We start from the raw sequence: 57,671 nt of genomic DNA on the forward strand, positions 1-57,671 counted from the left end.
CGGGGGGGGGCGCCCCCCGCCGTCCGACCTTCCCCCCCCCCCGCCCCCCCCCCCCCCCCCCCCCCCGGCCCCCCCACGGCGGATGCTCGGTCTCGCTTCGCTCGAAAGACGTGGTTGCGGTGCGCTGGGCGCGTTGGTAGCGGAACTCAGCACCAGGCGCGCAGTGGAGGTGGACGGTGTGCGGCTTGCCACGGCGGTCGCTTGCCCCTTCGTCGCTTACGCGGCGGTCGCCCGGACGCGAGCCCGGCCGCGAACGGCGGATGCTGTTGCGTGTAGGCCATGCCTTCCGTATTCAGTGCTTGCCGTCCATTGTTGTTTCGGCAGGCCTGGATTCGAGATTGTGACGTCGGATCGGATCGCGGTGACGCGAACGGGTTGTCTTGTAGGGCTCAGAGTATCCGGGGCTCTCAGGTCGGGCACTCTTCAACGGCGGGAAGTCGTCGCTGAGTTTCCCGATGCTGCGGAGCGTGCCGGTACGCGGTTGCCGTCAGGTCCCGAGTTAGGCTCGCGCGGTGGAAACCCCGTTGCGGCTCGAGGTCATCGTGGCGAGTGTGCGTCCGGAGCGGTTCGCGCCGGTGGTCGCGGAATGGTTCCTGCGTACCGTGCGTGCCCGGACCGAATTCGACACGGGTGTCATAGATCTCGCGCACACGCCGTTGCCGGTCGAACTCACCGAGAACGACGAGACCGCCGCCTATCGCGCGCGATTGCGGGACGCCGACGCGTTCGTCGTCGTCACCTCGGAGTACAACCACGGCTATCCGGCGTCGCTGAAGACGGCTTTCGACACCGCGAAGCACGAGTGGCGCGCCAAACCCATCGCCTTCGTCTCCTATGGCGGTCTTTCCGGTGGTTTGCGTGCGGTGGAGCAGTTGCGCCAAGTGGTCGCCGAGATCCATATGGTGTCGGTTCGTGAAACGGTCAGCTTCCATCAGGCGAAGAAGCGCTTCGACGAGACGGGCGAGACCCGCGACGGCGCCGCCATCGACGCGGCGGAACGCATGCTGCGTCAATTGGCCTGGTGGGCACGTACTTTGCGAACCGCGAGGACGACCGATCCATATCCCGGCTAGCCCCGCTTGGGCGCCGGACGGGTGGGTGGGCGGTGTCGACGGCCTCGCCGGGATCGGCCTCGGTGTCAGGACGACCTGCGCGCTTCTGATGCTCAGCACCACGTGGCCACCGATTGCGCAGGCTTCGCTCTCGGGGCCAGCGAGCCGATGTCGAAATCGACATGACTCAGCGGCTGCGCTACTGCGGTTGCATCGCCCGTCGGCCGCGCGGCTGGCCGATGTAGGTGGCCTCACTGGGAATAGATACCAGCGTGAGGTCGACCTGCGCCGTGCCGGTGCGCAGCACCACGTGGTTGCCGATCGCGCCTGGCTGGTGGATGGCCAGGTCGGGACGGCTGGCGGGCCAGCCCATCGGATCACCCGTGACGTAGATGGTGGTGACGCCGGCGTGCGGGGCCGGTGCGAGCACCCCGTCCACGACCGTCGCGGTGAAACCCGCGTCGGACTGGTGGGTTTCGACCGCGATGGTCAAGCGCTCCGGATTGCCGATGGTGGTGACGAGGTTCTCCCAGGCCCGTGCCCGGTCGGTACGGATGAGGATCCGTTCGCCGACCGCGAGCGCCCGGAAGACCAGTTGCTGCGCCAGATACAGCTCGCCGGCGACGTACACCGTGGATATGCCCGCGCCGACGATGCGGACCGCAACGCCGTTGCCTTCGTCGTCCGAGCCGATCAGCTGGCCGCAGCCGGAGGAAGGTAGGTGCAGATCGTCGACGACATCGATCAGGTGCTCGATCATCGGGACGGTGTCGTCCACGCCGGGAACGGCCAGCGGCAGATGGGCCAGCAGCCCGTCGCGGTGGCGTCCGTTCATCGAGATCATGCCAGGCAGCTCGGACCGCTCCGGCAATTCGCGTGCGGTCAGCCGCCAAGCCGCGCCGATGCTCACCGTGTCGGCGGAACTACCGGGGCGCAGCCGCACCGCCACCGTGGTTCCGCGCGACGGCGCCACCCAGAGCTGGGCGAGCAGGTCGGATTCGAGTCGCTTGGGATCGATCGCGCTGCCGATGTTCACGCTGTTGCCGATTTCGGCGTAACGCCAGCTGTGTTCGAGCGTGCGCGGATCGTAGCCGCCGGTGATCTGCAGGACCGCCTTGCGGATCTCCGGCGCGGTGAGGATGCGGGCGTTGCAATCGGCGTCCTCGAGCGTGCGCATGATGCGCTGGGTGGCGATGGTGACCGCGCGCGACGCTCCTTCCGCGCCACCGCCGCGCCGCGCCGCCGCCTCCGGGCAGGCCACCGCGTCGAAGCTGATCGCCAGCCACACCGTGCGGTGCGCGGTGGCGGGCAGCGGGCCGAGCAACGATTCGTAGATCTTGCCCGCGGGAGTGCCGGAACGGCTGCGATGCCCGTGGCTGATGATGTCGATGCCGCTGAGCAGGATGTCGTGCTGGTTCAGGCCTTTCGCCAGCTCGGCCAGCGGGAGCAGATGCGAGGCGTGCACCGTGGTGCGGGCGATCCTGGTCAGCCCGCCGGGCGGGGGCAGCACCTCGACCACCGTCACCACGCGGCTGCCGTCCCAGTAGAGGCCGAGCGAACGTCCGTCGGCGCCGCGGAAGTCGACGGTGTCGCCGAGTTCGTAGTCACGATGCGTGAGGTAGCGCCACCAGGTGGCGGCCCAGTCCAGCAAAGTGCGTCCGGCGACGGGGATCAGTGGAATCAGCGCGACGACCACCGCCACGCCGAGCGCGAGAAGTCCCGGCAGGCCGGCCAACAGCGCGACGACTCCGACGGTCAGCCCGATGAGCTGGGCGATCAGCAGGTTCTGCATCGAGATGCGCCCGAGCAGCGGTCGTGGTCCCGCGCCTGCCGGTTCCGCCATCGTCGTCCCCCAAGTACCCGATATCGGCCGGTTCGCCGCGGCCGAGCTGAACAAGAGTCCCCGGGAACTGTACTGTGTTCGGCGAACGTGAGCACTGTTCGGGGGAGGAATAATGCCTTCAAAACCCACCACTCGCTGGCAGGTCAGCGGCTACCGCTTTCTGGTCCGGCGGATGGAGCACGCCCTGGTGCGCCGGGATGTGCGAATGCTGCACGACCCCATGCGTTCCCAGTCCCGCGCATACGCGGCCGGTCTGATCCTGGCGTGTGTGGCACTGGCCGGTTGCGGTGTGCTCGCGTTGCTGCGGCCGCAGGGCAAGATCGGCGACGACAACAAGATCCTGATCGGCAAGGACTCCGGCGCCGTCTACGTGGTGATCGACGACGTGGTGCACCCGGCCCTCAACCTCGCCTCCGCCCGCCTTGCCGCGGGTGAGGCCGCCAAGCCCGCCACCGTGAAGGAATCCGAGCTCGGAAAGAAGCCCCGCGGCCAATTGATCGGCATCCCAGGCGCTCCCGCCTCGCTGCCCCTCGACAAGGAGGGCAAGGGGCGCGCTTGGACGGTGTGTGATTCGTTGAAGACCGACGGCACCGATGACCGCAGCACCTCCGTTCTCGTCGGCGATCTGGAACTCGGCGACAAGGCGGCGGCGATGGGCAAGGACAAGGCGCTGCTGGTGAAGGGTAAGGAAGCGACCTACCTCATCTGGAACAAGACGCGCGCTCGCGTGGATATGAACGAACCGGCGGTCACCGGACCGTTGGGAATCCGTGGCATGACGCCGCGCCCGATCAGTGAAGGCTTGCTGAACGCGATCCCGGAGGTGGACGCGATCGTGCCGCCGAAGATCGATGATCCGGGTGGGCAGCCGTCCGGCTACTCGATCAACGGCCTGCGGATCGGCACCGTCGTGCAGATGACCGGCAAGTCGAACCAGAACTTCGTCATCCTGCACGACGGCTTGCAGCCCATCAGTGCATTCACAGCCGAAGTCATCCGCAGTTCCCAACGCAACCCGGATCACGGCACCGCCATCGGAGACTACGAGGCAAACAATGCGCCGCCTTCGAAAGCGCTGAAGGTCGACTCCTACCCCGATGTCGCACCGACCGTGATCGAGCCCAAGGCGCGACCGGTGAGCTGCTTGTCCTGGAAGCCCATCCCGGGAGTCGCGGGCAATGCCGACGTTGCCCTGCGTGCGGAACTCACTGTCATCGATGGCAGCGACCTGCCGATGTCCAGCAGCGCCAAGCTGGTTCCGCTCGCCCAAGCCGATGGCAAGGGAGACAAGGTGGACTCCGTGTACTTCAAACCGGGCTCCGGCGCGTTTGTCCAGAGCACCGGCATCGAACCGGACAGCCGCCGTAAGGACAGTATGTTCTACATCGCCGACACCGGTGTCCGCTTCGGCATCAAGGACGTCGAGGCCGCGAAAGCACTCGGCATGGACAAGGAATCGGACGTGACGCCGGAACCCGCCCCGTGGCCGATCGTCGGTCTGCTCGCAAGCGGCCCCACCCTGAGCCGCGAGGCCGCCATGATCGCCCACGACGGCGTCGCTCCGGATTCCGCCCCCGCAAAGCAGCCGGTGGCCTCGGCGAAATGATCGACTGGCGGATGCCGACACCTCCACCAGGCGTGTGACACAGGTTTCCTATCGAATTTCGTTCGACGGGAACCTGAGTCGCTCATGTGCCGTCCAATCCCTCCGACGGACGAGAATCGCCATTCGTGTTCGTCGCCGTAGCCGCGCAGCAGCTGCTGGACGGCGGATCTGGGAAGGCTTTCGCATGAATAGAAGAGTTTCGGCACTGGCGTCATTCGCTGCATCAGTTGCCATTGTCGGAGGAGTCTGCGCGCTCAATGCAGGGCAGGCGTACGCGGACCCGATTGCCAAGTACAGCAGCCCAGACGCATGTGAGAAGGAAGCGGCGAAGCGAAACGCCGAATACCGGCGTAGTAACGAGGGTTCGACTGCACCCGGGGTTACTTTCTACTGCGAGCCGTGGGAATGGGTGGAGACCAAATCCTAAGGCTTGTTCTGGAGGCCCAACTCTTATCCGTGATCACGCCCTGTGACTCGAACGGTTGTAGGCCCGTCCTATGACGGGCCTACAACCGTGTCTGGCGGGTCACTCGTCTTCGCGGACGCCGAATCGGCGGCGGATCGGAAACGAGGCGAGCATGCCCAGCACCAGTAGTACCGCGACGCTGCCGCTGCCGATCAGCGCTACATTTCGTGCGCGATGGTCGGGCGGTGGAGTCGGCGAAGGAACCCGCAATTGCACACTCGAAGCTGCTGCTGGGCGCTTTGGCGGGAGAGTTTTCGGTACTTCGGCGGTTAAGGCGGCGACCGGATCGACAGCGCCGTAACCGATGTATGGATTCCAGCCCTCCGCAGGGGCATGGGCGGTCGCCTCGATGCGCTTGATGACCTCCAGCGCACTCAGCTCCGGGAAACGGGCTCGCACCAGGGCGGCCACCCCGGAAACCAACGGGGTCGCAAAACTGGTGCCCTGAATCGGACCGAGCTTCCCTGATTGCTGGACGCTGCCGAGTTGAACCGCGGTTCCTTTGCTGTTCGGATCATTGAACAGTGGATCGAGGGAGGTGATGTTCTCGCCGGGTGCCGCCACACCAAGCCATGGTCCGGGCACTGTGAACGTCGACGGCTGCCCGTTCCCGTTGATGGAACCGACGGCGAGCACGTAGTCGTCATAGCGGGCGGGCGACACGTTCAGGTCGACTTTGCCCCACGGATCCGCGGTGGGGTCGAGCGGATCGATGATCGCGTTGTTGCCCTTGCAGCTGTCAGCGCTTTCGCTGCTGTTACCTGCTGCCGCTACCACGACCACGTCCTTCTCGATCGCGGCGTACCGGACCGCGGCGCCGAGCTCGGTGTCTTCAAAAGGCTCGGAGATCGGCTTGCACGCGACTTCGGAGATATTGATGACGGTTGCTCCCATGTCCGCCGCGCGACGGATCGCCGATGCCATGGTTCGAGTGGTGCCGTATCCCTGGGGCAGCGCATCCGGTCCTTTGTCCCGATTCGCTCCCTCCTGCTGGTACAGCCTGCTGGTCTGGCGGATCGTGAGAATTCGGGCCGCCGGTGCGACCCCGGAGAAACCCTGGCCGTCGACCTCCGTCGCCGCAATCAGCCCCGCGACCAACGTTCCATGCGCATCGCAGTCCTCGGTCCCGTCACTATTGCTCACATAGTCGCCGCCCGCGATCAACCCCGGCAGGCGCGGATGGCGGGCGACGCCGGTGTCGATGACCGCCACGAGTTGACCTGCGCCCTTCGAGAATCCCCAGGCATGCTGCAGGTCGAGGGAGCGTTGCGGCTCGGGAATCGAGGGCCCGTTGCCTCCCGAGCCGGTACTGACGCACGGGGTATTGGATGCCCGCTCGGTCTTGTCCGGTGGAGCGGCCGGCTCGCCCGCTGGCGGTGGCGTATTCGGGCTCACGGTGGGTTTCTCCGCTTGCGCAGGCGGGATTGCGGCCGTTGCGCCGACGGAGACGCCGAGCGCCAACACGCAGACTGCCGTGCCCAACCGAACCGCTCGGAAGCCACTGGCGATCAGCTGTTCGGAACTCATCGCTGTGAACTCACAGCCCGCGGACGATGGAGTAGAGGTCCGCCACCCAGAAGACCAGGGGCAGTACCGCGGCGACGAACGTGTACTCGAGCAGTTCGACGCCGCGCCGCATGGGTGGGGTGGCCGACTGGTTGGGGACGATGATGCCGAGGATCAGCGCCGCGACCAGGACCGCCATGGCCGCGCCGAAGACGGCCAGCGGCTGGTGCATCGCGAAACCGGCGCCAACCAGCATGATCAGCACGATGCCCGCGCCGCCTGCGATGAGCACGACGGCCTGTTCGGCGCCCGCGTAGGTGCGACTGCGGAACATCAGCACCACCGCGCAGACCAAGGCGAGCGCGATGCCGGGCCAGTACGGGTCGTCGGACGCCGGGTCGGTGGCGCCGAGCGCGCCGATGACGGTGACCAGCGTGGTCGCCGCGACCAGGCCCGCCAGGTACATGCGGGCCCGCTCCGACTTCACCCGCAGCACCTCCATGGTCGGCAGTGCGCGGTGATCGTCGGGATCGTCCTCGGTCGGATCGATGGGGGTGCCGGGCGAAGGCACCGGCGGCAGCGGCAGTTTCGCCAGCAGCATGGACACGCGCGGGGCCAGGGAAAGGCCGCCGAGGCCGAGCGCCGCCGCGCCCGCGCCGATCGCCCGCTCCGGCTGGTCGGTGAGCAGGCCGACCAGCGCCGCGGGCACGGCGTAGGTGGCGAGCGCGGCGCCGCCGATGAACAACGCGAGGCCGACGCCGGTGACCCGCCACGCCAGAATCGCGGTCGCTCCGGCCAGGACCGATCCGAGCAGGATGTGCGCCCAGCCGTAATCGTCGGGCACATAGAGCATGCCCGCGCTGAACGCGGCGGGCAGTGCGCAGCCGCCGAGCACGAGCGCGGTGCCGTTGTCGCCGTACATCCTGCTCAGCACCATCGCGGTGACGACGAGAAGGATCGCGACCACCAGCGCGATCGAGCCGCCGACCCCGATCGGCAGCGAGCCGGGGGACAGCAGCAGCCCGAGACAACCGACGATCATGGTGAGCGCCGCGAGCACCGAGCCGGTGATCCGCGCGACCCGAGGGGTCCAGCTGCGGTAATGGTCGGTGTCGGCGATCGCGACGTTGTACATGATGTCGTCGAACAGCGGGGTCGGCGCGGTGTGCGATGCGCTCTCCAGCATCAGCAGTTCGCCGTCGCGGACGCCGTGCTCGCCGAGGCTGAGCGAATTGGAGAACGGCGGATGGCCGATCCGGGCGAGCACCCATTCCGCGGGTTCGTAACGCTCGCCCTCGTTGTCGAAGTCGTTGGTGCGGCTGTGCTGGGCGACCATGTCGACCACGCTCGGAATCACCAGGGCGACCGGCACGTCGACCGGTATGGCCATGTCGACCTGCGTGTGCTTGGCCAGAATCGTCACCCGGGCGAGGTCGGGAGCGCGGACGATGCCGCGCGAGGATTCTTCGTCGATGTGGTCGAGCCGCGCGTGCGTCAAACTTCCCCCAACTCCGTCTTCTACCTGGTGATTCCACGGCACGGCGGGGCCTGGGGCGAGCTTGCGAACCCTCGGTCCGGGCAGCAGAATGCTGGTCGAACTGTACGACATGTCGGTTGTGACCTCTACACTGAGGCCGAATCACAGCTGGCCGAAGGGGGAATCTCGTCGATGAGCACTGTCCGCTTCCAGCGCCGTGCGCGCCGCGAGATGCCCCGTACGCCCGGCGGCGAGGTCACGCTGCAGCCGCCGCCCGAAATCCCCCGGGTCACACCGGGAAATCTGGTGCTCAAACTCATGCCGGTCGTGATGGTGATCGGCATGGTCGGCATGATGGCCCTGATGTTCACCCAAGGTGGCGGCATCGCCTCCAACCCGATGAGCATGATGTTCCCGATCATGATGCTGTTCTCGATGGTCGGCATGTTCGCGGGCCAGGGCGGGGGCAAAGGACAGAAGGCCGCGGAGGCCAACGAGGACCGCAAGGACTACCTGCGTTACCTCGACCAGGTGCGCAAGGACGTCAACGAGACCGCCGCCCAGCAACGAGCTTCCGTCGAATGGAGCCACCCGGAGCCCGAACTGGTCTGGATGCTCGCGGGCACCAGCCGCATGTGGGAGCGCCGCGCGGGGGACAAGGACTTCTGCCACGCCCGCATCGGTCTGGGCGGCCAGCGCCTCGCCACCAGGCTGGTGGCCCCGGAGACCGGTCCGGTCGAGGAGCTCGAACCGATCGCCGCGGTCTCCCTGCGCCGTTTCGTGCGCGCCCACTCCACCGTGCCGGATCTGCCGACCGCCATCGCGGTCAAGGGCTTCGCCACCATCGCGCTGGACGGCGACCGCGCCCAGGCGCGCGACATGACGCGCGCGATGCTGGTGCAGCTGTGCATGTTCCAGGCGCCGGACCAAGTGCTCGTCGCGGTCGTCTGCGGTCCGGACACCGCGCCGGAGTGGGAGTGGACCAAGTGGCTCCCGCACACCCAGCATCCCGACGCACAGGACGGCATCGGCACCCAGCGCATGTTCTACGGCTCGATCCGGGAGGCGATGGCCGGACTGCATCCGCTGCTCGGCAACCGGGTCAGGTACTCCCGCAACCAGCCCGCCAACGCGAACATGGTGCACATCGTCATCGTGGTCGACGGCGGTCTGCTCGAGGCCGAGGACGATCAGCTGCGCGAATCCGGCTACGAGGGCGTCACCATCATCGACCTGTGCGGCTACGCGCCGCGCCTCGCGGTGTCCCGTGGCATCAAGATGATCGTCGAGAACGGCGAGTGCGTCGGCCGCGGCGCCACCGGCAATCAGGAGCGGTTCGCGCTGATCGACCGGATCAGCCCCGAGCAGGCGCAGCAGGTGGCGCGCAGACTCGCCCCCTACCGTGCCGCCACGCAGCGCAGCAGCGACGCGGAGAACGACGACGCCGAGGTGATCTCGAGCTGGGCGCAGCTGATGGGTCTCGGGGATATCGGCACCTTCAACCCGGAGCACGCGTGGCGGCCGCGCTACGGACGGGAACGCCTTCGCGTCCCGTTCGGTGTCGGCGCCGACGGCCTCCCGGTGGAACTGGATATCAAGGAGGCCGCCGAGAACGGCATGGGCCCGCACGGTCTGTGCATCGGCGCCACCGGATCCGGTAAATCGGAGTTCCTGCGCACCCTGGTGCTCAGCCTGCTGGCCACGCACTCGCCCGACCAGTTGAACCTGGTGCTGGTCGACTTCAAGGGCGGCGCGACGTTCCTCGGCCTGGAAGGTGTTCCGCACGTCGCGGCCGTCATCACGAACCTGGAGGAAGAGGCCGACCTCGTCGACCGCATGAAGGACGCCCTGGCCGGTGAGATGAACCGCCGGCAGGAAGTGCTGCGGGCGGCGGGCAACTTCGCCAACGTCTTGGAGTACGAGAAGGCCAGGGCCGCAGGCGCCGATCTGGATCCGCTGCCGGCCTTGTTCGTGGTTCTCGACGAGTTCTCCGAACTGCTCACCCAGCACCCCGATTTCGCGGAGCTGTTCGTCATGATCGGCCGCCTCGGCCGCTCGCTGCACGTGCATCTGCTGCTCGCCTCGCAGCGGTTGGAGGAAGGCAAGCTCAAGGGCCTGGAATCGCACCTGTCCTACCGCATCGGCCTGAAGACGTTCTCCGCCAACGAATCCCGTCAGGTGCTCGGTGTGCCCGACGCCTACAACCTGCCGAACCACCCGGGTGGCGGCTATCTGAAGGCCGATTCCGGAGAGATCCAGCGCTTCCAGGCTTCCTATGTCTCCGGCCCGTATGTCGGCGGTGGCTCGCAGCGTGACATGACCGTGGCAACGCAGTCGGGGGAAATCGACGTCAGGGCGCGGCCGTTCACCGCGACCCATGTCGACTTCCGGCCCGCGGACCGCGTCCCGCTGCCGCCCGAACCGAGCCTGGAACCGGAACAGGACGAGGACGGCGAGCAACTGTCCAACCTGAACATGCTGGTCTCCCGGATCCGCGGCCACGGCCGCCCGGCGCACGAGATCTGGTTGCCGCCGCTGGACGAGGCGCCCACGCTCGACCAGCTCGTCCCACGCTCCGTCCTCACCGGCGAGTACTCCGCGGTGTCCACGCTGCGCGCCCCGATCGGCATCGTCGACCGCCCGTACGACCAGCGTCGCGACCCGATGGTCATCGACCTGTCCGGCGCACGCGGCAATGTCGCCATCGTCGGTGGCCCGCAGTCCGGGAAGTCGACGGCGCTGCGCACGCTCATCATGGCGATGTCGTTGACGCACACCGCCGAACAGGTGCAGTTCTACTGCCTCGACTTCGGTGGCGGCACCCTGGCGAGCCTGCAGGGGCTGCCGCACGTCGGCTCGGTGGCAAGTCGGTTGGACGAGGACCAGGTCCGGCGCACCATCGCGGAGATGACCACCATCGTCCGGCAGCGCGAGGCGCGCTTCCGCCAGCTCGGCATCGAATCGATGGCCGACTTCCGCAGGCTGCGCGCGATGGACCCGGCCAGCAGCCCCGGCGCCGCGGGCGCGCACGAGGATCCGTTCGGTGACGTCTTCCTGGTGATCGACGGTTTCAGCTCGATCCGTCAGGACTTCGAGATGCTCGAGCAGACCATCATGAATCTCGCCGTCCAGGGTCTGTCCTACGGCGTGCACGTGGTCATCGCGCTAAACCGCTGGGCGGAGGCGCGGCCCGCGCTCAAGGACCAGATCGGCACCAGGATCGAGTTGCGCCTGGGCGATCCGATGGACTCCGATTTGGGCCGCAAGTTCGCTTCCCTGGTTCCGCAAGGGCGGCCGGGCCGCGGTATGACCCCGGAGTGCCTGCACATGCTGACCGGCTTGCCCCGCATCGACGGCAGCTCCGACCCGACCGACCTCACGCACGCCGTCGCGGACGCGGTCGCGACCATCGCCCGGCTCACGCCGGGGCGTCATGCGCCGCAGGTTCGCATGCTGCCCGAGCAGCTTCCGCGCGAGCAACTGCTGTATCTGGCGGGCGATTGGCCGTCGCAGGTCGATCCGAACGCGAAGTGCCTGCGTATCCCGTTCGGCATCAACGAGTCCGAGCTCGCGCCGGTCTACATCGACTTCGTCGAGAGCCCGCACTTCATCATCATCGGTGACACGGAATCGGGAAAGACGACGCTGCTGCGTTCGCTGATCGAGGGCATCGCCGCGTCGAACACTCCCGATCAGGCTCGCTTCATCATCGGCGATTACCGGCGCAGCATGCTCGGCCTGGTTTCGGAGGGATACCTCGCGGGCTATGGCTCCACGGCGCCGCAGTTCACGCAGAACATGAACGACCTGGCCGCCTATGTCGGCAAGCGCACGCCGGGCCCGGACGTCACTCCGCAGCAGTTGCGGGATCGGTCGTGGTGGAGCGGGCCGGAGCTGTACGTCATCGTCGACGATTACGACTTGGTCGCCACCTCCGCGGGCAATCCGGTCCAAGCGCTGCTTGAGCACCTGCCCCACGCACGCGACCTCGGCTTCCACGTGATCATCGCCCGGCGTTCGGGCGGTGCGAGCAGGGCGATGTTCGAGGCGACGCTGGCGCGGATGCGCGATCTGGGCTCGGCCGGCCTCATCCTGAGCTGCAGCAAGGACGAGGGCGTCCTGATGGGCACCAAGCGACCGAGCCCGATGCCGCCGGGCCGAGGGACCTACGTCACTCGGAATGCCGAGGGCTTGGTCCAGACGGCGTGGATGCCGTCGCCCTGATGTCCGAGGTCGAGCTCGTCGTCACCGAGGCGCGCATCTGGGCGCGTGGCGCCGACACGCACTGGGACGCGCCGCCGTCGGTGGTTCTGGGCAGCAATGGCTTCGATTTCGTCGTGGGGCAGTCGCTGGCTCCGCCCACCCAGGTCGGGTCGGCGGTTCAGTTCGTGCCCGCCGACGCCATAGCCCTGCCACCTCGCACACCCTCGGTGGTGGACGCGATGAGCGCGGTTTTCGCGAGTGTGCTCGAGCAGCTTCGTGTCGCGACCCCATGCGGCCGGATGACGTTGATCTGTCCGACCGAATGGGGCGCTGGCCGTCGCGGCGTGCTCGATCAGGCGGCACGCCGCGTCGCCTCGGACGTCGCTTTCGAGGACATCGCGGTCCGTTCGGTCGCCTCGGACGAGGGCACCAGCCACAGCAGGCGGACGCTGGTACTGGAATTCGGCACGCTGGCCACTACTGCGTCGGCGGTCATCCGAAGTCATCGCGGCGTGCACATCGAGTCCTGTGAGCACGAGCCGACGCTCGCGTTGGCCGAAATAGCGGACGGATCAGCGGGTTTCGCCGAACTATGCGGCCTGCTCACTCGAGTGCTCGATACCGGACCCATCGACCTCGTGCAGGTGGTGGGTGTCAGCGACCCCGGGAAAGTCGACTTGATCCGTGGGGCGGTGCGGCAGGCCATCGGCGCCGATGCCGAACTGCGCCCGGTCGCCGGTTCCGATCTGGTCCGAGGGCGCGGGGCCGAGCCACGCGAAACACCCGCCGCACCGACCGAGTGGATGCGACCGCTTCGCGAGCGTGCCGCGGCACGGCCGCCCCGGCACAGCACGGCGCGGATCGCGCTGATGGCGCTCACGGCCGTGGTGGTCGTCGCTCTGACGATCGTCGGCGCGATCGTCTTGTCCGGTCGCGGAGGTGACGAGATCGCCGCGGCGCCGAGTCCGGAAGTGGCGTCACCGACCGCCGCGCCGCCGCCCGGCGCCCCACCGGCCGAGTCGGCGCCGGAGGCGTTCGGACGGCTCCGCTTCCGGGTCCCTCCGGGCTGGCGCATCACCCAGTCGCCGGATACGGGACGTGCTCGGGTCGATCTGGTACCCGAAACCGCTGCGCGGCAGCGGATCACGCTGATGCAGGCGCCGCTGACAGCGTCGTCCGGTTACGCACAGGTCGCGGCGAAATTGGAAGCACAGATCGCGCAGCGCCCACCGGGGGTGCTGACCGACCTGCGGCAGGATGTCATGTTCGGCGGCCGCTCCGGACTCGCCTATCTGGAACATCCAGGAGACGGATCAACGGTCCACTGGCATGTCCTGCTCGAGTACGGGATTCAGATCAGCATCGGTTGCCAGTACGCGGGAGACGACTGGGGACGATTGGAAGCCCCGTGCTCGCATTTCGGAGATACGGTCCGCGTCGTCCCGTAACCGGCGCGAGCACCTGAACGAACGCACCGCGGCGCAGAACGATTCGAGCCCCCGGTACCGAGTACCGGGGGCTCGAATCAGCCGAGACGGGATCTCAGAAGAGGCCCGCCAAGGCGGTGTCGGTGCCCTGCAGGTCGGAGTTGCCGCTGCTGACCAGCTTGCCAGCGCTTTCCAGCGTGGTGTTGAGCTGGGTGACCTGCGTGTTCCACTGGGCCTGCAGCGAGGCGAACGCGTCGTTCGCGTCACCCTTCCAGTAGTTGGTCACGAAGTCGGTGACCTGCTTGTGGAAATCTTCGAGCATGGTCATGACGCTGCGCGCCTCGGCCACGATGGCCTGGGCGCCCGCCTCGACCTCGCCGAAGTTCGAAGCAATCCGACCGGGGTCGTTCGCTACCATGGGGAGCTCCTTGTTGTCTGTGGTTCGGCTGTCGGATCAGGGAAGGTCCAGGCTGGAGGCCTGCGCGGCCACCTGCTGGGCGAACTGCTGGTCCTGATCGGCGAACTTCCGGCCGGCGTGGGCGAGCTTGTCCGACGTCTGATCCAGCTGATCGTTCAGCTTCCGCGCCTGGGCGAAGTAGCTGTCCATGAACGTGTCGAACGCCTGACGGGCAGCACCGCTCCAGGTGGCGGTGGTCTGATCCGACTTGCTGTTCAGTGCGGTGATGGCGGTCTGCAGATCCTGGTGCCGCTGCCGGCAGTTGTCTACAAACTTCGAGATCGCCTCTTCGCTCGCTTCGAGCTGTCCTGCCATTTCGGCTCCTTTCGGGTTCCCGTCTCGGCCAACGGCGGAAGCCTCAGTTGGCCTGTACATCTGGTTGGACGCGGTGCGGGTCTGATCGGTTCCATCCGACTCGAGAAAAGTTCGGCATCGCCCCACGGGATCAGCGCCCAGCGCCCCTCAGCCCGGCTCGTCCGTAGATTTCGGCGGCCGCGCACGGGCCTGCTCGGAAGACCACGATGCGATCCGGGTCTGCATGACTTGTAACGCCAGCGCTCGGCTCCCCTCCTTCCCCCTGCTCGCTGCTGTAATGATCGGCGAGTGGGCTGGCTGCGGTACACCTTACCGAACGCCTAAGTCCGCCGCTACCAGCAGATTGCCGAAGGCCAGTGGTCTCGGAAATCGAAAAGCCCACGAACCCTTACGTTCAGCGGATGCGACCGAATCACTTCACGCGATTGCGCAGCACCGGCACCAAGCGGTCGAGCAGAGTCTGCTGGGACGACTCGCTCCAGTCGCGGACCGCGGCGACGGCCGCGGGATCGTCCAGTGGAATGACCGTGGCCCGGGTACCCGCGACCTGGTACGGAAGGCCGAGCAGGCCACCGCCGCCGGCTTTTTCGTCGCTGCGCACGGCCAGCACGTAGCCATCCGCCGCCACTTCGAGCCGGGTGGATCCGGTCAGCTCGCGAGGCGATGTCTCCTCGCCCTGCCGCCGGTAGTTGAGGTTGTAGACGAACCCGAGATCCTCCAGGAACTCGGTCTGCGGTGTGCCGCCGAGAAAGATCGAGATCTGCGAGCCACGCGGCACGTCGACCATCGTGATCGTCTTGCCCCGGAACGCCGGATTGTCCGCACGCGCCCGGTCCAGCGGCGACAGGACGGCCGTGCTGCTCGGCGTGGCGACGGCGGGCCCGGATGCGGGCTCATCGCGGTTGAGTGCCCAAATGCCGACCCCCGCGGCGAGCACGACGGTCACCACGCCCGCGGCGGCGGCGAGCAGCCGGTTCTTGCGCGTGGGCCGTGCGGCGGCGCTCGCCGGCCCGGAGACGGCCACGCGGGGATCGGTCCCCGGCCGCGGATTCAAGACCTGGATCGGATAGGTGGGGGAAGTGTTGGTGGCGACGGGGTTGTAGCCGGGCACGAGGGCGCTCGCCGCCGCATCGGTGAACTCCCGGCAGCTGTTGAATCTTTCGGCGGGATTCTTCGCCATCGCGCGGGCGAAGACATGATCGATGGCCTGGGGGAGGCCGGGATTGACCGCGGTGGCCAGCGGCGGGGGTTCGTGGAGATGCCCCATCATCACCAGCGCGGGCTGCGTTCCCGGGTAAGGATTGCGCGCGGTGAGCAACTTGAAGAACGAGCACGCGAGGCTGTAGACGTCGGCGCGATGGTCGAGCGGGCCGCCGGTGAGCTGCTCGGGCGGTGCGTAGGCGATGGTCGCGACGAAGCTGCCGGTCTGCGTGAGTTCGGTGGTGTCGTCATTGGCCTTGGCCACGCCGAAATCCGTCAGCAGCACGCGTTCTTCTTCACCGTCGACAGGTGTGGACAGCAGGAAATTCGCCGGTTTGACGTCGCGGTGCAGCAGACCCTTGCGGTGCGCGTAATCGAGGCCTTTGCCGACTTCGGTGGTGATGCGCAGTGCGCGAAGCGGATTCATCGCATGCGGGTCGCGGGCGAGTTCGGCGGAGGCATCGGTACCGTCCACGTATTGCATGGCGATCCACAACTGGCCTTGTTCTTCACCGCGGTTGTAAACCGAGACGATGTTCGGATGATCCAGTCCGGCGGCCAGATTGGCTTCGCGTTCGAAGCGGGTGCGGAACTCGTAGTCGCGACTGAGTTCGCCGCCGAGCACTTTCAGCGCGTCGGTTCTGGGCAGACTGGGATGTTTGGCCAGGTAGACCGTGCCCATGCCGCCCGCGCCGAGTACACGGATTATGCGGTACCCGCCGACGATGGTCCCCGGGCTCATCGCCATATGCACGATCTCCTGACTCCACGCGGGCCGCTGGCGTTCGCCACGCAGCATACTCGACCGGATTCGCGACGAAACCGGTGCATTTATCGGCTGTTCGCGAAAACGGAATACTGTGCGGCAGCGCGCTGCTGAGCGTCCAGCAGTTGATTCGCCCCGACGAATCCGACGTATTCCTTGTATGCGACGACGCAGGTGAATCGCCGATCATCGAATAGCGTGGCCCGGTTCTCCACGCACACCGAATCGGGCAGGTGCTGCGGTGGATCGGCCGGGCCCGCGATCACCGTGGGGGTGATGCGTTCGGCGACAATCCGCCGCGCCGCCGCCGGATTCGGCGTGCGAATCACCACTGTGTCCCCGGAGACGGCGAATCTGTCGGCGCCCATCGCCGTGAAGCGTTGTTTCGCGTAATCGCGGTCTTCGGCGTATTGCATGATGCCGCGCAGACCGAGCAGCGCGTGTGAATCGTCGTAGCTGGGGGAGTGGACCCCGGCCGGATTCAGGGTGCGGCTCAGCAGATGATCGGGGTCCCAAGGCAGACGCAGCATCTCTTCCTCGGTCAGCGCGGGCAACTGATCGAGCAGCGGCAACTGAACGTCGTACGCCTTCTCCGCGAGCGCGACGAGGGCGTTGCGATCGGGAGCGTTGGCCGAGACGAGGAACGCCACCACGTAGGAGCCGTGCGCGAGGATCGTGCGCAGGAACGGGGAGCCTGGACGCCAGTGCGCTCGCGCCTGCGGCTGCGGCGGCAGGGTGACCGGCTCGTTCTGCTCGCGGTAGGCGCCGAGATCGGCGTCGTAGAACTCCGTCGCGGCCTGGCGGGCGCGTTCGGGGTCGGGGAACTGCATGACGATCGTGCCGACGGTCGTGGAATTGGGCCGGGGCTTGGTCGGCCATCCGGAGGCGATCAAGCTGACATTCTGATCCGAGCCGTTGGTGTGGAACCCGAACATCATCCGGTTGCGTTCCGCGATCGGCCGCATGTCCTCTTGGCGCCCGAGTTCACCGGGCAGCGTCCCTTTGCTGATGCTCGACGGCGTCCAGCTGTACTTCATCCTGGGATCGATGTCGTAGGCCGACGCGACGTGATCGGCCAGCCGCATGGCGGCGACCTTGTCCATGTCGATGAACAGCGGCTGGTAGTCGTCGTCGTGCGCGTTCGGCGGCTCGGTGGGGTAGTTGCCGGTGTCCAGACCGCGAATATCGATCTCACCCGGCCGCGCGGTCCCCGCGAGCGTCGAGCCACAGCCGGTGACGATGGTGGCGGTCATCGCGCAGGCGAGTGCGACGGCGGCGGTGCGGAATCTCGTCATGCGGCATTCACCAGCAATGCGTACTGGGCGGAGATGCGCTGCTGCGCGTCGAGCAGTTGATGCGACCACGCGAACGCCGCGTAGCGGTCGTAGGACACCGAGCAGTAGAAACGGACGACCACCGTCTTGGTTCCGATGTATTCCTTGCAGCGCGCGGCGGGCAGGCCCTTCGGCGCCTCGGCCCCGCGGAACTTCTTCGTCAGCCCACCGCGCTGCTCCCGCAGCTGTGCCGCCGCGGCGGCGTCGCGGGCGCGGAACAGATCGGTGCCGTCGGTGGCGTACCGGTCCACTCCGGCCGCTTCGATGATCTTGCGATCCTCGGCCGAATCGGTGGTGAAGTGCAGCGCGCCGTGTCCGGTGTAGGCGCCGGGCGGATCGATCCACGAGTCTTCCCTCGGTCTCGGCAGCGCCCGGCTCAACATGCCGTCCATATCGATCGACACTGTCATCAGCTGGTCGACCGGGGTCGGAGTGAAGCGGCCGATGGCGGGGACGACTGTGTCGAGGCTCTTCTCGACCAGACCGAGCAGCGCGGGCAGGTCAACCTTCTCCAGGAAGATCTTCACGTAGTCGAAGATCCAGGTGTAGACGACGAACTTGCCGGTGGCGAACCACGACCCGATCGACTGCTCCTGCGGCTGCCAATGCGCGTGCGCTGCCGGGTACTTGGGGATCTGCACCGGCGTGTTCCGGTTGTTGGCCTCGAAGTCGACGCGTTCCAAGGCGGCCGCGGCAGCCGCGGCCTTCTGCTCATCCGGGAAGATCAGGACGGCGTTGACCAGGTCGGTGCCGCGATTGTCCGGCTCGGTGCCCGCGCTGCTGAGGAATCCGGCGACGAACTCCGGGGCGGCCTCGGCGAATCGGGAGACGTTCATGATCCGTCCCAGCGAACTCTTCGGCTCGATGAACACCTTGGAGATCGAAGGATTCGCGGAGACGAACGCCGGGTCGATGTCCGACGGCATGGGCACGAAGTTCGCCAGCCGCTCCGCCTCGATCATGCGCGCCTGCTCGGGATTCTTCGCTGTCGCGTAAACGCGCGGCGTCGTCGCGTAATTGCCCACGTCCAGCTGCGCCAGATCGACCGGCTGTGCGGGCTTCTGTGTCGTGGCCTCCGGATCGCCGCACGCCCCTGCACACAGGGCGACGGCGCCGGCCAGTACCAGGGCACAAGCGATTCGGATCAATCTCGACATCACGCCGTGCTGCACTCTTTCCCTCCCCTGACTGCGGTAGTTGCGCCGGATCCTACTTCGGCCCACCCGCGGCCACGGATCGCGAAAGCGCGGGGCGACTACCGCCGCCGATCTCAGAAACTGTTCGCCAGCAGTGCGTACTCCGCGGCGACCTTCTGCCGCACGTCCGGTTCCTTATCACTGGTGACGACTCCGACATACCGTTTGTACGCGACGTAGCACCGGTACTTGTACTCCCGATCCGGGTCGCCCTTGCTGTTGAGCTGCAGGCATTTCGCGCCGGGGACGTCCTTGGGAGCGCCGAGCGGGTCGTAGTGCGCGCCTTCACTGTCCAACAGGCCGGTGGCCAATTTCTGGGCGGCGGCCCCGTCGCGGGTGCGGGCGACGTAGCTGTCGTCGAGCAGACCGATGTGGTCCACGCCCGCTTCCTCGATCAGGCGCAGGTGCACCGACTCGTCATCGGCGCGGTGCACCGTGTGATAGCCGCCGTAGACGGCGAAGGTCGCCGGGTCGGGCTCTCGGTTCTTGCGGTCGGCGACCGCGACGCGGGCGAGCAGGCCGTCCGGATCCGCCTTCAGGGTGTCGAGCTTGTTCACCGGGGTCGGGGTGAACTTGTCCAGCTGCGCCACCTCGGCGGCCAAGGTCTTGTCGACCCACTTCACCAGGTCGTCGGCATCCGCCGTCGGACGCTGGATGAACAAGGAGATGACGAATTCCTTGTACGCCATGAAGGTGCCGACGTTGGGAACACCGGGCCGCCAGTGGATGTAGGAGTCGGGGTACTTCGTCGACGACAGCTTGCGGTTGTCCGGCGAGACGGCGATGTCGACGTCCTCGAGTTCCCGGGCGGCGAGTTTCGCGGTGGCCTCGTCTGGGAAGCGGAACAGCGCGTTCGTGACCGCGGTGGCTTGCGGGGAAGGATTGGTCTGGCCGGCCGGATCGGGACGGTCCGCGCCGCTGGCGGCATATCCCACGATCAGCTTGCGGTTGTCGAGGACCGGCCTGGACACCTTGGCCACGAAGTCGAGCGCCTGCTCGGCGTCCTTGACGACGGTGCTGCCGCGGCCGAACTTCAACACGGAATCGATGCGCACGGTCGGGACCACGGCCTCGGACATCCGCATGCCTTCCAGCAGCGCGCCTTTGCCCGCCGAATCCTGGTCGTACTCGTGCTTGTCCACGGGATAGGTGCCGACTTCCAGCTTGCGCACGTCGATCTCACCCGCGGTCGGTGTGCCCTGCACGCCTGCGCAACCGGCCAGCATCCCCGCCAATGCCAGACAAGACGCGGTGAGCGCGATGCGTTGCGTCCGAACCATCTCAGGCCCCTCGTTCCTCCCGTTGCTGACACCGAAGTTACCCGACAGAGGGCGGGGAGGGGGACCGATGGTCGTCCTATTGCAATACCCTTGTCGGTGTGGCGACGACCTTGCACTGCAATCCCGGTGGAGGCCGATACCGGTGAAGGATCGGCAGGTCGAGGTCGTCGTCGGTAGCCACGCCGTGGCCAGGGTCGCGGGCGCGGTGATCATCGTGGCGCACCGCAAGCCGGGCAGGCCGGCTCAGGATTCGCCCGCCGCGGTCGCGCTGGAATCACTGGCCGAACTGGTGCGCGACGCGACCGATCGGGAGCCGGGCGGGCCCGGCGCCCTGGTGGCGCGGCAGGCGACGCGCTGGCTGATGAAGCAGGCCGAGCGGATCAGCCCGGGAGAGCCGATCGATTTCGGCATTCTGTCCACCGCCGAGCACGGGGGTGTGGCGATCTTCCTGCACGGGGCGATCACCGCCGTGCTGGCCGGTGACGGCGGGCTCGAGCGCTATCGCGGCAGCGACGCGGCCTTCACGGTGGATCGGGTCGCGGCGGTTCCGGCGCGGGCGGCGGCGCTGTTCGTCGACGACGCGAAGGGCCGTATCCCGGATCTGCCGCCCGAGCCAGGCATCGGCAGGCTGGTCGAAGGCATCGCGCAAGCGGGGGGCGCGATCGTCTGGACGCAAGGCGCGCGCACCGAGTTGCCCGGGTACGGCCGGGCGTCCGGATCCTTGGGCGCGCAGCACGACCCGGAGACCTCCGCGCTGCCGACGGCGCGTGTCGAACACGCGGCGTCCGCGGAATCGGAACAGCGCCAGCAGCCGCACCCGCCGCGATACCCGACGGCGCCGTCTACCGCGATGCTCGACGCCCAGACGGAGCAGACGCCGATCGATCCGCACCACGCGCCGACGCAACTGGGCGGCACCAATCCCGCGCCGCGGCCCGATCCGGAGCTCCAGCGTCGGCTGGAGGCGACCGCGAAGGCCACCGCGCTGACCGTCAAGGTGATGGGGTTCAAATGCGCCCGGGCGCATCCCAGCGATCCGCGGGCGGCGTTCTGCACCGTCTGCGGGATGCCGGTCGACCAGACCCAGGCGCTGATCGAAGTGGTCCGCCCGCCGCTGGGCATGCTGATCCTCGACGACGGCATGACCTACATGCTCGCCGCCGACGCGGTGATCGGACGCGACCCCGAGCGTTCACCGGCCGCGGAGAGCGGACTCGTCCCGCTGCGGGTGGAGGACGCCTCCGGCGGCATGTCCAGGGCCCACGCCGAAATCCGCTTGGTGAACTGGGACGTGACGGTGGTGGACTGCGGTTCGACCAACGGCACCCGCACCAGGCTGCCCGGCTACCGCGACTGGGTGCGCCTGGCGCCGCGCCAGTCCATGGCGCTCGTCCCCGGCACCGAGATCATGCTCGGCAACCGCGTGCTGCGGTTCGAACTGGCCGCGCCGCCGCCGTTCGGCCGCTGAGCACGCGCTAGGAATAGCGCGCGGCGCACACGCTCTCGCCGTTGAGGACTCCCGCGCGGAATGCCTCCACTCGGGAGAAACCACTCGGCACGGTCTTCCCCTGGGCGTCGCTGGCGGCCAGGCCGTCGGTGAGCAGGCCGGAGACCGCCTCGTCGAGATCTCCTGCGGCGAGCTTGATATCGCCCTGACTGACCGGTCGTCCCGATTCGGCGAGTTTGCCGGTGACCACCCCGGACAGGCAGGCGGCGCGCAGTCCGGTTTTCGCGCCGACCAGGCTCTGCCCGCGGCTCTGCTGGACGGCCAAGGTGTATCGGGAGATGAACACGATGTAGCCGTTGTAATCGCCGGTCACCTTGAGCGGCAGCGGGTCGTCCGCGCCGTAGTCCGACGTACCCCGCTCGGCCAGTCGGGGGATGTCCGTGGCGATCGTGTTCGCGGCGGGGCAGTACGACACCGGTTCGGTCACCACGCCGTCGGGGCAAGCGATCTTCGCCCGGGTGTAGTCGTAGGTCGGCTCGTGGTCGATCGGCAGAATCGCTTCGAGTGCTTTGGTCAATTCGACCAAGGTCTGTTTGGTGATGGGGTACTCGCCGCGCCCGTTGTCGTCACTGAAACTCTGCGGCAGATTCGCGCGGCGCTGGTCGATCTCGTCCTGGTCGATGCCCTTGCACGCCTTGGGACCGTCGGTGAAACCGATCTGCACGGCGGTGACCCGTTCGAAAGCGGAGCCGTGCACGCTTTCCGGGTCGTCGGGGTCGGAGTCGCGGATGGCGACGGTGGCGGCGAGCACGCTGTTGAGGCCGTCGGAGGTGTTGATCGTGAAATGCCGGGCCTTGCCCTCGGCCACGTGCCGCATGAAAGCGCCCGCGAAGCAATCCGCCTGCTGCTCCTTGACGATCACCGGGTCCTTCGGCCCGACGATCTTGGCCATGGTCTGCACCGCGTGCCCGTACTCGTGCGCGAGCACCATCACCACGGACATCTTCCCGAAGGTCTCCTCCATGGTGGGAAGCAGCACCGACCGATCCCAGCCGATGGAATTGTCCAGGCGGCAGTAGGCGGCGTTGACCAAGCGGTAGGTGGTCTCCTTGCAGAACTCGACCGACTCCTGCCGCCCTGCCTTCGCGCTCCAGGACAGCAGCTTCTCGACCGGCTTGAACTCGCCTTGGAAGTATTTGCCGAACTCACCGCGCCAGTAGGTCTGGATATCGTCGACGGCGTTGAGCGCCAGGGTGTCCACGGCGCCGCCGTCGCCGTTGGTCGCGGTCAGCGTGCTGTCCTCGACGCCGGTGCGCGGGCCGCTCGGGCCGCTCGTGGTGGGCAACCCGGCCACCTTGAACGGATCGTCGTAGACGGAGACGGCCCGGCCGTCGACCACTCGGATACATCCGCCGACCAGCACCAGAACACTGAGCAGCGTCGCAACCAGCGCGGTCGCTCGGACTCTCGGCAAGGCTCCCCCTGGTCGGCCGCTACAACGTTCACATCGGTCGCCGGATCGGGGCATTTGGCGCATCGGGGGCACCGCCGATGTCCGGGTGATGGAATAGTATCCGCTGCATGTCTTCACCGGGGGCGCAGACCATCACCGTGCGCCATGATGGAAACGAACGAGTATTCGATTCGAGCCAGCAGGTCACGATGGGCCGCGCGCCGGAGGTGACGCTTTTCGTCGACAGCCCGCTCGTCTCGCGTGTGCACGCCACGCTGGCCTGGCAGGGCAGCGCCTGGGTGTTGACCGACAACAAGAGCACCAACGGCGTTTTCGTGGACGCGCGCAGGCTGACCCAGCCGGTGTCGATCGACCGCCCCACACAGGTCCGGCTGGGCGACGCGATCAGCGGCCCGCTGTTGCACCTGTTGCCGGCGAACCCGCAACCACCGCAGCGGCCTTCCGCGCGCCCGCCGCAACCGGTTCCCGCGCCGCCGCCGGGCCCGCCGCCGCACGCGGTCCGGCGGCCCGCGCAGCCGTTCCAGCGTCCGCACTATCCGCCTCCGCAGGACGCGCCCGCGCCCGCGGTGAACGTCAACATGACGACCAGGGCGGACACCTCGAACATGCCTCCGGTCCGGGCCAGGGCGAGCACGGCGCCCATCGCCCGCGCCGACCGGATCCCGCAGACCGGCCTGAGCATCGGCCGCACCACCGACAATCAGATCGTCGTCAACGATCCGCTGGCCTCCCGCAAGCACGCCCGCCTGATCGCCTCCGCCGATGGCCTTACCATCGAGGACCTCGGCTCGGCGAACGGCACGTTCGTCAACGGGCACCGCCAGCAGCGGGCGGTGCTGCGCGAGCGGGACATCATCACCGTCGGCAACGTCGACTTCGTCGTCCAGCAGGGCACGCTGGTGCACCGGCAGAAGCCGGTCGCCGAGCAGGGTTTGGCCGTGCACGGTGTCGGCTTCACCGTCGAGGGCAACAAGCAACTGCTCGTCGACGTGAACATGTCGGCCAGCCGCGGCACGCTCACCGCGCTGATCGGTCCCTCCGGTGCGGGCAAGTCGACGCTGTCGCGCCTGATCGCGGGCACCACACAGCCTTCGGGCGGCGTGGTCACCTTCGAAGGCCGCAATCTGCACGCCGAGTACGAGGCGCTGCGTTCCCGGATCGGCATGGTGCCGCAGGACGACGTGCTGCACCGGCAGCTCACGGTGCGCCAGGCGCTGGGTTTCGCGGCCGAACTGCGGCTGCCGAGGGACAACAGCAAGCAGGACAGGCAGAAGGTGATCGACGGGGTGCTGCAGGAGCTTTCGCTCACCGAGCACGCCGACACCAGGGTCGACCGTCTCTCCGGCGGTCAGCGCAAGCGCGCCTCGGTGGCGCTGGAACTGCTGACCGGCCCGTCGCTGCTCATCCTGGACGAACCCACGTCGGGCCTGGACCCGGCACTGGACCGTCAGGTCATGGTGATGCTGCGCGAGCTGGCCGACGCCGGCCGCGTGGTGATCGTGGTGACCCACTCGGTGGCGCACCTGGACATGTGCGATCAGGTGCTGCTGCTCGCTCCCGGCGGCAAGACCGCCTACTGCGGCAATCCGGCCGGTGTCGGCGCGGCGCTCGGCACCAGCGACTGGGCGGAGATCTTCGCGAATGTCGCGGCCAATCCGGATCAGGCGTTCGCCGCCTATCGCTCCCGGCAGGCGTTCGCGCCGCCGCCCCCGCCGCCCCCGCAGCCGTACGGGCCCGCGGGCAGTCCGCCGCAGTCCAGTCGCGGCAAGCAGTTCTCGACTCTGGCGCGCAGGCAGGTCCGGCTGATCCTGGCCGACCGCGGTTACCTGACGTTCCTGGTGCTGTTGCCGTTCATTCTCGGCGGCCTGTCGCTGGTGGTGCCGGGGAAGAACGGATTCCAGCGCGGCGCGTTGAAGGCGCTGCCGGATGGCACGTTCGTGCCGGAGGGCGGTAGTGAGACACAGCAGTTGCTGGTGGTGCTGATTCTGGGCGCCTGCTTCATGGGTTCCACGCTCACGGTGCGCGACCTGGTCGGCGAACGGACGATCTTCCACCGCGAACGCGCCGTCGGCCTGCTGCCGTCGGCATACCTGATGGCGAAGATCGCGGTGTTCAGCTTCACCGCGCTGCTGCAATCGGCCGTGCTGGTCGGGATCGTCCTCGCGGGCAAGAAGCGTCCCGGTGAGGGGGCGGTGCTGGCGTCCGGCAGCGCGGAGCTGTACATCGATATCGCCCTCACCGCGATCTGCTGTGTGGTCGTCGGGCTGCTGCTCTCGTCGCTGGCCAAGTCGAACGAGCAGGTGATGCCGCTGCTGGTGGTGGCCATCATGTGCCAGCTGGTGATGGCGGGCGGCCTGATCCCGGTCACCGGGCGGGTGGTGCTCGAGCAGGTGTCCTGGCTGTTCCCGGCGCGCTGGGGCTACGCGATGGGCGCTTCGACGGTGAACATCCGGGAGCTGTTCCTGAACGCGCAGGCCGACACGCTCTGGCAGCACAAGCCGGAGATCTGGGCGTTGGACGTCGGCGTGCTGTCGCTGATCACGCTGGTGCTCGCGCTCATCACCTGGCGCCGGTTGCGACTGAAGAAGTCGACCGCGTGAGGCGATCCGGACGGTCCGTCCCCGCCCCGGTCCGCGCAAGCGACGCCGGGCGGTGTGACACGGCGACGACGAGCATCTCGGCCGCGAACCGGGCACACTTATGCCTGTGACGGTGCGAGTAGGGGCAGTGCATCTCGGCTGGGATGTGGTGTCCGTTGCGGCCGGTGGCGGTGGCGTTCCCATCCGCCCCGTGCAGGTGGAGGGCATGTGGACGCCGCCGGCCTATCTGCTGGCGGATTCGTCGGGCCGGTTGCACACGGCAGGCGTGGAACGCAACAGACCCGATCTCGGGATGGCGATCGCCGACGTGCGCGACATCCTCGGGCATCCGCAGATCGTGGTCGCCGGCGCGACCTGGCCCGCGGAACTGGTCTTCCGCGCGCGTCTGTACAACCCGCTCGCCGAGATCGGCAAGCACTTGCGCGGCAAACCGGATCTGGTGGCGTTGCCCTATCCGGACAGCTGGCCGGACGAGAAGATCGATATCTACGCCTCGATGGTGGAACAGCTCGATGTCGTCGTGGAACCGCTGCCGGAGAGCGTCGCGCTGTCCGGCTACGTCCGCGCCCTCGGGCTGGTGCACCCGCCCGACCGGGCCAGGCCGAACGGCATCGGCGCGACGGGCGTGTACTCCGACGGCCGCGGCATGCTGGTGGTCGCTGTGCACGGCGACGACGAGCAGCCCACCGAGTCGGTCGACGTTCCGGTGGACGCGCAGGCCATGCGCGACGCCAGGTCGGCCGACGACGTCGTGATCGAGGTGATGGCGGCGGCCCGCTCGATCGGCGCGGACACCTCGACGGTTCTGCTGTCGGGCAACGTGCGCTTCAACGACGCGTTGCGCCTGGCCTTCCAGAACCATCTGGGGCACCGCCTGCACGTGGCGGACCATCCGATGCACGCCCTGGTGCTCGGCGCGGCACATCTGCTGGTGAGCGACCCGGAGGCGGGCGAGCCGGAGCCTTCGGGCAGGCACGCCGAACCAACGCCCGCCCGACCGCAGGCCGAGTATCCCCCGCAGCAGGCGGAGGCGGGTCGGCGCACGGCCCGGCCGGTGCCGGGCGTCCAATACGGCCCCGGATACCCGACCCAGCCCGACGAGCCGACGACCAGGATCGGGCGCGACGACGTGCCGCGCGGTCTGCCGCCGAACCTCGCCGAGCTGGGCAGCCGCTTCACCCGGCCGCCGAGCGCGCCCGACGAGCAGCAGGACGGCGGTCGCCCGCCCGGTGATCCCGTCGGCCCGCGTCCGCCCTACCCGGGCGCGCCGGAGCAGTCCCGGTACGCCGGTCAGCAGCACCAGGGGCCGTGGCAGGAGCCGGGCGCCGAGTCCGACGACGCGGACGGGCACCGCAAGGGCAAGCTGTGGAACAAGATGAAGGGCAACCTGTTCGGAGCCAACACCGTCGCCGGGGCGGTGGCGCTGGCCGTGGTCGCGCTTCCGTCCGGGAATCACCGGGTGGAGTTGACCGCGCGGCCGGTCGCCCTCGACGCGGCATCGGTCGTGTCCGCGGAAGAAGTCGACGGCGCGCCGGTCGGGTGTCCGACCTCGCCCTACGCGATCACCCAGCCGAAACCAGGTGTCACCGCCACCCGGGGAACCCAGCGGGAAGCGAAGGAAAGGACGGCGGAGTGCGGGCGGCCCGACGTCGACACCCTGCGCTACCTGGTCCCCGGCCCGCCCGGCGCCATGGACCTCGGCCCGCCGATCGAGATCTGACGGATTTCTCCCCGCCATACCCCACTGGTATGGTGGCTCGTTGGCGTGCGGAATGTCCGCCGAGCCCCGGGTCTCCACCGGCCGCCGGGAACAGCTCGACCGCACGCCTGGCTGGCAACACCGACGACAGACAGGGAAGCACTGTGCCTACGTACAGCCCCAAGGCGGGTGACGTGACCCGTAAGTGGTACGTCATCGACGCCACTGACGTAGTGCTCGGCCGTCTCGCCGTCCAGGCAGCGAATCTGCTGCGTGGCAAGACGAAGCCGACCTACGCCCCGAACGTCGATGGTGGCGATTTCGTCATCATCATCAACGCCGACAAGGTTGCCATCAGCGGCAACAAGCGGCAGGACAAGCTGATCCACCACCACTCCGGGCACCCGGGCGGCCTCAAGTCGCGGACCGTCGGTCAGGTGTTGGAGAGCCGTCCCGATCGGCTCGTGGAGAAGGCCGTCAAGGGCATGATCCCGAAGAACAAGCTCGGTAACGCGATCGCGGGCAAGCTGAAGGTGTACGCGGGCCCGACGCACCCGCACGCCGCCCAGCAGCCCATCCCGTTCGAGATCAAGCAGGTGGCCCAGTGACCGCTCCCGAGGAATTCAACGAGGAATACGTCGAGGAATTCGACGCTGCCGAGGCTGTCGAGGACGGTGCGGGCTACGAGGACTCCGAGGCCTCGGCGTCCTACGCTCCGATCGTGATCGACCGCCCGGTGCAGACCGTCGGCCGCCGCAAGGAGGCCGTCGTGCGCGTGCGCCTGCTGCCCGGCTCCGGCAACTTCGTGCTCAACGGCCGCACCATCGAGGACTACTTCCCGAACAAGGTGCACCAGCAGCTGGTCAAGTCGCCGCTGGTGACCGTCGAGCGCACCGAGTCCTTCGACGTGCACGCCCGCCTGGTCGGCGGCGGCCCGTCCGGTCAGGCAGGCGCCCTGCGGCTGGCCATCGCCCGTGCGCTGATCGAGGTCACCCCGGAGGATCGTCCCGCCCTGAAGCGGGCCGGCTTCCTGACTCGTGACCCGCGCGCCACCGAGCGCAAGAAGTACGGTCTGAAGAAGGCGCGCAAGGCGCCGCAGTACTCGAAGCGCTGATTTCGGCATCGTCGGCTCTGCGCCTCCGGCACTCTCGCGGTGCCGGAGGCGGTACGGTCGACGCGGCAGCCGTACGAGAGCAGGCTCCCAGCGAACAGCTGGTCGCCTGCTCTCGCGCTGTATGAAGACGCGGCGTTCGCGGGGCCTTCGTGGTGCACGGGCCGGTGCCTCCCGGGCCGACGCCCACGCCACAGATCACCAATGAGGGGCGAGGTATGGGACGGTTGTTCGGCACCGACGGAGTCCGCGGGCTTGCGAACGAGTCATTGAGTCCGGAGCTGGCGTTGCGCGTTTCCGGCGCGGCCGCGCAGATCCTGAGCCGGGGCAAGAAGCGCGCGCTCGCGGTGGTCGGGCGCGACCCGCGGGCCAGCGGCGAGATGCTCGAGGCCGCGGTGACCGCGGGGTTGACCGCGGCGGGCGTGGACGTGCTGTCGGTGGGGGTGCTGCCGACCCCGGCCGTCGCCTACCTCACCGGCTTGTACGACGCCTGTCTCGGCGTGATGATCTCCGCCTCGCACAACCCGATGCCCGACAACGGGATCAAGATCTTCGCCGCCGGTGGGCACAAACTGGACGACGCGATCGAGGACCGGATCGAGGCCCTCATGGCCGCCGAGAAGCCGTTCCGTCCGACCGGCGCGGGCATCGGGCGGGTGCGCAACGCGGCCGGCGCGCGTGACCACGGGCTGAGCATCCCCGACCGGTACAGCCTCGCGGGCACTCATGAGCGCTATGTGGAACACCTGGTCGAGGCCACCGGACAGGACCTGTCGGGGCTGACCGTCGTGGTCGACTGCGCGCACGGAGCCGCCGCCGAGGTGGGGCCTGCCGCCTACCGCGAAGCGGGGGCGACGGTGATCGCCATCAACGCCGAGCCCGACGGGCTGAACATCAACGACGGCTGCGGCTCGACCCATCTCGACCAGGTGCGGGCCGCGGTGGTGGAACACGGCGCCGATCTGGGTCTGGCGCACGACGGCGACGCCGATCGCTGCCTGGCCGTGGACGCGCACGGCAATGTGGTCGACGGCGACGCGATCCTCGCGATCCTGGCCCTCGCCATGCACGAGGCGGGCGAGCTGGCCGACGACACCCTGGTCGTCACCGTGATGAGCAACCTCGGCCTGCACATCGCCATGCGGGCGGCGGGCATCACCGTGCGCACCACCGCCGTCGGCGACCGTTACGTGCTCGAGGAGTTGCGGCGCGGCGGCTTCACGCTCGGCGGTGAGCAGTCGGGGCATGTGGTGTTCCCCCGATACGGCACCACCGGCGACGGCATTCTCACCGGCCTGCGCCTGATGGCGCGGATGGCGCGGACCGGGCGCGGCCTGGCCGATCTGGCGAGCGTGCTGCAGACCGTGCCGCAGATCCTGGTGAACGTGCCGGTCAACGACAAATCCGTGGTGGCGCGCGCACCCGAGATCCGCGAAGCGGTGCTGGAAGCGGAACGGATACTCGGTGACTCCGGGCGCGTGCTGCTGCGGCCCAGCGGCACCGAGGAGCTGGTGCGGGTGATGGTGGAAGCCACCGACCCGACCCAGGCGCGTCAGCTGGCGGACGATCTCGCCAAGCGCGTCGCGGGGGTGTGAGCGGCGCGCTGGTTGTGGCCGAGCGTGGCTTCGAGTCAGTGGGTTTCGGTGAGTACGCCCGCGTTCATGTGCCAGCGGCGGGTCGCGCGGACCGTGTCGAGCATGCGGCGGTCGTGGGTGACGAGCACGAGTGTGCCGGTGAAGGATTCGACGGCCTGCTCCAGTTGTTCGATGGCGGGGAGGTCCAAGTGATTGGTCGGCTCGTCCAGCACGAGCAGGTTCACGCCGCGGGCTTGGAGCAGGGCCAGGGCGGCGCGGGTGCGTTCGCCGGGGGAGAGCGTGTCGCACGGCCGCAGTACGTGGGTGCCGCGCAGGCCGAATTTCGCCAGTAGGGTGCGTACTTCCGCCTCCGGCCACTGCGGCAGTTCCGCGCCGAAAGTGGCGGCGAGAGCGGCGGTTCCGCGGAACAGCCCGCGCGCTTGATCCACCTCGCCGATCTCGACGCCGGAGCCCAGGCTCGCGGTGCCGGTGTCGGGTCGTAGCTTGCCCAGCAACAGGGCGAGCAGAGTCGACTTCCCTGAGCCGTTCGCGCCGGTGAGCACGATGCGGTCGGCCCAGTCGACCTGGGTGGTGATCGGGCCGAGCGTGAAGTCGCCGCGGGTGATCGTCGCCCCCGACAGCGTCGCCACCACCGAGCCGCTGCGCGGGGCCGCGGCGATGCTCATGCGCAGCTCCCATTCCTTGCGGGGTTCCTCGACCACCTCGAGCCGTTCGATGCGGCGCTGGGTCTGCCTGGCTTTGGCGGCCTGCTTCTCGGTGGCCTCGGCCCGCATCTTGCGGCCCGCCTTGTCGGAGTCCATCTTCCTGGGATCCCGCGCCTTGCGGCGGGCGGTGCGGACGCCGTGCTCGAGCCAGTTGCGCTGCATCTGCGCGCGGGCCTCCAGGCTCGTTCTGGTGTCGGCGTACTCCTCGTACGCCTCGCGCGCGTGCTGCCGGGCGATCTCGCGCTCCATCAGGTAGGACTCGTAGCCGCCGTCGTACAAGCCGACCTGCTGCTGCGCGAGATCCAGCTCCACGACGCGATTCACCGTGCGCGCCAGGAATTCCCGGTCATGGCTGATCACCATCAGCGGGACTCGCACCCCCGCGACGAACTGTTCGAGCCGGGCCAGGCCGTCCAAATCCAAGTCGTTGGTCGGCTCGTCCAGCAGCAGGATGTCGAAGCGGGACAACAGCACCGAAGCCAATCCGGCGCGCGCGGCCTGACCGCCCGACAAGCCGGTCATCGGAGTGTCCAGGCCGTTCGGCAGGCTGTCGGCGAGGCCGAGGTCCGCGGCGACCTCGTGCGCCCGCTGGTCCAGATCGGCTCCGCCGAGGGCGAGCCAGCGTTCCAGCGCGGGGGAATACTCGTCCGGCCCGCCTTCGGCCAGACGCTCGGCCGCGGCGTCCATCGCCGCCTGCGCCTCGGTCACTCCGGTTCGCCGGCCGAGGAATGCCAAGACGGTCTCGCCTTCGACCCGCTGTGTCTCCTGCGCCAGATAACCGACCGTCGCGTCCGGGGGGCTGAGCGTGATGCTGCCCGTCGGCGCCTTCCGTTCGGCGAGCAGGCGCAGCAGCGTCGACTTGCCCGCGCCGTTCACGCCGACCAGGCCGATCACGTCGCCCGGAGCGAGGGTCAGATCGAGGTCGGCGAACAGTGTGCGCTCGCCGTGACCGGCCGACAGGCCGCGGGCATGCAGAGTGGTGCTCACCAGCACGAGTCTGCCGTGCTCGGGGTCGCACCCTGAGGCCGACCCCGGGAGAAATCAGGGTCGGTATCGGCCGCCGGGCCGATGGCGGAACCCGCGGTGGCGGGCACAGTGGAGGACGTAGCGATCACCGCACGAGAGGGAAGACCAATGACCGCCCCCACCCGCCGTTTCACCCGCTCCACCCACGACAAGTGGATCGCAGGCGTCTGCGGTGGCATCGCCGAGTACCTCGGCTGGAACGCCAACGTCGTCCGGCTGCTGTTCGTGGTGTCGTGCCTGCTGCCGGGTCCGCAGTTCATCATCTACTTGGCGCTGTGGCTGTTGATGCCGAAGAAGTGAAGCCGCGGGGCTGCGTCGAGCCCGCGTGGGTGACAGGATGGAACGATGCCGCGCGAGCGGCATCGCACCACCGGTACGAGTCCTGCTGAGGAGGGGTCATGATCACCTCGAGCGAATTCCCGGGCCTGGATATACCCGGCATCGACGCGTCGTCGTCACTCGACGGCCTGGGTGCGATCGAACTGCACCACCCGACGCAGGACATCGACGGCGACGGCTCGCTCGACACCATCACCACGACGGGTGACGAGGCGATGCAGGTCTGGACCGACTACGACCACGACGGCTTCGCCGACCACGTCACCGTGGTGGAGAAGGACGGCGACTACGCCGCATGGGAATTCCACCGTCACCCCGACGGCACCTCCGAGTGGGTCCGCACCGACCGAGGCCGAATCGGCGGTTGACCGATTCCGCTGGAGCGGAATTCGGGGGGAACCGAGTGTCGGTGTGTTGCGTCGAAGGAAGTACGGCGGCATTCGGCGCGAAGGAGATTCGCGTCGGCGCAACGACACTACGAGGACGGAGGGGAGTCGTGGGCGGATCGGAAACGGTCGGAGTCCGCACGGGGGAGCTCGGTGCGCTCGGCAGCGACTATCGCAGATCGGCGGACGCCGTTCGCGACCAAGCGAAGCGGGTTGCCGAGCACCTGTTCGGCAGCGGCGGCGACGCGGGCCGGAACTACGCGCCGCAGGGCATCGCGGTGCAGCAGGGGCTGGAACGGATCGGTGCGTGGTTGCGGGATTGGAGTGACGCCACCACCGCGACCGCGGACGCGCTCGGGGCCGCCGTGGTGGCCTACGCCGAGACCGACCAGCAGCGCGCCTCCGAGACGGACAAGACATGAGACCGCCGAATGACATGCGCTCGCGCCGGCGACGCCACACATTCGAGGGGTCGGGATCATGACGGTTTCCTGGCAGGGCAAAGCGATCGACACCCTCTTGGACGAGGGCAGCGTGGGATTGCAGTACTGGATTCAGTTCATGCCGCTGTACGAGGCGGCGTTCGGCGGAAATGGCGGGCGCGGTGACGTCGGCAAGCTGCTGGCGATGTACGACGAGCAGCGCGGCACGCGGTTGGAGAAGCTGGAGCAGGCGGGGGAGACCCTGAAAGTCGCACTCGCCGAGGTGGATCGGCAATGGGACGCGCAGCGGGGCTACACCCGTCGGCTGCCCGAGTTGTGGCAGGGCACGGCGGCGGCCGCCGCGCTCGACATGCTCGGCAAGCAGTCGGTCCTGGCCGACGAGGACCGGAAGCACGCGAGGGCCGCCATGACCGTGATCGCCGATATGGCCGGCTCGTTGCGGTCCGCGGTGGCCGCGAAGGCGTTCGCCACCCGCGAGTTGCTCGAGGGTCCGGTGGGCGGCAGCAAGTCGATCAGCATCGACGGCAAGACTCCGGCCGATGTGAAGGTCATCGTCGACGTGCACAACGCGCGGGAATGGATCGACGCGGAGCAGGTCCGCGCACTCGGGCGCATATTCCCCGCGCTCGCCGTGCCGGAGGACAAGATCAACAAAAGCGTGCTCGGCTTCATCAACTCCGACAGCGAGAATCTGCTCACCGGCGCGTACGGCGATCGGGTGCGCAGCGTCACCGACGAGTGGCTGACCAGGACGTTCAAGCCGGACTTCGACCGCAAGCTGGCGTCCTACACCGATGTCTGCGCCGAGGTCGATCGACTGTTCAAAGACCAGTACAAGAACCTCACCGACGCGTTGGCGCAGGTGTCCGAGCAGGCCTACCCGCGCCCGGAAGGCCCGTCGCAACCACAGCAGGCAACACCGGTGGACCAGAACAAGCCGCAGGTGACGAACGCACCAGGTCCGCCGGGCACGCCCGCCGCCACCGTCCCGGCGAGCACCACACCGAGCACCGTCCCCGCGTCCACGACACCGGACACGCCGACTACGCCGAGTACGCCCAGCGCTCCGACCACCGCCGCGCCGAAGATGCCCGGCCTGGACGGACTTGCCGCGCTCAGCCAGGTGGCGAAGGAATTGGCCCCGCTCGCAACGGGTCTCGGTCAAGCCGTGGAGCAGGGCGTGTCCGCGCTGAGCGGGATTATCAAGAGCGGCGTCGACGACGCCATCGAAAAGCTCGTGCAGGGCATCGAGACGCAGCAAGCCGAAGCCGACGACCGGAACGGCGAGGGGCCGAGCGAAACGCCACGGTCCCAGGCGGAATTCGATATCGGCGGCAAGCACGTGAAGTTCGAGATGGGGCCGGACGGCCGGTTGAAACTCATCCTCTCCGATGCCACGGGCGTGGAACAGGAGTTCACCGTCGAGCTGAACGAGCACGGCTTACCGGTCATCTCGGCGATCGAGCCGCAAGCCGATAACGCACAGCCCCCGGCGCCCGAGGCAGCTCCCCCGCAGTCGCCGAACGAGAAGCCTCCAGCGCCGGAGCCCAAGGAGGAAAACGAAACGCCTACGCCCGGTCCGCCGCCCGAGGACGGTACCTCCGGGCTGCCGAGCGGAACCCTGCCGGGCACCCGGCGCGAAGAGGACGGCGAGCACTATCCGAAACCGATACCGGAGCAGGGAGAGCCGGAGCCGGACGTTCCGGTGGACAGCGGCGCGGAACTCGCCGAAGCCGGGCCGCTGGACCCGGGGTTCGCGGAGGCGGGTCCACTGTGACACCGGCCGGGACGAGGTCACACACCGGATGAGCGAGGAGGCGCAGCATGGTCGACTTCGCCGAGGAAGCGAGGCAACTCGCCGCCGAGAATCAGCGCCGCATGTCGCTGTTGCTCGACGAGATCCAGGCGATCAACGAGCAGACCGCGGCGACCGGTCGGGAATTCACCGACCGGCTGACCGCCGACATGGACGAGTTCTGGTCGACGCACGCCGCGGACCCGGACCAGGCCTCCGCCGAGGCGCACGAGCACCAGCGGCGGCAGGACGAACTCCGAGAGCAGCGCGCGGCCATCGCGCGGTCGATGGCCGCGCGCCGGGCCAATCAAACGGTGCGGCCGGTGGACGAGGAGGACGAGGAGGCCAAGTTCTACCAGCGCAAGAGCTGGCTGATCTGACCGGCGCTCCCCGGCTCGGCCGGTCGGCTACCTCCGCAGCAGCGCGGCGAGCTGGCCGACCTTCAGCTTCGGCGGCTCCGTCTCCTGCGGCGCCGTAGGGTCGACGACGGCGGTGTGCGGGATGACCTCTTCGGGATCGGCGAAGGCGCGATAGTTCTTGTCCTCCGCCAGCGTGGCGAGCAGGTAGCCCGCCAGCAGGGCGCGGGTGGTGCGGGCGGTCTTCGATTCGTGCTTGCCCGCCCCCACCGCGGCGAGGACGCGCCTGCCCTCGATGATGCCGTTGTGTGAGGCCTTGTCGATCGCGCGCAGGATCGCGGGGCCGCCCCACGCGGTGGCCAGCGGGATGGCGTTGGAGCTGACCGACGTGATGTCGGTCGCTCCGGCCAGGATCAACGCGGGAACATCCAGCTCGGGCGCCACGGCTTCGGCAGCGGGCGCGGTCGGCGCGGGGAACAGCGCCGCGACGGTGGCCACGTCGCGGCGACCGGCGGCGATGACCGCGGCGCCCGCGCCCATGCCGTGCCCGGCCAGGGCCAGCCGCTCCGGATGCACGCTGATCTCGCCGTCGCCGAGCCGCACGCCGGTGCAGATGTCGAGCGTGGTGAGCAAATCGGCGGCCAGCCCCAGATGTGACGGAATCGGTCCGCGCTCGGTGTCGGGCGCGGCGGCGACGATGCCCCACGAAGCGAGGTGTTCCAGCAGCGTGCGGTAGTGGTTCGCCCCGGTCAACCAGCCATGTCCGAACGCGACGGCAGGTAGGTTCCGCCCCGCCTCTGGCGTGAACACCACCCCCGGCTGACCGGCGATGGCCAGGTTGCCACGCAACACGCGGTGCGGGCCCCGGCTGGTCAGGGTGCTCAATAGCGATTTCACAGACGCCGACACGACGTGAACGTTATCCGATAAGTAGTGTGGTGAGCCATGTGCGGAATCGTGGGGTACGTCGGGTACCGAGACGCGCTCGGCGTCGTCGTTGACGCGTTGCGCCGCATGGAATATCGCGGATACGACTCCGCGGGTGTGGCGATCCTGGACGGCGCGGGCGCGCTGGCGGTGGAGCGCAAGGCGGGCCGTCTGGCCAACCTGGAGGCCGAACTCGCCGAAACCGGGATCGATCGCTTCGTGGGCACCACGGGCATCGGGCACACCCGCTGGGCAACGCACGGCGCGCCGACCGACCGCAACGCGCACCCGCACCGGGACCACAGCGGCAAGGTCGCCGTGGTGCACAACGGCATCATCGAGAACTTCGCCCCGCTGCGTCGCGAACTGGAGGACGCAGGGGTCGAGCTGAGCAGCGACACCGACACCGAGGTCGCGGTGCACCTGGTGGCCCGCGCGTACGCCGACGGCCCCACCGCTGGTGACTTCGCGGCCAGCGCGCTGTCGGTGCTGCGCCGTCTGGAGGGCGCGTTCACGCTGGTCTTCACGCACGCCGACCATCCGGACACGATCGTGGCGGCGCGCCGCTCCACCCCGCTGGTGGTCGGTGTCGGCAAGGGCGAGATGTTCATCGCCTCGGACGTCACGGCGTTCATCGAGCACACCCGCGAGGCGGTCGAGCTCGGACAGGACCAAGCCGTCGTGATCACCCTGGACAGCTACCGGGTCACCGACTTCGCGGGCGCGGACGCGAGTTCGCGCACCCGCCCGTTCACGATCGACTGGGACCTGGCCGCCGCCGAGAAGGGCGGCCACGACTACTTCATGCTGAAGGAGATCGAGGAGCAGCCCGCCGCGGTCGCCGACACCCTGATGGGGCATTTCAGCACCGACCAGGACGGCGCTGGCCGGATCGTGCTGGACGAGCAGCGCCTCGCCGACCAGGAACTGCGCGATTTCGACAAGGTGTTCGTCGTGGCGTGCGGCAGCGCCTACCACTCCGGCCTGCTGGCGAAATACGCCATCGAGCACTGGACGCGGCTGCCGGTCGAGGTGGAGCTGGCCAGCGAGTTCCGCTACCGCGATCCGGTGCTGGACCGTTCCACGCTGGTGGTGGCGATCTCGCAGTCCGGCGAGACCGCCGACACGCTGGAGGCGGTGCGGCACGCGAAGGAGCAGAAGGCGCGCGTCCTGGCGATCTGCAACACCAATGGCGCGCAGATTCCCCGCGAATCCGACGCGGTTCTCTACACCAGGGCCGGGCCGGAGATCGGCGTCGCCTCCACCAAGGCGTTCCTGGCCCAGGTGACCGCGAACTACCTGGTCGGGCTGGCCTTGGCGCAGGCGCGCGGCACCAAGTACCCGGACGAGGTCGCCCGCGAGTTCGCCGAGCTGGAGGCGATGCCCGAGCTGGTGGAACGCGTACTGGAGACCGCGCCGCAGGTGCGGGCCATCGCGCGGGAGCTGGCGCAGGTCCCGACCGTGCTGTTCCTCGGACGCCACGTCGGCTACCCGGTGGCGCTGGAGGGCGCGCTCAAGCTCAAAGAGCTGGCGTACATGCACGCCGAGGGGTTCGCGGCGGGTGAACTCAAGCACGGCCCGATCGCGCTGATCGAGGACGGCCTGCCGGTGATCGTGGTGATGCCGTCGCCGAAGGGGCGCGCGGTGCTGCATTCAAAGCTGCTGAGCAACATCAGGGAGATCCAAGCCCGGGGCGCGCGCACCATCGTGATCGCGGAGGAGGGCGACGACACGGTGCGTCCGTTCGCCGACGACCTCATCGAGATCCCGAGCGCGCCGACGCTGTTCCAGCCGCTGCTGTCGACGGTGCCGTTGCAGATCTTCGCCGCCGAGGTGGCGCAGGCGCGCGGCTACGACGTCGACAAACCGCGGAACCTGGCCAAGTCCGTCACCGTGGAATAGCCGAGCGGCCGCGCACTCGGTGAGTGCGCGGCCGCCGCTTCGCCGGGATACCGGCTCGCTATGCCCGGACGGCGGCCAAAGGCTCCTCCGGGACGGTGAGCGTCGTGCGGCGCTCGAGCCGTCCGGACACGATCGCCAGCAGCAGCGCGACCAGCACCAATCCGACGCCGACCCAGTTGGGTGCGGTATAGCCGTAGCCCGCGGCGATCACCACGCCGCCCAGCCAGGCCGACACCGCGTTGCCGAGATTGAACGCGCCGATGTTCACCGCCGACGCCAAGGTGGGCGCACCGGCGGCCTGGTCGAGGACGCGTTTCTGCAGCGGCGGCACCGTCGCGAAGCCGAGCGCGCCGATCAGCACCACCGTGACGGCGGCGGCGATCTTGTCGTGCGCGGTGACGGTGAACAGCGCCAGAACGAGCGCGAGCCCGCCGAGGGTGAGATACAGCATCGGCATCAGGTGGCGGTCGGCGAACTTGCCGCCGATCAGATTGCCCGCGAAGAAGCCGAGACCGAACAGCATGAGCAGCCAGGTGACCGAACTCTCCGCGTAGCCGGTGACCTCGGTCATCATCGGGGCCAGATAGGTGATCGCGGCGAACACCCCGCCGAAGCCGAGCACCGTCATCGCCATCGCCAGCAGCACCTGGGGATTGCGGAACACCGCCAGCTCGCTGCGCAGCCGCGCGTTCGCCGCGGCGGGCTGTTCGGGAACCAGCGCCGCGACGCCGGACAGGCCGATCAACCCGACCAGCGCGACGAACAGGAAGGTCAGCCGCCAGCCGAAGTGCTGGCCGAGCAGCGTCCCCAGCGGCACGCCGACCACGGTGGCGACGGTGAGACCGGTGAACATGATCGCGATCGCCCCGGCGCGCCGGTCGGCGCTGACCAGGGTGCCCGCGACGACCGCTCCGATGCCGAAGAACGCGCCGTGCGCCAGCGAGGCGACGATCCGTCCGGTGAGCATCAGGACGAAGGTCGGCGCCGTGGCGGACAGGATGTTGCCGAGCACGAGCAGCGCCAGCATGCCCAGCAGCATGCGTTTGCGCGACACCCTGGTGCCGAGACCGGTCATCAGCGGCGCGCCCGCCACGACACCGAGCGCGTAGCCGGTGACCAGCAGGCCCGCTGTGGGAATGGACACCGAGTAGGTGCCCGCGATGTCGGGCAGCAGGCCGACGACGACGAACTCCGTCGTCCCGATCGCGAATGCCCCGAGGGTGAGGGCGAGAAGTGCGAGGGGCATGGGGGAAGCCTCCACATGATGTTGCTTCAAACCATTACAGGCGGCAACAATAATTGCATACGCACTTTAATTGCAAGCGCTGGCTATTGTGATCTCTGGCTATCCTGGAGGCACAACCCCCGACGTCGAAGGATCGCCGATGACCGCGGATGCCGCCCTGACCGGCCTCGCCGATGGTTGGTACGCACTCTCGCTGCTGCACGACCGGATCGAGGCGCATATCGAGCGGGCCCTGCAAACCGGCCATGACCTCAGCGTTCGCGAATACTCCCTGCTGGTCGTCCTGAGCAGGCAGCACGACGGGCCTGGCGGGCACCTGCGGATGAACCAGGTGGCCGAGGCCGTGGTGCTGAGCCAGAGCGCGACCACCCGGCTGGTCTCCCGGCTGGAGGATCGCGGCCTGCTACAGCGCTACCTCTGCCCCGACGACCGTCGCGGCATCTACACCGACGTCACGCCGGCGGGACTGGACCTGCTCGAACAGGCCCGGCCCACGCACGACGCCGCCCTCGCCGGGGCGCTCGGGCAAGCGGCCGCCGATCCCGACCTCGCTCCGCTCGTGGCCGCGGTCGAGGCATTGAACACCAGTTCGGGTAATGGCGCTCGCCCCCGCGACTACCACCCCGTCTGATCGAGACGGCTCAGCACCGGGGTTCGGAACGAGAGTTCGGAGCTGATGGAAACCGGCGTCTCGCTGTACCCTTCGGCCGCGGCGCGGATGCCTGCCGATTCCGTGATCGGTTGCCGACTTACCGGCGGGTTCGGGCCGCCGTACGCCGAGGGAACTGGTGCGGACGGGACTCGGCTGCTCGCGACGCGCAGCGCAAGTCTTCCGAAGGGGCCGCATCGAGGACCGAGGCTGTCGTGCCGAGGCGATACCGGGACGCGCAGGCGCGGTTGTGCATGCCGGGATGCTGGAAGTGCTCGAGCAGCTCGGCATCGCGGACGAGCTGGTCGCCGCAATCGGCCGTGATCACTCCACAGTGACCGTGCCGCGCATCTCCGGATGCAGGGAGCAGAGGTAGCGGTAGGTGCCCGGCGTGGTGAAGGTGTAGCTCCACTCGCCCTTGTCGAAGATCGGGCTGTTGATGCCCATGGCCTTGTCACCGATGCCCTGCACGGTGTGCGGAACCTTGTCGTCGAATGTCCAGGTGACCGTGTCGCCGACCTTGATGGTGACCTCGGCGGGCGAGAATTTCATGTCGTGCACCGCGACGGTGGCGGCGGCGGGCTTGCGCTCACCGGTCTGCTGCACGGTGGTGGTCGGCCGGGCCGGTTTCCTGGTCGTGGTGGCGGCCGAACCGGATTCGTCGCCGCCGCAACCGGACAGCAACAGCGTGCAGGCCAGGGCGGCTCCCGTGACGACGCGGACGATCCCGATGCGGCGGACGCTTGGCATGATGGCCAAGCGTAGTAGGCCACACCTAAGGAGGCAGCGGCGATGTCCACGCAGCGGGGCTATTTCACCGTCGACCAGGTGCGCGCGGCGGAAGCCGAGCTGTTCACCCGGGTGCCCGACGGCGTGCCCATGCGCCGGGCGGCGCACGGGTTGGCCACGGTGGTGGCGGGCGAACTCAGGGAGCGCACCGGCGGTGTCGCGGGGCGGGCGGTGACCCTGCTGGTCGGTTCCGGGGACAACGGCGGCGACGCGCTCTGGGCCGGAGCGCAGTTGCGCCGCCGCGGTGTCGCGGTCACCGCGGTGCTGCTGAGCCCGGAGCGGGCGCACGCTCGCGGACTCGCGGCGCTGCGCGCTGCGGGCGGTCGGGTCGCCGACGACGTCGGCCGCCCCGACCTGGTGATCGACGGCATCGTCGGCATCTCCGGTCGCGGCGCCCTTCGGCCGCGCGCCGCGGAAATCGTTGCGGCGCTGCGGGCTCCGATCGTCGCGGCCGACCTGCCCAGCGGCGTCGACCCGGACACCGGCGCGATCGAAGGCCCGGCCGTACGCGCGGACGTCACGGTCGCGTTCGGCGCGTACAAACCCGTGCACGCCCTCGCCGCGCCGCAGTGTGGCCGAATCGAATTGGTGCCCATCGGCTTACGTCTTCCGGAAGCGGGTCTCACCGCGCTGGAGCCCGCGGCGATCGGCGCGGCGTGGCCGGTGCCCGGCCCGTTCGACGACAAGTACACCCAGGGCGTCACGGGCATATGCGCGGGGAGCGCGACGTATCCCGGCGCCGCGGTGCTGTGCGCGGGCGCGGCTGTGGCCGCGACATCGGGCATGGTGCGGTATGCCGGAACCGCTGCCGCCGAGGTTCTGCACCACTTTCCCGAAGTGATCGCCACCCGAGAGGTCGCCGCCACCGGCCGCGTCCAGTCCTGGGTCTTCGGACCCGGCGCGGGCACCGACTCCGCCGCCGGGGAACGCCTGCGCCGGATCCTGTCCACCGACCTCCCGGTGGTGATCGACGCCGACGGACTGACCTTGCTGGCCGAGGAGCCGGACCTGGTGCGCGGTCGCGCGGCCCCCACCGTCCTGACTCCGCACGCGGGCGAGTTCGCCCGCCTGGCCGGCCACGAGGTCGGCCGGGACCGGGTGGCCGCGGTCCGCGACCTCGCCGCTTCCTGGCAGGTCACCGTGCTGCTCAAGGGCCGCGCCACGCTCGTCGCCGCCCCCGGCCGCCCCGTGCTGGTCAACGAGGCGGGCGGCTCGTGGGCCGCGACCGCGGGCGCGGGCGACGTGCTCTCCGGCATCATCGGGACGCTGCTCGCGGCGGGGCGGGAGCCCGCGTGGTCGGCCGCGGCCGCCGCGCGCGTGCACGCACTGGCCGCCAACCTCGCCGCCCACGACGGCGCACCCGCGGGTACGCCGATCTCGGCGAGTGTCCTGGCCGCGCACGTCCGCCCCGCGATCGGCGTCCTCCGTGGCCTCGCCCACCCCTTCTGACTCGGGCACACGCTCGGGCGACTCGTTTCGCCACGGCGGGACGGCGAGTTCGAGTCCGCGAACCCGCGAACGCAATGTCGGCCGTTGGCGGATGTGTTTGGCGCGCCGGTCTCCTGGATCTCGGCGACCGGGGCGGCCACGTCCCAGTAGGCCATAGTTCGGCGATGCGTCTGCGAGGCGGTTCTCTCGTTCCTCGATCGCCGGGTGCGTCACGGGCTCGCGTACCCGGGCGATCAGCCACATGTCTTCGAGGCGCCGCGTCGCCGACCCGGGCGACGCTGGTGGTGCAGTACACCTGATCGGTCAGGCGCCGCCTTCTTCTGCGTGCCGAGCGACCGCTATGTCTCCGGGACGACGGCTTCCAGCGGGTGAGGAGGCAGGCGCTGTGTGCCGGACGCCATGGGGTGTCGGCGCGATCGGTGCTGGTCGTGGCGCCCGCCACACGGGGCCGGGCGCCATGAGAACCGAGTGGAACCGGAACCGAGCCCGCCAATAGACTCGACCGGAACCATCGCACCGACTGATTTCGAGAGCACATGGGTAACTCGCCGGGTACGCCCAGAATCCAGGCGGCACCGAACGAATCTCACGCGCCCGACCGGCACGGCCCGAACCCGCGGAGAGGCGGCACAGCGCAAGTGGAAACGGTCATCGACCTGGACGCCATCGCCCACAACATGCGGATCCTGCGGGAACACGCGGGCGACGCCGCGGTGATGGCGGTGGTGAAGGCCGACGGCTACAACCACGGCGCGGTCGAGGTCGGCCGGGCCGCCTTGGCGGCGGGCGCGGCGGAACTGGGCGTCACGACGGTGGGGGAGGCCGTGCAGTTGCGTGCGGCCGGGATCACCGCGCCCATCCTGTGCTGGCTGCACAGCACGGACACCGATTTCGCGGCCGCGGTGGCCGCCGATGTCGAGATCGGGATCTCTTCGGTGGCTCAGCTGCGCGCGGTCGAGGCCGCGGCGCGCGACCTCGGCCGTCCGGCGACGGTCACCGTGAAGGTGGACACCGGCCTCAACCGCAACGGTGTGCCGCCGCTGGCCTACCCCGAAGTCCTGACCACGCTGCGCACTCTGGTCGACGAGGGCCTGGTGCGGTTCCGCGCGATCTTCTCCCACCTCGCGCACGCCGACGAACCCGAGCACCCCAACAACGACGCGCAGCGTGCCCGGTTTCTGGAGGCCATCGCCACGGCCAAGGAACACGGCTTGGAGCCGGAGCTGGTGCACATCGCCAATTCCGCCGCCACCCTGACCCGTCCCGACCTCGCCTTCGACTTGGTGCGGCCCGGTATCGCCATGTACGGCCTTTCCCCGATACCTGGCGACGATTTCGGTCTTCGGCCCGCGATGACGTTCCAAGCCCGTGTGGCCCTGGTCAAACGGGTCGCGGCGGGCGAAGGCGTTTCCTATGGGCACCAGTGGATCGCGCCGCACGACACCACCGTCGCGCTGATCCCCGCCGGTTACGCCGACGGCGTGTTCCGCCCCATGAGCGGCCGATTCGACGTCTGGCTCGGCGGGGCGCCACGCCGGAACGTGGGACGGGTGTGCATGGACCAGTTCGTCGTCGATCTCGGCGACAACGCGGCCGGCGTGCAGGAAGGCGACACCGCGATTCTCTTCGGCGCGCGACCGCACGCCCAGCAGTGGGCCGACCTGCTCGACACCATCCATTACGAAGTGGTGTGCGCGCCGCGCGGCCGGGTCACCCGGCGCTATGTCGGCGGCGACCGATGAGCCGCTTGCGCGTGACCCCGCTGCGCGGCGGGCTGGCCACGGCGGGCGTCGTCGGCGCGCTGGCCGGCGCCCATGCCCTGCGCCGCGCCGGTGCGCGCGTGCTGTGGCCAGCCAGAGGCGACGACTATCGCGACGAGAATTTCGCCCTGATCGATGCCGACCGCCCAGGGACGGTGCTCGCCGACGACGGTGTGCCCCTGGCCACCCGGACCTGCGGACCGGACGACGCGCCGGTGACGGTGATCTTCGTGCACGGCTTCTGCAACAGCATGTCGTCGTTCCACTTTCAGCGACGTGACCTGGAAAAGCGCTATGGCGCACGGCTTCGCATGGTGCTGTTCGACCTGCGTGGGCACGGCCTTTCCGGCGTGCCGAGCGCCGCGAGCTGCACCGTCGCCCAGCTCGGCCGCGATCTCGCCGCCGTGCTGAACGCCACCGCTCCGGAAGGGCCGGTGGTGCTCGTCGGGCATTCGCTGGGCGGGATGGCGATCCTGGCCGCGGCCGCGCGATTCCCGGATCTGTTCGCGAGCAGAGTGATCGGGATCGCACTGCTGTCGACCGCCGCCGCCGGGGTCACCGCGGCCGGTATCGGGCAGTTGTTGCGCAATCCCGCGATCGACGGGTTCCGGCTCGCCGTCTACACCGCGCCCGCGCTGGTGCAGGCCGGCCGCGTCACCGCGCGGCATGTGATCACGCCGTTGCTGCACGTCAGTTCGTTCCACGGGCCGGTGAGCCCGACCCTGTCGCGCTTCACGACGCTGATGATCGACCGGACGCCGGTGGAGACCATCGTGAAGTTCCTCCAGGCCATCGAATTGCACGATGAATCGGCGGCATTGCCCGTGCTGGCGGGCACACCGGTGCTGGTGCTCGGCGGCAGCCACGATCTGGTGATCCCGTTCCGTAATTCGCGTGCGCTGGCCGCCGCCCTGCCCCACAGCGAACTCATCCGGCTGGAAGGCGCGGCGCACATGCCACATCTGCAGTACCCTGACATCGTCAACGCCGCGCTGGACCGCTTGCTGGTGCGCGCGGGCGCGATCGACCCGGCTCAGGGAGAGACCTCAGAGGTGGCCCGTGGCTGATCCGGGGTATCGCGTGCTGCCTACCGTCGCGGACACCGAGGCGCTCGGCCGGGAACTGGCCACGGATCTGCGCGCGGGAGATCTCGTGGTGCTGGACGGTCCGCTCGGTGCGGGAAAGACCGCGCTCACCCGCGGCATCGCCGATGGACTCGGCGTGCAGGGGCGGGTCAGCTCGCCGACGTTCATCATCGCCCGCCAGCACCGCGCGGGGCAGCGCGCGGACGGCCCGCCGGTGCCCATGGTGCACGTGGACGCCTACCGGCTCGCCGGCGACCTCGACGAGCTGGACGCGCTGGACCTGGACACCGATCTGCATCAGGCGGTGGTCGTGGTGGAGTGGGGTCGCGGCGTGGTGGAGCACCTCGCGGAGCGGCACCTGCGCGTGGTGCTGTCGCGCGCGCCGGACTCGGATGTGCGCACCGCCAGCTGGGAATGGGTGAATTAGCTATCAGGTAGCTCTGTGTGGGCGCTCGCTACCACCCGGTATCGTTGGCCCAATCATGCTTGTACTAGCCGTCGACACCGCGACACCCGCCGTCACCGCGGGACTGGTGGACTTGGAGCAGGGCGCCGGCGCGGCGGATTCCATCCGGGTACGCACCGTCGCCTCCCGGGTGCGGGTCGACCCCCGCGCCCACGCCGAGGTACTCACCCCGCAGATCCTCGAATGCCTCACCACGGCAGGCCGATCCAGGACCGAGATCGACGCGATCGTGGTCGGTGTCGGCCCTGGTCCGTTCACCGGCCTGCGCGTCGGCATGGCCACCGCGGCCGCCTTCGGCGACGCGCTCGGCATCCCGGTGTACGGCGTGTGCAGCCTCGACGCGATCGCCGCCGACGCCGCGGTCGATCCAGCGGTGCGGCCCCCTGTCGAGCTGCCGCCCGATGCCGAGCTGCTCGTGGTGACCGACGCCCGGCGGCGCGAGGTGTATTGGGCGCGGTACCGGGCGGGCGCGCGCGTGGCCGGACCCGAGGTGTGCAAGCCGTCGGACTTGGACGCGGGCGAGGCCACGGCGATCGCCGGATCCGCTTCGCACGTCGACTACTTCGATCTTCCCGTGCTCCCCGCCGAGACGCCGTCGCCCGCCGGGTTGGTCCGCGTCGCCGCCGCCGAGCTGCTGTCCGGCAGCGTGCCGCTGCCGCTGGTCCCGCTGTACTTGCGCAGGCCGGACGCGGTGGAGAACGCCTACCGCAAGCTCGACCGGACGGGGGCGTGAGGCCGGTGGCTTTCCGAATCGCGCCGATGGTGGCCGCCGATATCGCGCGCTGTGTGGAACTGGAGCAGTTGCTGTTCCCGGAAGACGACCCGTGGGCCGCCGTGGCGTTCCAGTCCGAGCTGGCCGGGCAGCACAACCGCTACATCACCGCCCGCGACGACGACGGGCGAATGGTCGGCTACGCGGGCATCGCCCTGCTGGGTGACGCCGACCATCCCGAGGCCGAGGTGCACACCATCGGCGTCGACCCCGGCCGTCACCGCGCGGGCGTCGGCACGCTCCTGCTGGAGGCGCTGCTGGCCGAGGCGGACCGGCGCGGAGGCCCGGTGTTCTTGGAGGTCCGCACCGACAACGCGCCCGCGATCGCGCTGTACGCCAAGCACGGCTTCCACATCATCGGATTGCGCAAGAACTACTACCACCCCAGTGGCGCGGACGCGTACACGATGCGCCGCCCCGCGCTGACCAGCCAGGACCGCTGGCGCACACCGGACGAGGTGCTGTCGTGATCATCATGGGCATCGAAAGCTCCTGCGACGAGACCGGAGTCGGCATCGTCCGCAGGCATCCCGACGGCACCTGCGAACTCCTCGCCGACGAGGTCGCCTCCAGCGTCGACCAGCACGCTCGCTTCGGCGGCGTCGTCCCCGAGATCGCCTCGCGCGCCCATCTCGAGGCGATCGTGCCCGCCATGCGCCGCGCGCTGTCGGCCGCGGGTATCGCGAAACCCGACGCTCTGGCGGTGACCATCGGCCCCGGCCTGGCCGGTGCGCTGCTGGTCGGCGTCGCCGCCGCGAAAGCCTATGCGGCGGCGTGGGATGTGCCCTTCTACGCGCTCAACCATCTCGGCGGGCATGTGGCGGTGGACACTCTGGAGCACGGGCCGATGCCGCCGTGCGTCGCGCTGCTGGTGTCGGGCGGGCACACGCACCTGCTGCACGTCACGGATCTGGCCGAGCCGATCGTCGAGCTGGGCAGCACCGTCGACGACGCGGCGGGCGAGGCGTTCGACAAGGTGGCGCGCCTGCTCGGACTGGGCTTTCCCGGCGGTCCCGCGCTGGACGCCGCCGCGGCGACCGGCGATCCGCGCGCCATCGCCTTCCCCCGCGGCATGACCGGGCCGCGGGACCCGCGCTACGACTTCTCCTTCTCGGGCCTGAAGACGGCAGTGGCCCGTTACGTGGAGGCGGCGCAGCGCGACGGCGTCGCGGCGGAGGATCTGCCCATCCCGGATATCGCGGCGTCTTTCCAGGAGTCGGTCGCGGATGTGCTCACCATGAAGGCGGTGCGCGCGGCAAAGGACGTCGGCGTCGGCACGCTGGTGCTCGGCGGCGGCGCGACGGCCAACTCACGGATCCGCTCGCTGGCCGAGGAACGTTGCGCCGCGGCCGGTTTGACCCTGCGGGTGCCCAAGCCGAGGCTGTGCACGGACAACGGGGTGATGATCGCCGCGCTCGGCGCCCATGTCATCGCGGGCGGGGCGGCTGCTTCGCCGCTGACGGTCGCCACCGATCCGGGTCTGCCGGTGTCGGTCAGCATGGTTCACTGACCGGCTCGGAGGAAGCGAGAGGCGGCGTCGCACGGGTTTCCGGGGCGAAGGGCTGTCGTGCGACCGGATCAGTTCGGTGCGAACAGTCCTGGGTGCGACGCCGACCCGGAATTGTCCCGGAGCGGAAGCGGCAGGCTCGTGCGTGCCGGCGCCTGGGTGGGCGCCGGACTCGTGCCGGGCGCCGTGGCGCTGGGCACAGCGGGCAAACTGTTCGGCGCCGCGTTCGGGTTCCCGAACAGGGGACCGAGCAGTTCGGGGAACGGAATCGGCGGAAGGTTCGGATCCGGGCGCAGCGTGGGCTGCGTGGGCGGGATCGCCGGCGTCGACCACGGCCCGCCGGTCGTGCTCTGCGGTCCGCGTTCCGTGGTCGTGGGGGCGATTCCGGTGCCGTCCGGCGTGGTGACCGCCGTGGTCGTCTGCGGCACGGATGCCGGATTCGGCAGTTGGGAAGCGCTGCTCGTGGTCCCGGCGGGGGAGACCTCGTCATCCGAGGTCGGCGCGAACGTCTTGACGCCGTACCCCACGATCAGCCCGACGACCACGATGGCACCGGCCAGCGTGCCGAACACCTTGGTGACCGTCCCCGCGGGCGCGTCGCCGCCGAGCCCGCTCACCGGGAAGACCGAAGGCTGCATCGAATCGGCGACCAGCGCCGCGCCTTTCGCGGTCACCGCCTCCGGGTCGGGGACGGTGAACACCGGAACGTCGACCGCGGCGGTGAGGGTGTCGAGCACCGCGGGAATGTTGGCGCCGCCGCCGATGACCGCGACCGCCTGTGGTTGCTCGGGCGCACGGGCGAACGACATCGTGACGAACCTGGCCAGGTCGCGCAGCAGGTCGGCGATCAACTCCTCGAAGTCGGCCCTGGTCAGCTTCAGCGGACGACCCGCGACGTGGTCGATGGTGACCGCGGGCGCGATGGACAGGTGCTCCTTCGCCGCGCGGCCCCGGTTGGTGAGCGTGCCGCGGTTCGGGCGGGTGCCGCGCCGGGCGAAGTGCAGGTCCACCAGATGGTGGTAGATGAGGTCGTCGATCGCCGTGCCGCTGACGGCGGCGGTGCGATCCGAGCGCAGCAGGGAGCCTTCGGCGCGGTCGGCGACGGTGACGCTGAGCCCGCTGGCGCCGAGGTCGACGATGGCGACCGTGTCGTAGCGGTCGAGCAGGCCGGTGTGCCGCAGGTAGGTCAGCGCGGCGGTGCCCTCCTGGACCAGCCGCAGGTCACGCTGCTTGCCGGTGGCCGAGCGGATGATCTGGGCCTGCTCCTTGGTGCGGTAGGCGACCGCGACGCTGGTGGGCGGGTGCCCGGTCATCGGCTCGAAGTGGCGTGGCGCGCCGGCGAAACGACCGCCGGCCGGACGGATGATCTCGCGCGGCGGCTGCGTGGTCGGCAGCTGGGTGGTCATCAGCTCGATCGAGGACGCCACCAGGTCACCGAGATCGGAGTGGGCGGCGTCGGCGGAGACGACGCGGTAGTCGAAGCTCTGCGTGCCGTTCGGCGCGGTGGAGACCAACGCCGAGCACACGACCTCTGCCCCGGCCGAGATGCCGAGGGATGTTCGCATGTTCACCTCCCTTCGAGCGGATGGTCATGGTGTCGCCGACCATCTCGAATGGACTGCCGGACCGCCGTATGGATGACGCGCGACCCGGACCGGGAAACGAACCGGCCCCTCGTCCGGGTGGGTCGCGGGGACCGGCCATGGATCACGTGTGTCTTGCTCTCTGGTGAAGCTGGTGGTGCAACGATCGTGCTGCGGCGCTGCGAGTTCGGCGACGCTGTGGCACTCGTGTGCCGCCTGGCCGCCGCCCGAGGAGCGACGAACCGGCGGCCGGACCGCAGCCGTCGTCAATAGTGTCACAATCCGTTATCCGAACGTTACTGTTTTCCCGAACTTATCGCCAAGCCCGTGGTGTCGTCGGCGCGCCGCGCAAAGTTGGCACCGCCCAGCCTTGAGCGCTGGCACTCTCATGTATAGAGTGCTAGTCGGCACTGTGTGTAGTGCTTGTGCCAGCAGCTTGACCACTGGGCAGGGGTCCCGGCACCCGCGACGACGGGGCTATGCGCAGGGTCAGCATCGTGACCAACCGACGAGTTCGGAGCGACAGTTCCGGACGACCGAATCCCCTGAAAGTGGAGGGCTCAACGTGGCGAGCGTGAACATCAAGCCGCTCGAGGACAAGATCCTCGTCCAGGCCAACGAGGCCGAGACGACGACGGCCTCCGGCCTGGTCATCCCCGACACGGCGAAGGAGAAGCCGCAAGAGGGCACCGTTGTCGCCGTCGGTCCCGGCCGGTGGGACGACGAGGGCGAGAAGCGCATCCCGCTGGATGTCCAGGAGGGTGACACCGTCATCTACAGCAAGTACGGCGGCACCGAGATCAAGTACCAGGGCGAGGAGTACCTCATCCTGTCGGCGCGCGACGTGCTGGCCGTCGTCACCAAGTAGCCGATCAGGCACGCATGCGTTCCGCCCCGGTGTCTTTCGCGACCCGGGGCGGAGTGCGTTCGGCGCCGACACCCCGGCACTGAAACACGCGGTGCGAGCGACGGGCCCGGAGGCGGTCCGGAGCGCCGCAATCCACTACAGGAGCGAATTCCCATGGCAAAGCAGATCGAGTTCGACGAGAAGGCTCGCCGGGCTCTGGAACGCGGCGTCGACAAGCTCGCCGACGCCGTGAAGGTCACCCTGGGCCCGCGCGGACGGCACGTCGTACTCGCGAAGTCCTTCGGCGGCCCGACCGTCACCAACGACGGCGTCACCATCGCGCGCGACATCGAGCTGGAGGACCCGTTCGAGAACCTCGGCGCGCAGCTGGTCAAGAGCGTCGCCACCAAGACCAACGACGTCGCAGGCGACGGCACCACCACCGCCACCGTGCTGGCCCAGGCGCTGGTCCGCGCCGGGCTGAAGAACGTTGCCGCCGGGGCGAACCCGATCGCGGTCGGCTCCGGCATCGCCAAGGCCGCCGACGCGGTCTCCGAGGCGCTGCTCGCGCTGGCCACGCCGGTCTCCGGCGAACAGGCCATCGCGCAGGTCGCGACCGTGTCCTCGCGGGACGAGGAGATCGGCGAGATGGTCGGCAAGGCGCTGACCACCGTCGGCAAGGACGGCGTCGTCACCGTCGAGGAGTCGTCGACGCTGCAGACCGAACTCGTCGTCACCGAGGGCGTGCAGTTCGACAAGGGCTACCTGTCGCCCTACTTCGTCACCGACCCCGACAGCCAGCAGGCCGTCCTCGAGGACGTGTTCGTCCTGCTGCACCGCGAGAAGATCAGCTCGCTGCCGGACTTCCTGCCGCTGCTGGAGAAGATCGCCGAGAGCGGCAAGCCCGTGCTGATCATCGCCGAGGACGTCGAGGGCGAGGCGCTGTCGACCCTGGTGGTCAACGCCATCCGCAAGACGATCAAGGCCGTCGCGGTCAAGGCGCCGTTCTTCGGTGACCGTCGCAAGGCGTTCCTCGACGACCTGGCCGTGGTCACCGGTGGCACCGTGGTGAACCCCGATCTGGGCATCACCCTGCGCGAGGCCGGCTTGGACGTGCTCGGCAAGGCGCGTCGCGTCGTGGTCACCAAGGACGACACCACGATCATCGACGGTGCCGGTTCCGGCGCGGACGTCGAGGCGCGGGTCGCGCAGCTGCGCCGCGAGATCGAGGCCACCGATTCCGACTGGGATCGCGAGAAGCTGGAGGAGCGGCTGGCCAAGCTGGCCGGCGGCGTCGCGGTGATCAAGGTCGGCGCGGCCACCGAGACCGCGCTCAAGGAGCGCAAGTACCGCGTCGAGGACGCGGTGAGCGCCGCCAAGGCCGCCGTGGAAGAGGGCATCGTGCCCGGTGGCGGCACCGCGCTGGTGCAGGCGAGCGGCAAGCTGGCCGAGCTGCGCGATTCGCTGTCCGGTGACGAGGCCGTCGGCGTCGAGGTGGTCCGCACCGCGCTGCAGGCGCCGCTGTACTGGATCGCCACCAACGCGGGCCTGGACGGCGCCGTGGTGGTCAGCAAGGTGGCCGAGGGCAAGGAGGGCTTCAACGCCGCCACGCTCAGCTACGGCGACCTGCTCACCGACGGCGTCGTCGACCCGGTGAAGGTCACCCGTTCGGCCGTCGTGAACGCGGCGTCGGTCGCGCGCATGGTGCTCACCACCGAGAGCGCCGTGGTCGACAAGCCCGCCGAGGAGCAGAACGACCACGGTCACCACGGTCACGCGCACTGACCCTTTCTCGGGACAACGCACGAGCACGGCCCCCGAGCCACGCGGTTCGGGGGCCGTGCCACATCCGGCCGCGCGACGACGCGCCTAGCGGGGAAACCGAGGATGTTCCGAAGCTCGACGCGCTGTCTGCCGCAGGGCCGGAAACGAGGCCGTAGGAGGATTCCGACCGCTGGGGGTAGGTACGCGCGGAGCGGGAAGAGCCTGACCCGATGCCGGATTCAGCTGGCGACCGGCGGCTGCTCAGCGGCGATGGCCGCGAGTAGGCGAGCACGCAGCGACGGCGGGGGAGTCACCGCCGTGGCTGTGGCGAGAACGGCGAGCGCTTCTTTCGTGTCTCTGACTTCCTGGATGAACTCCGCGCGTAGCACGGGGTCTTCGCTGTCGAGCAGTTCCTGAATTTCCTGATGGTCTTCGTCGTCGATCGATCCGAGCGCGACGGTGTGCGCGAGATCGATCCGGCGTTCGTTCATCTCACGTCACCCCCAAACTTTTCTTCAGTCGTGTCAAACCGTCCCGAATCCGGGACTTAACCGTGGGTAACCCTACGTCGAGATAGGTGGCTACCTCCGCATAGGTGCGCCCGCCGTAATAGGCGAGCGAGATGGCTTCCCGCTGGGTTTCGGTGAGTGTGGCGAGACCAGCCAGGACGGCCTGTTGTTCGAGTCTGCGCTCGACCTCTTCGGTGACCTCGTCGAATTCGTTGCCGAGCACCCGGATCCCGTACGCGACCTCGCGCTGGGTGTGGGCTTGCTCGGCGCGGACCCGGTCGACGGCACGCCGGTGGGCGAGCGTCATCAACCAGGTGACCGCGGAACCTTTCGCCGGGTCGAAACTCGATGCCATCCGCCAGATCTGCAGATAGACCTCCTGCGTGGTCTCCTCCGCGTATCCCGGATCGTGCAGAACGCGCAACACCAGACCGAAGACGCGCGCACACGTCCGGTCGTACAGTTCGGCGAATGCTTCCTGGTCGGCTCGGCCGCATCGTTGTAGCAGCGCGGCGAGTTCCATACTTTCGGCTGCGCGTGCCGTAACCGCAGGATCCACCGTAGGTGGGAAGGCTTCTCTTCGGAACGAGTCGCCCTCTGCGGCCGACGGCCGCGTTGTCACAACGCTCCATTCTGTGTCATCGGTCACTACCGTAGCGCGCCGCTATGACCTCCCTTCCGGTGGGGTGCCCGCAAGTTCGTCATGGCCCGGCGTCGGCTGCGAAACACGCCGACACATCGAGCATCTCGGGAGGAACGCCGTGACACGCCGTGCCCTGCCGAAGACGTCGGGTGCACGGTTTCCGGCCTTCGCCCGGCGGCCGGCCGATCGATGGTGACGATCGCAACCCACGCGCCGCCCTCGGCGCGGAACCGATCACCGTGTCGCGTGAGCGGCTCGGCCCGAAGCATGTTGCAGTGGCCCGTTGTTTGCTAGGGATTCGACGCCCGGTGGCGCGCGGATGGGAGAAGTTTGATTCAGACGGCCATGCGGCGGCGGTTGCGCCGCGCGTGCATCTCGCGCTCGGTCTCCGACATGCCGCCCCAGATGCCGTAGGGCTCGCTGACTTTCAGCGCGTGGGCGCGGCACTGCATGAGCACCGGGCAGGTGCGGCAGATCTCCTTGGCGCGCATCTCGCGCGCGGTGCGTGCTCGGCCACGTTCGCCATCGGGATGGAAGAACACCGCGGAATCCTGCCCGCGGCACGATCCTCGCATCTGCCAATCCCAGACATCGGCGTTGGGTCCCGGGAGGTGGGTCGGCATGGGCATGGTGAACTCCTCGTGGTGCGAGCTCGTCAGCGTTGTCGAGCAGTTGTTCTGCAACAGTTGTGGGCCACGACGCCGTGTCGGCGGGGGTACCCCTTGGGCTCGCCCCTTCGTGGTCGCTGCAATTTCGCGCGGCGCCGTCCGTGGCGATGAGCTACGTTAGGTCCAGCCGCGAATTTCCGTCAATAGTTCGACGCAGCACTTTTCCAAATCTCGCGCTGCCAAATTTAACCTCCGAACTGTTTACTTTTCGCGCTGTTTCCGGCGATACTGTTCGGTTGGCCGGAAGCCCGTGGCTGCCGCATGTGCCGTAGCTGATGGCGTTTCCGCTGGTAGAGGCGATTTCGTGGTTGTCGCGCCGCTGCGGCGCCGATCTCGCGGCCATGACGTCGGTCACCGTGGTGGCCGACGGTGTTCGCGGCGTGCGGAACCGAAGATGGCGGCAACGGGGCGCGCAGGTTAATTACGCGAAACACGCATGAATTCCCGGCACGGCCGCTCGGCGATTGCCGGGGCGAGATTTACCTAATGGCAACATCGGCTCGGCCACGCAAATCCCGCGTCCCGCCCGCCTGCCGCCGGGGCGCCTTTCCGCCTCGGGGAGCGCGTGCCGCACAGGATAGAGTGCGCCCGTGTTCGCGCCCGCTCCGCTCGGAGATCCTCACGTCGCGGCCCTGGCGGAGGCCGCGTTCGGCGCCGCTCCGGGTCGTGCCGCCGGAGACCTGCCGCCCGCCTCCGACGCGCTCGGCCGGTGGTATCGCGCGGTGGTCCTCGGCGGCCAGGGTCGTTACGCCGCGGCGCGCGCCGAATTGCGAAGGGTATGCAACCACAGCACCGACCCCGTCCTCCTCTCACTGGCGGGAAGCGCCGAGGGGTCTTTTCTTCGCCAGCTCGGTTGGCACGAGCGCGCCGCGGCGTTCGACGGGCGGGCCGCCGCGCTGATCCTCACCGCGGGCGCAGGCGCGGAGCCGCACACCGCCGAGAGTCCCGTCGACGCGGCCGTCGGCTACCTTCCCGGTCGCGGCGACGCGATCTGTGACGCCCTCACCGGGCTGGCCGCCGACGCGCTCGGAACCGGACGGCTCGCGCTGGCGGCTCGCTTGCTGCGCCGCAGCGCGTCGGCGGCGCTGGAGCATCGCGCCGGTTGGCGTCCCGAGATCCGCCTGCGCTGGGTTTCCGCGGAAACGGCGCTGGCGACAGGGGATTTCGAGGCGGCGGCGGCACACGCGGGGGCCGCGCTGGAGCTGGCCGAGCGCTCACCGTCGGTGCGCCACCGGATCAAGTCCCGCCTGCTGGTCGCCGCGGCCGATCTGGCGGGCGATGCGCGCGGCCGATCCGGCGTATCGGCGGATGAGGTCGCCGAGCAGTGCCGCGAGCACGGTCTGCTGCCGTTGCGCTGGGCTTGTGCCATGCTCCGCGCCGGATCCGGCGCGCGGGACGCGGCGGCGGAGGCGGCCGAATGCGCAGCGATCATCGCCCGCTCCGGCGGCGTGTTGCGTCCCATGCCCGGTTGGTAGGTGATCACGGAGTACACCGTGTTGACCAGTTCCGGCCAACGGGTCGCTATTGTTAGATCCGTTCCGCCCCTTCGGTGGAAGCACTGGTCGTCACCGGACCGTGCCACTTTGTAACGCCAGGAATATCTCTGACGATGACGCACACGGGCGAAGAGTTGGACCTCGCCGTCGCTGCCGCTGCGCAGGGCGACAGATCCGCTTTAGCTCAGGTACTGGAGATGATCCGCCCGCTGGTGGTGCGCTACTGCCGCGCGCGGATCGGAGCCGCGGAGCGTGGGCAGCTCTCCGCGGACGACGTTGCGCAGGAGGTTTGCCTGGCTGTGATGACAGCCTTGCCCAGGTACCAAGACCAGGGCAGGCCCTTCATGGCCTTTGTTTACGGGATCGCTTCGCACAAGGTCGCCGACGCGCATCGCAACGCCGCCCGTAACAAGGCGGAGGCGATGGCCGAAGTACCAGATGTCATATCCACCGACCAGGGACCGGAACAACGAGCTCTCGAATCCGAGACGAGCAGGCAGATGAACCGTCTGCTCGCGACGCTTCCTGAGAAGCATCGGGAGATCTTGATCCTGCGCTTGGTCATGGGTTTGTCAGCGGAAGAAACCGCGGTCGCCGTGGGCAGTACGGCGGGTGCGGTACGGGTCGCCCAACACAGGGCACTCGCGAAACTCAAGTCACAAGTGGCGAGGGCAGGTGAAATGTATGGCTAGGGATGGCGAGCGCGGTCGGGGTGACTGGAAGGCGCGGCTTGGATCGCGGAACAGCGGTCCCTACGCCGAGGCGTCCGGTGACACCGGCCCGGTCGACATCGCCGCGGTACGCCGCGACGATGCTCTGATCGATGCCATCGCCAGCGATGGTCCGGTGCACACCGACAGCGCCGAGGAGTATCAGCTCGCGACGTTGCTCGCGGACTGGCGAGCGGAGTTGATCGCGGCTCCGATGCCGGCCGAGCCGGATCTGGATGCGATCGTGGCCGCGGTCAACCAGGAGATCGGCGCGCGGCAGGTTCGCATCGGGGCGCACAGCGGCGGGCGACTGCGGCTACTACGCCCGATCATGGGCACCGCGGCCGCGCTGGCCCTGGTCATCGGCGGCATGACGGCATTCTCGTACAACGCCGAGCCGGGCGATCCGCTCTGGCGGGTCAAAGAGGTCGTGTTCAGCGAACAGGCGCAGACGACGGTCGTGCAGCGGGCAGGCGACGACCTGAACGAGGCTTCCACGCTGGTCACCCAGAACCCGACCCAGGCCAAAGTGCGCCTGGAGCGAGCCAAGGAGAACGCCGCGCAGGTCAGCGATCCGGACAAGCGCGCCGAGCTGATGACCGAGTGGGAGCGGTTGCTCGCGAAACTGCACGACGTGAATCCGGAGCTGGCCGATCAGCTGGGATCGACGGTCCCCAAGACCAGCGATCCGCGTGCCACCTCGGGCAGCAGCGCGACCACGAAGCCGAGCCCGACGCCGGGCAGCGGGACCTCGACGATCGTGCAGCAGCCCGGCGAGCCCTCGACCAATCCCTCGCCGTCGGCCGACGCCACCGCCCCCAGCGGTGGAACGTCGAACAATGGCGGAACGTCGAACGGCGGCGGCGCGCCGACCACGGTGCCTCCGGTGACCACAGCGCCCCCGGCGAACACTCAGCCGCCGTCGACCGCGGAGCCGACGGCGCCGCAGGAGCCGCCGGTCACCGAGGTCAAGCCGCCGCCGGCGGGTGGAACTACGGGAGACACCGGTAATCCGCCGACCGCGCCACAGCAGCCCCCCACTGCCCCGACGCAGGGCAACACCGGTACTCAGAACAACAATCAGCCGCCGACCTTCAGCGTGCCCGTCATCCCCGATCCGGGCTCGTTCGTGCCGCCCCACCGCTGACACCAGAAAAAACGGTCAAGGCAAGCCGATCGCCGGCCAGGCGGTCGGCTTTTTGCCTTTCCGGGAGAGCGGGCTCGTCCGGCGGGTGACCATAGGGGCCGGATTCATCGGCGTGTCGCGCCGCGCGGAGGCGGCATCGTGTGCCTGCCGCAGTGATCGTGTGCGTCGAAAATCACAGTGGCAAGCGCGAAGTACGCGAGCCTCGAGAGGCCCGCGCGCCGCTCGATCGGCTGTCCTCAGCCGTCGAATCCGTCGAATCCGTCGCCGTGGAAAGCCTCGTTCATCGAAGCGTCCGCGTAGCCCCGGCAGTAGTCCCAGGTGACATACGCTTCCGGGGTCGGGTCGTAGGCGGGCTCGTGCGGGCGGACCGTGCCGTCGACCAGCAACTGAAGCAAGTTGGCGCGCAGCATGTCCCAGTCGTGGTAGTGGTCCTGCCTGCAGTCTTCGCAGCTGACCACGAGTCCGCGGATGCCGCGGTGGGCCAGCAGTGCCTCGTACACCGCGAGGTCGGCGAGATCCTCCTCGACCGCAAGGCGCTCGTGGGGATCCAGCGGTTCGCCGGGCTCGATGGCATCGAGCGCGGCGGACGGGTCGGAGGGGTCTCCGGCGAACGGATCCGGCGGCAAGCCAGGTGGTAGATGGTCACGCA

48 protein-coding genes (1 of these 48 running past the window's edge) are annotated in these 57,671 nt (G+C 68.9%); 29 read left to right on the forward strand and 19 right to left on the reverse strand.

Going from position 1 to position 57,671, the window contains the following annotated elements:
- Positions 1 to 512: 512 nt before the first annotated feature.
- Positions 513 to 1,073 (forward strand): NADPH-dependent FMN reductase, encoded by a 561-nt coding sequence (locus ACWDMM_RS24615; RefSeq protein WP_357208721.1) that lies wholly within the window; start codon positions 513 to 515, stop codon positions 1,071 to 1,073.
- Between the two features lie 178 nt (positions 1,074 to 1,251).
- Here ACWDMM_RS24615 and eccE read toward each other — a convergent pair whose 3' ends face one another.
- The gene (eccE, locus tag ACWDMM_RS24620) at positions 1,252 to 2,895 is read right to left on the reverse strand and encodes a type VII secretion protein EccE (RefSeq protein WP_357208722.1); all 1,644 of its coding nucleotides are present in this window, start codon (positions 2,893 to 2,895) and stop codon (positions 1,252 to 1,254) included.
- 112 nt (positions 2,896 to 3,007) lie between these two features.
- On the opposite strand from eccE, the gene eccB reads away from it, so the two are divergent.
- A complete protein-coding gene (gene eccB / locus ACWDMM_RS24625; protein WP_195080424.1) occupies positions 3,008 to 4,501 on the forward strand; it encodes a type VII secretion protein EccB in 1,494 nt (497 codons plus the stop codon).
- Between the two features lie 526 nt (positions 4,502 to 5,027).
- Here the strand turns inward: eccB and mycP are convergent.
- Positions 5,028 to 6,494, reverse strand: coding sequence for a type VII secretion-associated serine protease mycosin (gene mycP, locus ACWDMM_RS24630; RefSeq protein ID WP_195080425.1), 1,467 nt, complete (start codon positions 6,492 to 6,494; stop codon positions 5,028 to 5,030).
- Positions 6,495 to 6,504: 10 nt separating this feature from the next.
- Positions 6,505 to 7,971, reverse strand: coding sequence for a type VII secretion integral membrane protein EccD (gene eccD, locus ACWDMM_RS24635; RefSeq protein WP_195080426.1), 1,467 nt, complete (start codon positions 7,969 to 7,971; stop codon positions 6,505 to 6,507).
- A 171-nt stretch (positions 7,972 to 8,142) separates the two neighbouring features.
- Between eccD and eccCa the strand changes: the two genes are divergently transcribed.
- Both eccCa and ACWDMM_RS24645 read left to right on the forward strand, forming a co-directional pair.
- Entirely contained in the window at positions 8,143 to 12,174 is a 4,032-nt protein-coding gene (eccCa, locus tag ACWDMM_RS24640) for a type VII secretion protein EccCa (RefSeq protein ID WP_449939757.1), read from the forward strand.
- Positions 12,174 to 13,601, forward strand: coding sequence for a type VII secretion-associated protein (locus ACWDMM_RS24645; RefSeq protein ID WP_449939758.1), 1,428 nt, complete (start codon positions 12,174 to 12,176; stop codon positions 13,599 to 13,601). The genes eccCa and ACWDMM_RS24645 overlap by 1 nt, the downstream gene beginning before the upstream one ends.
- A gap of 94 nt (positions 13,602 to 13,695) precedes the next feature.
- On the opposite strand, the gene ACWDMM_RS24650 is transcribed toward ACWDMM_RS24645, so the two are convergent.
- The 6 genes from ACWDMM_RS24650 to ACWDMM_RS24675 all read right to left on the reverse strand — a co-directional run bounded on the left by ACWDMM_RS24650 (position 13,696) and on the right by ACWDMM_RS24675 (position 20,128).
- On the reverse strand, positions 13,696 to 13,998 hold the full coding sequence (locus ACWDMM_RS24650; protein ID WP_039795677.1) for a WXG100 family type VII secretion target: 303 nt from the start codon (positions 13,996 to 13,998) through the stop codon (positions 13,696 to 13,698).
- A 36-nt stretch (positions 13,999 to 14,034) separates the two neighbouring features.
- Positions 14,035 to 14,352, reverse strand: a complete 318-nt coding sequence (locus ACWDMM_RS24655; RefSeq protein ID WP_039795679.1) for a WXG100 family type VII secretion target — start codon at positions 14,350 to 14,352, stop codon at positions 14,035 to 14,037.
- Between the two features lie 412 nt (positions 14,353 to 14,764).
- Positions 14,765 to 16,300 (reverse strand): serine/threonine-protein kinase, encoded by a 1,536-nt coding sequence (locus tag ACWDMM_RS24660; RefSeq protein ID WP_195080429.1) that lies wholly within the window; start codon positions 16,298 to 16,300, stop codon positions 14,765 to 14,767.
- Between the two features lie 83 nt (positions 16,301 to 16,383).
- The gene (locus ACWDMM_RS24665) at positions 16,384 to 17,613 is read right to left on the reverse strand and encodes a DUF7373 family lipoprotein (RefSeq protein WP_449939762.1); all 1,230 of its coding nucleotides are present in this window, start codon (positions 17,611 to 17,613) and stop codon (positions 16,384 to 16,386) included.
- Entirely contained in the window at positions 17,610 to 18,809 is a 1,200-nt protein-coding gene (locus ACWDMM_RS24670) for a DUF7373 family lipoprotein (protein WP_449939763.1), read from the reverse strand. Before ACWDMM_RS24670 ends, ACWDMM_RS24665 begins: the two co-directional genes overlap by 4 nt.
- Positions 18,810 to 18,922: 113 nt before the next feature.
- On the reverse strand, positions 18,923 to 20,128 hold the full coding sequence (locus tag ACWDMM_RS24675; RefSeq protein WP_357106549.1) for a DUF7373 family lipoprotein: 1,206 nt from the start codon (positions 20,126 to 20,128) through the stop codon (positions 18,923 to 18,925).
- 142 nt (positions 20,129 to 20,270) lie between these two features.
- Between ACWDMM_RS24675 and ACWDMM_RS24680 the strand changes: the two genes are divergently transcribed.
- Positions 20,271 to 21,596 carry an FHA domain-containing protein gene (locus ACWDMM_RS24680; protein ID WP_357106546.1) on the forward strand — a complete coding sequence of 442 codons (1,326 nt, stop codon included), beginning with the start codon at positions 20,271 to 20,273 and terminating at the stop codon, positions 21,594 to 21,596.
- A gap of 7 nt (positions 21,597 to 21,603) precedes the next feature.
- Here the strand turns inward: ACWDMM_RS24680 and ACWDMM_RS24685 are convergent, their stop codons facing one another.
- Positions 21,604 to 23,049 carry a neutral zinc metallopeptidase gene (locus tag ACWDMM_RS24685; protein WP_195080434.1) on the reverse strand — a complete coding sequence of 482 codons (1,446 nt, stop codon included), beginning with the start codon at positions 23,047 to 23,049 and terminating at the stop codon, positions 21,604 to 21,606.
- Between the two features lie 107 nt (positions 23,050 to 23,156).
- On the opposite strand from ACWDMM_RS24685, the gene ACWDMM_RS24690 reads away from it, so the two are divergent.
- The 5 genes from ACWDMM_RS24690 (at position 23,157) to glmM (ending at position 30,054) form a co-directional block, all read left to right on the forward strand.
- A complete protein-coding gene (locus tag ACWDMM_RS24690; protein WP_195080435.1) occupies positions 23,157 to 25,649 on the forward strand; it encodes an FHA domain-containing protein in 2,493 nt (830 codons plus the stop codon).
- Between the two features lie 100 nt (positions 25,650 to 25,749).
- Positions 25,750 to 27,369 carry a chromosomal replication initiator protein DnaA gene (locus ACWDMM_RS24695; protein WP_195080436.1) on the forward strand — a complete coding sequence of 540 codons (1,620 nt, stop codon included), beginning with the start codon at positions 25,750 to 25,752 and terminating at the stop codon, positions 27,367 to 27,369.
- A 143-nt stretch (positions 27,370 to 27,512) separates the two neighbouring features.
- On the forward strand, positions 27,513 to 27,956 hold the full coding sequence (gene rplM / locus ACWDMM_RS24700) for a 50S ribosomal protein L13 (protein ID WP_067803768.1): 444 nt from the start codon (positions 27,513 to 27,515) through the stop codon (positions 27,954 to 27,956).
- Positions 27,953 to 28,462: a 30S ribosomal protein S9 gene (gene rpsI, locus ACWDMM_RS24705; protein ID WP_195080437.1), complete on the forward strand. Its 510-nt coding sequence runs from the start codon at positions 27,953 to 27,955 to the stop codon at positions 28,460 to 28,462. The genes rplM and rpsI overlap by 4 nt, the downstream gene beginning before the upstream one ends.
- A 215-nt stretch (positions 28,463 to 28,677) precedes the next feature.
- Positions 28,678 to 30,054 (forward strand): phosphoglucosamine mutase, encoded by a 1,377-nt coding sequence (glmM, locus tag ACWDMM_RS24710; RefSeq protein WP_195080438.1) that lies wholly within the window; start codon positions 28,678 to 28,680, stop codon positions 30,052 to 30,054.
- A gap of 35 nt (positions 30,055 to 30,089) precedes the next feature.
- On the opposite strand, the gene ACWDMM_RS24715 is transcribed toward glmM, so the two are convergent.
- Positions 30,090 to 31,745 (reverse strand): ABC-F family ATP-binding cassette domain-containing protein, encoded by a 1,656-nt coding sequence (locus tag ACWDMM_RS24715; protein ID WP_195080439.1) that lies wholly within the window; start codon positions 31,743 to 31,745, stop codon positions 30,090 to 30,092.
- Between the two features lie 147 nt (positions 31,746 to 31,892).
- On the opposite strand from ACWDMM_RS24715, the gene ACWDMM_RS24720 reads away from it, so the two are divergent.
- The 5 genes from ACWDMM_RS24720 (at position 31,893) to ACWDMM_RS24740 (ending at position 35,127) form a co-directional block, all read left to right on the forward strand.
- Entirely contained in the window at positions 31,893 to 32,084 is a 192-nt protein-coding gene (locus ACWDMM_RS24720) for a PspC domain-containing protein (protein ID WP_195080440.1), read from the forward strand.
- Between the two features lie 98 nt (positions 32,085 to 32,182).
- Positions 32,183 to 32,491 carry a DUF6802 family protein gene (locus tag ACWDMM_RS24725; RefSeq protein WP_067803763.1) on the forward strand — a complete coding sequence of 103 codons (309 nt, stop codon included), beginning with the start codon at positions 32,183 to 32,185 and terminating at the stop codon, positions 32,489 to 32,491.
- A 128-nt stretch (positions 32,492 to 32,619) separates the two neighbouring features.
- Positions 32,620 to 32,931 (forward strand): hypothetical protein, encoded by a 312-nt coding sequence (locus tag ACWDMM_RS24730; protein ID WP_195080441.1) that lies wholly within the window; start codon positions 32,620 to 32,622, stop codon positions 32,929 to 32,931.
- Between the two features lie 58 nt (positions 32,932 to 32,989).
- Entirely contained in the window at positions 32,990 to 34,729 is a 1,740-nt protein-coding gene (locus ACWDMM_RS24735; RefSeq protein WP_449939773.1) for a hypothetical protein, read from the forward strand.
- Between the two features lie 47 nt (positions 34,730 to 34,776).
- Positions 34,777 to 35,127: a hypothetical protein gene (locus tag ACWDMM_RS24740; RefSeq protein ID WP_195080443.1), complete on the forward strand. Its 351-nt coding sequence runs from the start codon at positions 34,777 to 34,779 to the stop codon at positions 35,125 to 35,127.
- Between the two features lie 27 nt (positions 35,128 to 35,154).
- Here the strand turns inward: ACWDMM_RS24740 and ACWDMM_RS24745 are convergent, their stop codons facing one another.
- Positions 35,155 to 36,012, reverse strand: a complete 858-nt coding sequence (locus tag ACWDMM_RS24745; protein WP_195080444.1) for a poly(ethylene terephthalate) hydrolase family protein — start codon at positions 36,010 to 36,012, stop codon at positions 35,155 to 35,157.
- 36 nt (positions 36,013 to 36,048) lie between these two features.
- Between ACWDMM_RS24745 and glmS the strand changes: the two genes are divergently transcribed.
- Positions 36,049 to 37,932, forward strand: coding sequence for a glutamine--fructose-6-phosphate transaminase (isomerizing) (gene glmS, locus ACWDMM_RS24750; RefSeq protein WP_195080445.1), 1,884 nt, complete (start codon positions 36,049 to 36,051; stop codon positions 37,930 to 37,932).
- 58 nt (positions 37,933 to 37,990) lie between these two features.
- Here glmS and ACWDMM_RS24755 read toward each other — a convergent pair whose 3' ends face one another.
- Entirely contained in the window at positions 37,991 to 39,178 is a 1,188-nt protein-coding gene (locus ACWDMM_RS24755; protein WP_195080446.1) for an MFS transporter, read from the reverse strand.
- Between the two features lie 139 nt (positions 39,179 to 39,317).
- Here ACWDMM_RS24755 and ACWDMM_RS24760 point away from each other — a divergent pair, with 139 nt between their 5' ends.
- A complete protein-coding gene (locus ACWDMM_RS24760) occupies positions 39,318 to 39,809 on the forward strand; it encodes a MarR family winged helix-turn-helix transcriptional regulator (protein ID WP_195080447.1) in 492 nt (163 codons plus the stop codon).
- A gap of 342 nt (positions 39,810 to 40,151) precedes the next feature.
- Here the strand turns inward: ACWDMM_RS24760 and ACWDMM_RS24765 are convergent, their stop codons facing one another.
- Positions 40,152 to 40,577: a cupredoxin domain-containing protein gene (locus ACWDMM_RS24765; RefSeq protein ID WP_195080448.1), complete on the reverse strand. Its 426-nt coding sequence runs from the start codon at positions 40,575 to 40,577 to the stop codon at positions 40,152 to 40,154.
- Between the two features lie 42 nt (positions 40,578 to 40,619).
- Here ACWDMM_RS24765 and ACWDMM_RS24770 point away from each other — a divergent pair, with 42 nt between their 5' ends.
- The 7 genes from ACWDMM_RS24770 to tsaD all read left to right on the forward strand — a co-directional run bounded on the left by ACWDMM_RS24770 (position 40,620) and on the right by tsaD (position 47,658).
- Positions 40,620 to 42,065, forward strand: coding sequence for an NAD(P)H-hydrate dehydratase (locus ACWDMM_RS24770; protein WP_449939780.1), 1,446 nt, complete (start codon positions 40,620 to 40,622; stop codon positions 42,063 to 42,065).
- Positions 42,066 to 42,601: 536 nt separating this feature from the next.
- Positions 42,602 to 43,807, forward strand: a complete 1,206-nt coding sequence (gene alr, locus ACWDMM_RS24775; RefSeq protein ID WP_195080450.1) for an alanine racemase — start codon at positions 42,602 to 42,604, stop codon at positions 43,805 to 43,807.
- On the forward strand, positions 43,804 to 44,892 hold the full coding sequence (locus ACWDMM_RS24780; RefSeq protein WP_195080451.1) for an alpha/beta fold hydrolase: 1,089 nt from the start codon (positions 43,804 to 43,806) through the stop codon (positions 44,890 to 44,892). Before alr ends, ACWDMM_RS24780 begins: the two co-directional genes overlap by 4 nt.
- Positions 44,885 to 45,337, forward strand: a complete 453-nt coding sequence (tsaE, locus tag ACWDMM_RS24785; RefSeq protein WP_195080452.1) for a tRNA (adenosine(37)-N6)-threonylcarbamoyltransferase complex ATPase subunit type 1 TsaE — start codon at positions 44,885 to 44,887, stop codon at positions 45,335 to 45,337. Before ACWDMM_RS24780 ends, tsaE begins: the two co-directional genes overlap by 8 nt.
- A 55-nt stretch (positions 45,338 to 45,392) precedes the next feature.
- Complete coding sequence (gene tsaB, locus ACWDMM_RS24790) at positions 45,393 to 46,109, forward strand: tRNA (adenosine(37)-N6)-threonylcarbamoyltransferase complex dimerization subunit type 1 TsaB (RefSeq protein ID WP_195080453.1); 717 nt, start codon at positions 45,393 to 45,395, stop codon at positions 46,107 to 46,109.
- A 5-nt stretch (positions 46,110 to 46,114) separates the two neighbouring features.
- On the forward strand, positions 46,115 to 46,618 hold the full coding sequence (gene rimI, locus ACWDMM_RS24795; protein WP_323124653.1) for a ribosomal protein S18-alanine N-acetyltransferase: 504 nt from the start codon (positions 46,115 to 46,117) through the stop codon (positions 46,616 to 46,618).
- Positions 46,615 to 47,658, forward strand: a complete 1,044-nt coding sequence (gene tsaD, locus ACWDMM_RS24800; protein ID WP_195080454.1) for a tRNA (adenosine(37)-N6)-threonylcarbamoyltransferase complex transferase subunit TsaD — start codon at positions 46,615 to 46,617, stop codon at positions 47,656 to 47,658. Before rimI ends, tsaD begins: the two co-directional genes overlap by 4 nt.
- Before the next feature lie 68 nt (positions 47,659 to 47,726).
- On the opposite strand, the gene ACWDMM_RS24805 is transcribed toward tsaD, so the two are convergent.
- On the reverse strand, positions 47,727 to 49,220 hold the full coding sequence (locus ACWDMM_RS24805; RefSeq protein ID WP_357208731.1) for an Hsp70 family protein: 1,494 nt from the start codon (positions 49,218 to 49,220) through the stop codon (positions 47,727 to 47,729).
- A gap of 583 nt (positions 49,221 to 49,803) precedes the next feature.
- Between ACWDMM_RS24805 and groES the strand changes: the two genes are divergently transcribed.
- Together groES and groL are read left to right on the forward strand one after the other, a co-directional pair.
- Positions 49,804 to 50,106 carry a co-chaperone GroES gene (gene groES / locus ACWDMM_RS24810; RefSeq protein WP_028479292.1) on the forward strand — a complete coding sequence of 101 codons (303 nt, stop codon included), beginning with the start codon at positions 49,804 to 49,806 and terminating at the stop codon, positions 50,104 to 50,106.
- A gap of 153 nt (positions 50,107 to 50,259) precedes the next feature.
- Positions 50,260 to 51,870, forward strand: coding sequence for a chaperonin GroEL (groL, locus tag ACWDMM_RS24815; protein WP_195080456.1), 1,611 nt, complete (start codon positions 50,260 to 50,262; stop codon positions 51,868 to 51,870).
- A 218-nt stretch (positions 51,871 to 52,088) separates the two neighbouring features.
- Here groL and ACWDMM_RS24820 read toward each other — a convergent pair whose 3' ends face one another.
- The 3 genes from ACWDMM_RS24820 to ACWDMM_RS24830 all read right to left on the reverse strand — a co-directional run bounded on the left by ACWDMM_RS24820 (position 52,089) and on the right by ACWDMM_RS24830 (position 53,630).
- Positions 52,089 to 52,340 carry an RskA family anti-sigma factor gene (locus tag ACWDMM_RS24820; protein WP_357106515.1) on the reverse strand — a complete coding sequence of 84 codons (252 nt, stop codon included), beginning with the start codon at positions 52,338 to 52,340 and terminating at the stop codon, positions 52,089 to 52,091.
- Position 52,341: 1 nt separating this feature from the next.
- Positions 52,342 to 52,917, reverse strand: coding sequence for a sigma-70 family RNA polymerase sigma factor (locus ACWDMM_RS24825; RefSeq protein WP_449939788.1), 576 nt, complete (start codon positions 52,915 to 52,917; stop codon positions 52,342 to 52,344).
- A 419-nt stretch (positions 52,918 to 53,336) separates the two neighbouring features.
- Positions 53,337 to 53,630, reverse strand: a complete 294-nt coding sequence (locus tag ACWDMM_RS24830; protein WP_039796164.1) for a WhiB family transcriptional regulator — start codon at positions 53,628 to 53,630, stop codon at positions 53,337 to 53,339.
- 629 nt (positions 53,631 to 54,259) lie between these two features.
- Here ACWDMM_RS24830 and ACWDMM_RS24835 point away from each other — a divergent pair.
- The 3 genes from ACWDMM_RS24835 (at position 54,260) to ACWDMM_RS24845 (ending at position 57,022) form a co-directional block, all read left to right on the forward strand.
- Positions 54,260 to 55,144, forward strand: coding sequence for a hypothetical protein (locus ACWDMM_RS24835; RefSeq protein ID WP_357208733.1), 885 nt, complete (start codon positions 54,260 to 54,262; stop codon positions 55,142 to 55,144).
- A gap of 134 nt (positions 55,145 to 55,278) precedes the next feature.
- Positions 55,279 to 55,857: a sigma-70 family RNA polymerase sigma factor gene (locus tag ACWDMM_RS24840; RefSeq protein WP_039795737.1), complete on the forward strand. Its 579-nt coding sequence runs from the start codon at positions 55,279 to 55,281 to the stop codon at positions 55,855 to 55,857.
- Positions 55,850 to 57,022 (forward strand): anti-sigma-D factor RsdA, encoded by a 1,173-nt coding sequence (locus ACWDMM_RS24845; protein ID WP_449939791.1) that lies wholly within the window; start codon positions 55,850 to 55,852, stop codon positions 57,020 to 57,022. Before ACWDMM_RS24840 ends, ACWDMM_RS24845 begins: the two co-directional genes overlap by 8 nt.
- Positions 57,023 to 57,258: 236 nt before the next feature.
- On the opposite strand, the gene ACWDMM_RS24850 is transcribed toward ACWDMM_RS24845, so the two are convergent.
- Positions 57,259 to 57,671, reverse strand: partial view of a DUF5319 domain-containing protein gene (locus tag ACWDMM_RS24850; RefSeq protein ID WP_039795739.1) — the 3' portion only. Its footprint extends 1 nt past the window's final position; the window shows 413 of its 414 coding nt (coding positions 2–414); the start codon is cut by the window's right edge — 2 of its three bases fall inside, at positions 57,670 to 57,671; it ends in the stop codon at positions 57,259 to 57,261.

It is taken from the genome of Nocardia sp. NPDC003726 (genome assembly GCF_053586955.1).

Bases quoted from the DNA above. Each gene is read 5' to 3' on its own strand.
- ACWDMM_RS24650 (WP_039795677.1), bottom strand. From the start codon at position 13,998: ATGGTAGCGAACGACCCCGGTCGGATTGCTTCGAACTTCGGCGAGGTC.
- ACWDMM_RS24735 (WP_449939773.1), top strand. From the start codon at position 32,990: ATGACGGTTTCCTGGCAGGGCAAAGCGATCGACACCCTCTTGGACGAG.
- ACWDMM_RS24725 (WP_067803763.1), top strand. From the start codon at position 32,183: ATGATCACCTCGAGCGAATTCCCGGGCCTGGATATACCCGGCATCGAC.
- ACWDMM_RS24765 (WP_195080448.1), bottom strand. From the start codon at position 40,577: ATGCCAAGCGTCCGCCGCATCGGGATCGTCCGCGTCGTCACGGGAGCC.
- ACWDMM_RS24760 (WP_195080447.1), top strand. From the start codon at position 39,318: ATGACCGCGGATGCCGCCCTGACCGGCCTCGCCGATGGTTGGTACGCA.
- eccB (WP_195080424.1), top strand. From the start codon at position 3,008: ATGCCTTCAAAACCCACCACTCGCTGGCAGGTCAGCGGCTACCGCTTT.
- ACWDMM_RS24740 (WP_195080443.1), top strand. From the start codon at position 34,777: ATGGTCGACTTCGCCGAGGAAGCGAGGCAACTCGCCGCCGAGAATCAG.
- ACWDMM_RS24670 (WP_449939763.1), bottom strand. From the start codon at position 18,809: ATGTCGAGATTGATCCGAATCGCTTGTGCCCTGGTACTGGCCGGCGCC.
- ACWDMM_RS24655 (WP_039795679.1), bottom strand. From the start codon at position 14,352: ATGGCAGGACAGCTCGAAGCGAGCGAAGAGGCGATCTCGAAGTTTGTA.
- glmS (WP_195080445.1), top strand. From the start codon at position 36,049: ATGTGCGGAATCGTGGGGTACGTCGGGTACCGAGACGCGCTCGGCGTC.
- ACWDMM_RS24720 (WP_195080440.1), top strand. From the start codon at position 31,893: ATGACCGCCCCCACCCGCCGTTTCACCCGCTCCACCCACGACAAGTGG.
- ACWDMM_RS24770 (WP_449939780.1), top strand. From the start codon at position 40,620: ATGTCCACGCAGCGGGGCTATTTCACCGTCGACCAGGTGCGCGCGGCG.
- ACWDMM_RS24755 (WP_195080446.1), bottom strand. From the start codon at position 39,178: ATGCCCCTCGCACTTCTCGCCCTCACCCTCGGGGCATTCGCGATCGGG.
- tsaB (WP_195080453.1), top strand. From the start codon at position 45,393: ATGCTTGTACTAGCCGTCGACACCGCGACACCCGCCGTCACCGCGGGA.
- alr (WP_195080450.1), top strand. From the start codon at position 42,602: ATGGGTAACTCGCCGGGTACGCCCAGAATCCAGGCGGCACCGAACGAA.
- ACWDMM_RS24660 (WP_195080429.1), bottom strand. From the start codon at position 16,300: ATGGCGATGAGCCCGGGGACCATCGTCGGCGGGTACCGCATAATCCGT.
- ACWDMM_RS24840 (WP_039795737.1), top strand. From the start codon at position 55,279: ATGACGCACACGGGCGAAGAGTTGGACCTCGCCGTCGCTGCCGCTGCG.
- ACWDMM_RS24805 (WP_357208731.1), bottom strand. From the start codon at position 49,220: ATGCGAACATCCCTCGGCATCTCGGCCGGGGCAGAGGTCGTGTGCTCG.
- eccE (WP_357208722.1), bottom strand. From the start codon at position 2,895: ATGGCGGAACCGGCAGGCGCGGGACCACGACCGCTGCTCGGGCGCATC.
- ACWDMM_RS24645 (WP_449939758.1), top strand. From the start codon at position 12,174: ATGTCCGAGGTCGAGCTCGTCGTCACCGAGGCGCGCATCTGGGCGCGT.
- ACWDMM_RS24675 (WP_357106549.1), bottom strand. From the start codon at position 20,128: ATGGTTCGGACGCAACGCATCGCGCTCACCGCGTCTTGTCTGGCATTG.
- ACWDMM_RS24665 (WP_449939762.1), bottom strand. From the start codon at position 17,613: ATGACGAGATTCCGCACCGCCGCCGTCGCACTCGCCTGCGCGATGACC.
- glmM (WP_195080438.1), top strand. From the start codon at position 28,678: ATGGGACGGTTGTTCGGCACCGACGGAGTCCGCGGGCTTGCGAACGAG.
- ACWDMM_RS24820 (WP_357106515.1), bottom strand. From the start codon at position 52,340: ATGAACGAACGCCGGATCGATCTCGCGCACACCGTCGCGCTCGGATCG.
- groL (WP_195080456.1), top strand. From the start codon at position 50,260: ATGGCAAAGCAGATCGAGTTCGACGAGAAGGCTCGCCGGGCTCTGGAA.
- mycP (WP_195080425.1), bottom strand. From the start codon at position 6,494: ATGAGTTCCGAACAGCTGATCGCCAGTGGCTTCCGAGCGGTTCGGTTG.
- eccCa (WP_449939757.1), top strand. From the start codon at position 8,143: ATGAGCACTGTCCGCTTCCAGCGCCGTGCGCGCCGCGAGATGCCCCGT.
- ACWDMM_RS24690 (WP_195080435.1), top strand. From the start codon at position 23,157: ATGTCTTCACCGGGGGCGCAGACCATCACCGTGCGCCATGATGGAAAC.
- ACWDMM_RS24830 (WP_039796164.1), bottom strand. From the start codon at position 53,630: ATGCCCATGCCGACCCACCTCCCGGGACCCAACGCCGATGTCTGGGAT.
- ACWDMM_RS24780 (WP_195080451.1), top strand. From the start codon at position 43,804: ATGAGCCGCTTGCGCGTGACCCCGCTGCGCGGCGGGCTGGCCACGGCG.
- ACWDMM_RS24695 (WP_195080436.1), top strand. From the start codon at position 25,750: ATGCCTGTGACGGTGCGAGTAGGGGCAGTGCATCTCGGCTGGGATGTG.
- ACWDMM_RS24845 (WP_449939791.1), top strand. From the start codon at position 55,850: ATGGCTAGGGATGGCGAGCGCGGTCGGGGTGACTGGAAGGCGCGGCTT.